Raw genomic sequence first — 42,169 nt, forward strand, 5'->3', positions numbered from 1 at the left:
GCGGGCGCGCGGGCGGGCCCCCGCCCCCCCCGCCGGCCCCCCCCCCCCCCCCGCCGCCCGCCCGCCCCCCCCCCCCCCCCCCCGCCGATATCCGCACACCTCTCCGACCAGGAACCGGAGCCCCGGCATGACCGTCTGCCTGCTCCTGCTGAGTGTCGTCGCGCTGACGGCGGCCGTCCCGGCACCGCGCGCGCTGACCCGCGCCGGCTGGCCCGAGCGGGAACCCGTGGTCGCGTTGTGGGTGTGGCAGTGCCTGGTCGCCACCGTCCTGCTGTGCTGTCTGACGGCACTGGTGCTGGGCGCGGCGGCCGTCTTCCACACCGTCCGCGACCGGGTGTTCGCGCCGGCGCCGCCCTCCGTCACCGCCGCCTACGACCTCTCCGCCGCCCCGGTGTGGGCCGCCGCGCTGACCGTCCTGCTGGCCTGCGGGGCCGCCTGGACGACCGCGATGCTCGCCCGGGAGCTGGTCGAGGCGCGTCGCAGCCGCGACCAGGCCCGGGCGCAGCTGCGCGAACGCGCCCCCGAGCTGCCGGCCGGGCTGCCCGCGGCGCGCGGTCCGATGCTGGTGCTGGAGGACGAGTACCCGGACGCCTGGTGGATGCCCGGGCACCCGGCTCAGCTCGTCGTCACCACGGGGGCGCTGCACCGGCTCACCGACCACCAGCTGGACGCCGTCCTGACCCACGAGCGGGGTCACGCCCGCGCCCACCACGACTGGCTGCTGCACCTGTCCACCGCGCTCGCCACCGGCTTTCCGCGCGTGCCGCTCTTCGCCCACTTCTGCGACCAGACGCACCGCCTGGTGGAACTGGCCGCCGACGACACCGCCTCCCGGCGCTGCGGGCACCTGACCACCGCCCTCGCGCTGATCGAGCTGAACCAGCACCGGGGCGTGCTGTCCTGCGCCTCCAGCCGCCGGCTGCTCGGCGAACGCGTGGACCGGCTGCTGGAGCCGCCGCCCCGGCTGCTGCGCCGGCAGCGGGCCCTGACGACGACGGTGGCCGCGCTGGTGCCGCTGCTGCCCCTCCTGATCACCTTCGCGCCCGGACTGCTGACGACGCTGGCATGACCGGGTCGTGCGGCGGGGCGGCGGGGCGAACGGCCGCTCCGTCCAGTCGCCCGTGACGTCCAGCCGCCCGCTCTGTCCAGTCGCCCTATATCCAGTCGTCCGGCTCCGGCTCCGGTTCCTCGGCAGGCTCGGGCCAGTGGTCCTCCTGGCCTGGGCCGGCGACCGGGTTCGGGGCCGGGTTCGCGCCGTCGAGGGTCGCCAGCACCGCGAGGACGCCCTCCCCGTAGGTCGCCAGCTTCTTCTCGCCGACGCCGTTCACCGCGCCCAGCTCCCGCACCGAGCCGGGCCGGCGGGTGACGATCTCCCGCAGGGTGGCGTCGTTGAAGATGAAGTACGCCGGGACGCCCTGCTCCCGGGCCCGCTCGGCACGCCAGGCACGCAGCGCCTCGAAGGCGGGCAGCAGCTCGTCGGGCAGCTCGGCCGCGGCGGCTCTCGGCTTGCGGTCGCCGCCCGAGGAGCCCGACCGGGACCGGGAGACGGCCGGCTTCTTCGGCTCCTTGCGCAGCGGCACCTCGCGCTCCCGCCGCAGCACCGAACCGCTCGCCTCGGTGAGCACCAGCGTGCCGTACTCCCCCTCGACCGCGAGCAGCCCCTGCGCCAGCAGCTGCCGGATGACGCCCCGCCACTCCGCCTCGGTGAGGTCCTGGCCGATGCCGAACACCGACAGCTGGTCGTGGTCGAACTGGATCACCTTGCCGGTGCGCTTGCCGAGCAGGATGTCCACGATCTGCATCGCGCCGAACTTCTGCCCGCGCTCCCGCTGGAGCCGTACCACCGTCGACAGTGCTTTCTGGGCGGCGATCGTGCCGTCCCAGGTCTCAGGCGGGGTGAGGCAGGTGTCGCAGTTGCCGCAGTCCGCGGCCGGGGCGTCCTGGCCGAAGTAGGCGAGCAGCTGGCCGCGGCGGCAGCGGGCGGTCTCGCAGAGCGCGAGCATCGCGTCGAGGTGGGCCTGGGCCCGCCGGCGGAACGCCTCGTCGCCCTCGCCGGACTGGATCAGCTTGCGCTGCTGGATGACGTCGTTGAGGCCGTACGCCATCCAGGCCGTGGAGGGCAGGCCGTCCCGGCCGGCGCGGCCGGTCTCCTGGTAGTAGCCCTCGATCGACTTGGGCAGGTCCAGGTGGGCGACGAAGCGCACGTCCGGCTTGTCGATGCCCATGCCGAAGGCGATGGTCGCCACCACGATCAGGCCGTCCTCGCGCAGGAACCGGGACTGGTGCGCGGCGCGGGTGCCCGCGTCCAGGCCCGCGTGGTACGGCACCGCCGCGATGCCGTTGGCGGTCAGGAACTCCGCCGTGCGCTCCACCGAGTTGCGGGAGAGGCAGTACACGATGCCGGCGTCGCCCGGGTGCTCCTCGCGGAGGAAGGCGAGCAGCTGCTTCCTGGGGTCGGCCTTGGGGACGATCCGGTACTGGATGTTGGGCCGGTCGAAACTGGCGACGAAGTGGCGGGCCGCCGGCAGGTTCAGCCGCTGGGTGATCTCCTCGTGGGTGGCGCGCGTGGCCGTGGCGGTCAGGGCGATCCGCGGGACGTCCGGCCAGCGCTCGCCGAGGAGGGACAGGGTGAGATAGTCCGGGCGGAAGTCGTGGCCCCACTGGGACACGCAGTGCGCCTCGTCGATCGCGAAGACGGAGATCTTGCCGCGGGAGAGCAGGTCGAGCGTGCCCTCCAGGCGCAGTCGCTCCGGGGCCAGGTAGAGCAGGTCCAGCTCGCCGGCCAGGAACTCGGCCTCGACCGTGCGACGCTCGTCGAAGTCCTGCGTGGAGTTGATGAAGCCGGCCCGCACGCCGAGGGCGCGCAGCGCGTCCACCTGGTCCTGCATGAGCGCGATCAGCGGGGAGATCACTATGCCCGTACCGGGCCTGACCAGGGCGGGGATCTGGTAGCACAGCGACTTGCCGCCGCCGGTCGGCATGAGGACGAGGGCGTCGCCGCCCGCCACCACATGCTCGATGATCGCTTCCTGCTCGCCCCGGAAGGCCTCGTATCCGAAGACCCGGTGCAGTGTGGCCAGCGCCTCGCTGGCGGCCGCTCCCGGCCCCTCGGTCACCCTTGGCATCTCGCTGATCCCGCCCGTCGCGCCCATCGTCCTGTCCCCCGCCGGTCCCCCGTGTGTCGTCCGTCGACCACTTCCTCAACGATAGGGGGCCGGACCGACAGCCCCGGAGTTATCCACAGGCTCGGCCGGATCCGGTGCGGTGTCGCTCGTCACCGAGCCAGGAAGCGGACAGGCCGCTGCCCGGCGCCCTCGGGGAAGAGGGAGCCGGGCAGCGGCCGGTCCGGTGGGCAGAATCAGCGCACGAACACCCCGGCCTGGCCCGCCAGGTCCAGGAAGTACTGGGGTGCCACACCCAGGACGAGCGTGACCGCGACGCCGACCCCGATCGCCAGCGTGGTCAGCGGCGACGGCACGGCCACGGTCGGACCCTCGGGCCGCGGTTCGCTGAAGAACATGAGCACGATCACCCGGATGTAGAAGAACGCCGCGATCGCCGAGGAGATCACACCGATCACCACCAGCGGGACCGCGCCGCCGTCCGCCGCCGCCTTGAACACGGCGAACTTCCCCGCGAACCCGGAGGTCAGCGGGATACCGGCGAAGGCCAGCAGGAACACCGCGAACACGGCCGCGACCAGCGGCGAGCGGCGGCCGAGCCCCGCCCACTTGGACAGGTGGGTGGCCTCGCCGCCCGCGTCGCGGACCAGGGTGACCACGGCGAACGCGCCGATCGTCACGAACGAGTAGCCGGCCAGGTAGAAGAGGACCGAGGAGACGCCCTCCTTCGACGTGGCGATGACACCCGCGAGGATGAATCCGGCGTGCGCGATGGACGAGTACGCCAGCAGTCGCTTGATGTCGGTCTGGGTGATCGCGACAATCGCGCCGCCCAGCATGGTGATGATGGCCACCGCCCACATCACCGGCCGCCAGTCCCAGCGCAGGCCGGGCAGGACGACGTACAGCAGGCGGAGCAGGGCGCCGAACGCGGCCACCTTGGTCGCCGCCGCCATGAAGCCGGTCACCGGGGTCGGGGCGCCCTGGTAGACGTCGGGCGTCCACATGTGGAACGGCACCGCGCCCACCTTGAACAGCAGCCCCATCACGATCATCGCGGCGCCGACCAGCAGCAGCGCGTCGTTGCCCATGGTGTTGGCGAGGGCCGGGTCGACGTCGGTGACCGTGCCGTCGACGACCTGGGCGATCCGCGCGTACGACACGGAGCCCGCGTAGCCGTAGAGCAGGGCGACGCCGAACAGGGTGAAGGCGGAGGCGAACGCGCCGAGCAGGAAGTACTTGACCGCGGCCTCCTGCGACATCAGCCGCTTGCGGCGGGCCAGCGCGCACAGCAGGTACAGCGGCAGGGAGAAGACCTCCAGGGCCACGAACAGGGTCAGCAGGTCGTTGGCCGAGGGGAAGACCAGCATGCCGCCGACCGCGAAGAGGAGCAGCGGGAACACCTCGGTGGTGGTGAACCCGGCCTTGACCGCGGCCTGCTCGCTGTCGCTGCCCGGCACGGACGCGGCCTGGGCGGCGAAGGAGTCGACGCGGTTGCCGTGCGCGGCCGGGTCCAGGCGCCGCTCGGCGAAGGTGAACAGGGCGACCAGAGCGGCCAGCAGGATCGTGCCCTGGAGGAAGAGGGCCGGGCCGTCGACCGCGATCGCCCCCATGGCGGCGATGTGCGCCTTCGTGGTGCCGTAGCCGTCGGCCGCCAGCCCGACCACCGCGGCGAACGCGGCGCACAGCGCCACGACGGAGACGAACAGCTGGGCGTAGTAGCGGGATCTGCGCGGGACGAACGCCTCGATCAGCACGCCGACGAGCGCGGCGCCGATGACGATCAGAGTCGGCGACAATTGTCCGTATTCGATCTTCGGCGCCGGGATCTTGGCGATCGGGTCGGCCGCGGTTGTCCACAGGCTGTGGACGGCTGTTGCGCTCACTTGGCCGCCTCCACCGAGGGCTTGGGGTCGGTCTTGTGTACGTCGGACATGGTCTGCTGGACCGCGGGGTTGACGATGTCCGTGACGGGCTTCGGGTAGACGCCGAGGAAGATCAGCAGCACGATCAGCGGGGCGACGACCACGAGCTCCCGCACGCGCAGGTCGGGCATCGCCGACACCTCGGGCTTCACCGGGCCGGTCATCGTCCGCTGGTACAGCACGAGGGTGTAGAGCGCGGCGAGGACGATGCCGAAGGTGGCGATGACGCCGATCGCCGGGTAGCGCGTGAAGGTGCCGACCAGGACCAGGAACTCGCTGACGAACGGTGCGAGACCGGGCAGCGAGAGCGTGGCGAGGCCACCGATCAGGAAGGTGCCGGCGAGCACCGGGGCGACCTTCTGCACACCGCCGTAGTCGGCGATGAGCCGCGAGCCCCGCCGGGAGATCAGGAAGCCGGCGACCAGCATCAGCGCGGCCGTGGAGATGCCGTGGTTGACCATGTACAGGGTGGCGCCGGACTGGCCCTGGCTGGTCATCGCGAAGATGCCCAGGATGATGAAGCCGAAGTGGGAGATCGACGCGTACGCCACCAGACGCTTGATGTCCCGCTGGCCGACGGCGAGCAGGGCGCCGTAGACGATGCTGATCAGCGCCAGTACGAGGATCACGGGTGTCGCCCACTTGCTGGCCGCGGGGAACAGCTGGAGGCAGAAGCGGAGCATCGCGAAGGTGCCCACCTTGTCGACGACCGCGGTGATGAGGACGGCGACGGGGGCGGTGGACTCCTGCATGGCGTTGGGCAGCCAGGTGTGCAGCGGCCACAGCGGCGCCTTGACCGCGAAGGCGAAGAAGAAGCCGAGGAACAGCCAGCGTTCGGTGCCCGTCGCCATGTGCAGCGTGCCGTTCGCGCGCGCGTGGGCGATCTCCTGGAGGGAGAAGTTCCCGGCGACCACATAGAGGCCGATCACCGCGGCCAGCATGATCAGACCGCCGACCAGGTTGTAGAGCAGGAACTTCACCGCGGCGTAGGACCGCTGCCGCGAGGCCGCCTCCTCCCCGTGCTCGTGCGCACGGTCCCCGAAGCCGCCGATGAGGAAGTACATCGGAATGAGCATCGCTTCGAAGAAGATGTAGAAGAGGAAGACGTCCGTCGCCTCGAACGAGATGACCACCATCGCCTCGACGGCGAGGATCAGCGCGAAGAAGCCCTGGGTGGGCCGCCAGCGGCGGCTGCCCGTCTCCAGCGGATCGGCGTCGTGCCAGCCGGCCAGGACGATGAACGGGATCAGCAGGGCGGTCAGCGCGATCAGCGCGACCGCGATGCCGTCGACGCCCAGCTCGTACCGGACCCCGAAGTCCTTGATCCAGGCGTGGGACTCGGTGAGCTGGTAGCGGGCGCCGCCCGGGTCGAAGCGGACCAGGACGGTGATCGCCAGGGCGAGCGTGGCGAGCGAGACGAGCAGCGCCAGCCACTTGGCGGCGGTGCGCCGCGCGGCCGGCACGGCGGCCGTGGCGACGGCCCCGAGCGCCGGGAGCGCCGCCGTCGCTGTCAGCAGAGGAAAGGACATCGGTATCAGACCGCCCTCATCAGCAGGGTCGCGGCGACCAGCAGGGCCGCGCCGCCGAACATCGAGACCGCGTAGGAGCGGGCGAAGCCGTTCTGGAGCCGGCGCAGCCGTGCGGACAGACCGCCGAAGCCGGCCGCCGTGCCGTTGACGACACCGTCCACCAGGGTGTGGTCGACGTAGACCAGGGAGCGCGTCAGGTGCTCGCCGCCGCGCACCAGGACCACATGGTTGAAGTCGTCCTGGAGCAGGTCGCGGCGGGCCGCGCGGGTGAGCAGGGAGCCGCGCGGGGCGACGGCCGGGACGGGCTTGCGGCCGTACTGGGCCCAGGCGATGCCGACGCCGATGACCAGGCAGACCATGGTGGCCCCGGTGACCGTCGCGGCGCCGACCGGGGAGTGGCCCTCGCTGTGCCCGGTGACCGGCTCCAGCCAGTGCAGGAAGCGGTCGCCGATGCTGAAGAAGGCACCGCCGAAGACCGAGCCGAACGCCAGCACGATCATCGGGATCGTCATGACCTTCGGGGACTCGTGCGGATGCGGTTCGGCGTGCGCGCCGCGCGTCTCGGCGGCCGGTTCCACGCTGGGCTCGGCCGGGGACGGGGTGGGCTGGTTCCGCCAGCGCTCCTCTCCGAAGAACGTCATCAGCATCACGCGCGTCATGTAGAAGGCTGTGATGGCGGCGCCCAGCAGGGCCACGCCGCCGAGGATCCAGCCCTCGGTGCCGCCCTTGGCGAAGGCCGCCTCGATGATCTTGTCCTTGGAGAAGAAGCCGGACAGGCCCGGGAAGCCGATGATGGCGAGGTAGCCGAGGCCGAAGGTGACGAACGTGACCGGCATGTACTTCCGCAGGCCGCCGTAGCGGCGCATGTCGACCTCGTCGTTCATGCCGTGCATGACCGAACCGGCGCCGAGGAAGAGGCCGGCCTTGAAGAAGCCGTGGGTCACCAGGTGCATGATCGCGAAGACGTAGCCGATGGGGCCGAGGCCCGCGGCGAGGACCATGTAGCCGATCTGGGACATGGTCGAGCCGGCCAGCGCCTTCTTGATGTCGTCCTTGGCGCAACCGACGATCGCACCGAACAGCAGCGTGACCGCGCCGACCACGGTGACGGCCAGCTGGGCGTCGGGGGCCGCGTTGAAGATCGCTGCCGAGCGGACGATGAGGTACACGCCCGCGGTCACCATCGTCGCCGCGTGGATCAGGGCCGAGACCGGGGTCGGGCCCTCCATGGCGTCGCCGAGCCAGGACTGGAGCGGCACCTGCGCGGACTTGCCGCAGGCGGCGAGCAGCAGCATCAGGCCGATCGCGGTCAGCTTGCCCTCGGAGGCGTCGGTGGCGTGGCCGAGGACCGGGCCGAAGGCGAAGCTGCCGAAGGTGGTGAACATCAGCATGATCGCGATCGACAGGCCCATGTCGCCGACGCGGTTGACCAGGAAGGCCTTCTTCGCGGCCGTGGCGGCGCTCGGCTTGTGCTGCCAGAAGCCGATCAGCAGGTAGGAGGCGAGACCGACGCCCTCCCAGCCGACGTACAGCAGCAGGTAGTTGTCGGCGAGGACCAGCAGGAGCATCGCCGCGAGGAACAGGTTCAGGTAGCCGAAGAAGCGGCGGCGGCGCTCGTCGTGCTCCATGTACCCGACCGAGTACAGGTGGATCAGTGAGCCGACACCCGTGATCAGCAGCACGAACGTCATGGACAGCTGGTCCAGGCGGAGGGTGGCGTCCGCCTGGAACCCGGCCACCGGGACCCAGCTGAACAGGTGCTTGACGAGGGTGCGGTGTTCGGCGTTCCTGCCGAGCAGATCGGCGAACAGGACCAGGCCGAACACGAAGGAGGCGGCCGACAGGAGCGTGCCGACCCAGTGGCCGACGCGGTCCAGGCGCCGGCCGCCGACCAGCAGGACGGCCGCTCCGAGCAGGGGCGCCGCGATGAGCAGCGCGATCAGGTTCTCCACGATTCTTCCGACCCCTTACAGCTTCATCAGGCTGGCGTCGTCGACCGAGGCCGAGTGGCGGGTGCGGAACAGCGACACGATGATCGCGAGGCCCACCACGACCTCCGCGGCGGCGACGACCATCGTGAAGAAGGCGATGATCTGGCCGTCGAGGTTGCCGTGCATCCGGGAGAAGACGACGAACGCGAGGTTGCAGGCGTTCAGCATCAGTTCGATGCACATGAAGACCACGATGGCGTTGCGCCGGATCAGGACGCCGGTCGCGCCGATCGTGAACAGCACCGCGGCGAGGTACAGGTAGTTGACCGGGTTCACTTCGACGCCTCCTCGGACCGCTTGAACGTCGCCGGTTCGACCGCCCTGCGCTCCAGGCGTTCCTCCGCGCGCTGCTCCAGCGCCCTCAGGTCCTCCAGCGCCTCCGCGGACACGTCGCGGATCTGGCCGCGCTCGCGCAGGGTCCGGTTGACGGTCAGTTCGGAGGCGGTGCCGTCGGGGAGCAGGCCCGCGATGTCCACGGCGTTGTGCCGGGCGTAGACACCGGGAGCGGGCAGCGGCGGGACGTGCTTGCCCGCGCGGACGCGCTGTTCGGACAGCTCGCGCTGGGTGCGGGCGCGCTCGGTGCGCTCGCGGTGGGTGAGCACCATGGCGCCGACGGCGGCCGTGATCAGCAGGGCGCCGGTGATCTCGAACGCGAAGACGTACTTGGTGAAGATGAGGGAGGCGAGGCCCTCCACGTTGCCGCCCGCGTTCGCCTTGCCGGCGCCGTCGAAGTCCTTCAGGGAGGCGTTCCCGATGCCCGCCAGGAGCAGCACGCCGAAGCCGGTCCCGCACAGCAGGGCCAGCCAGCGCTGGCCCTTGATGGTCTCCCGCAGCGAGTCCGCGGCCGTGACGCCGACGAGCATCACCACGAACAGGAACAGCATCATGATCGCGCCGGTGTAGACGACGATCTGCACGATGCCCAGGAAGTAGGCGCCGTTGGCGAGGTAGAACACCGCCAGCACGATCATCGTGCCGGCCAGGCTCAGGGCGCTGTGCACGGCCTTCTTCATGAAGACGGTGCCCAGGGCGCCGAGCACGGCGACGGTGCCGAGCACCCAGAACTGGAAGGCCTCGCCGGTGGAGGTGGAGTAGGCGGCGAGCTGCGCGCTCATGCCTCCACCTCCTCGGTGTCCGTGGCCTCGGGGGTCTCCCCCTTGGAGACGGCGACCTGGCGGACCGTGCCGGGCGCGGCCTGGGTGACCAGGCCCCGGTAGTAGTCCTGTTCGTCCGTGCCCGGGAAGATCGCGTGCGGGGTGTCGACCATGCCCTCCTCGAGACCGGCGAGCAGCTGCTCCTTGGTGTAGATGAGGTTGGCGCGGCTGGAGTCGGCCAGTTCGAACTCGTTGGTCATCGTGAGCGCGCGCGTGGGGCACGCCTCGATGCACAGGCCGCACAGGATGCAGCGGGCGTAGTTGATCTGGTAGACGCGGCCGTACCGCTCGCCGGGCGAGTAGCGCTCCTCGTCGGTGTTGTCGGCGCCTTCGACATAGATGGCGTCGGCGGGGCAGGCCCAGGCGCACAGCTCGCAGCCGACGCACTTCTCCAGGCCGTCCGGATGGCGGTTGAGCTGGTGCCGTCCGTGAAACCGCGGAGCCGTGGTCTTCTTCTGCTCCGGGTACTGCTCGGTCAGCCGCTTCTTGAACATGGCCTTGAAGGTCACGCCGAAGCCGGCCACGGGGTTCAGGAAACCGGGCTTGGTCTCCTTGGGCTCCTCAGCCATCGGACGCCTCCTTTCCCTGCGAAGATCCGACAGTTCCGTCACTGACAGTGTCCGGCCCGCCACTGACAATCAGCTCCCGCTCGCGGCGGGGGCGCCGCCTGGGCACCGGCGGCAGCTCCTGTCCGGGCAGCGGCGGCACGGGGAATCCGCCCGCCATCGGGTCGAATCCCGGCTCGGCGGCCACCTCTTCGGCCGTCTGCGCCTTCGCCCGGAACATGTCGGCGACGAAGGAGATCAGCAGCAGCGCGAGGACGCCGCCGCCGACGTACAGGGCGATGTCGGCGAAGTCGTAGTTCTCGTTGCGCAGCGCCCGTACGGTCGCGACCAGCATCAGCCAGGTCACCGAGACCGGGATGAGGACCTTCCAGCCGAGCTTCATCAGCTGGTCGTAGCGGACCCGCGGAAGCGTGCCGCGCAGCCAGATGAAGAAGAACAGCAGCAGCTGGACCTTGATCACGAACCAGAGCAGCGGCCACCAGCCGTGGTTCGCGCCCTCCCAGAAGCCGCTGATCGGCCAGGGCGCGCGCCAGCCGCCGAGGAACAGGGTGGTCGAGACGGCCGAGACCGTCACCATGTTGACGTACTCGGCGAGCATGAACATCGCGAACTTGATCGACGAGTACTCGGTGTTGAAGCCGCCGACCAGGTCGCCCTCGGACTCCGGCATGTCGAAGGGCGCGCGGTTGGTCTCGCCGACCATGGTGACGATGTAGAGGATGAAGGAGACCGGCAGCAGCAGGATGTACCAGCGGTCGTGCTGCTGCTCCACGATCCGGGACGTCGACATCGACCCCGAGTAGAGGAACACGGACGCGAACGCGGCGCCCATGGCGATCTCGTACGAGATCATCTGAGCGCAGGAGCGCAGGCCGCCGAGGAGCGGATAGGTGGATCCGGAGCTCCAGCCCGCGAGCACGATGCCGTAGATGCCGACGGAGGCGACCGCGAGGATGTAGAGCATCGCGATCGGCAGGTCGGTGAGCTGCATCGTGGTGCGCTGGCCGAAGACCGAGATCTCGTTGTCGGCCGGCCCGAAGGGGATCACCGCGATCGCCATGAAGGCCGGGATGGCCGCGACGATCGGCGCGAGGACGTACACCACCTTGTCCGCGCGCTTGACGATGACGTCTTCCTTGAGCATCAGCTTCACGCCGTCGGCGAGCGACTGGAGCATGCCCCAGGGCCCGTGCCGGTTGGGGCCGATGCGCAGCTGCATCCAGGCGACGACCTTGCGTTCCCAGACGATGGAGAACAGCACGGTCACCATCAGGAAGGCGAAGCAGAAGACGGCCTTGACGACGACCAGCCACCACGGGTCGCGGCCGAACATCGAGAGGTCTTCAACAGCGAGGTACGGGCTCATGCCTCCACCTCCTCGGGGGCCTCTCCGGCGACTGCCGCCGGGCCGATACGGACGAGCGAGCCGGGCCGCGCCCCGGTGTCGGAGGCGACGCCGGAACCGGCGGAGTTCAGCGGGAGCCAGACCACCCGGTCGGGCATCTCGGTGATCAGCAGCGGCAGTTCGACGCGGCCGGCCGGGCCGGTGACCACGAGGGTCTCGCCGTCCCGCACGCCGGCCTCGGCGGCCGTCGCGGCCGACACGCGTGCGCGTGCGGCGTGCCGGGTGCCGGCGAGCGCCTCGTCGCCCTCCTGGAGGACGCCCTGGTCGAGCAGGAGCCGGTGCCCGGCGAGCACCGCCTCGCCGACGGCCGGCCGGGGCAGCACGCCCGCCACCTCCAGGGGATCCGTGGCCCGGGCTCCGTCCCAGGAGCCGAGCCGGTCGATCTCCGCGCGGGTGCTGCGCAGATCGGGCAGGCCCAGCCGGCAGCGTCCGTCGGCGCCTTCGGCACGGTCCATGGCGTCGGCGAGCATGTGCAGCACGCGCGTGTCGGTCGGCGCCAGGCGGCGGGTCATCTGCTCGGGCTTCAGCGCCGCCTCGAAGAAGCGCACGCGGCCCTCCCAGTTGAGGAAGGTGCCCGCCTTCTCGGCGACCGCGGCGACCGGCAGGACGACATCGGCGTGCTCGGTGACCTCGCTGGGCCGCAGCTCCAGCGAGACCAGGAAGCCGACGCTGCGCAGCGCCTCACGCGCGCGTGCCGGGTCGGGCAGGTCGGCGACCTCGACGCCCGCGACCACGAGGGCCGACAGTTCGCCGGTCGCGGCGGCCTCGATGATGTGATGGGTGTCGCGGCCGTAGCGCAGCGGGAGTTCGGCGAGCCCCCAGGCGGCGGCGACCTGCTCCCGCGCGCGCGGGTCGGTCGCCGGACGGCCGCCCGGCAGCAGCGAGGGCAGCGCGCCCACCTCGATCGCTCCGCGCTCACCGGCCCGGCGCGGGATCCACACCAACTGGGCGCCGGTCGCCGTGGCGGCGCGTACGGCGGCGGTGAGCCCGCCGGCCACGGCGGCCAGCCGCTCGCCCACGACGATGACGGCGCCCTCGGCGCGCAGCGCCTCGGCGGCACGGGTGCCCGGCTCCTCCAGGCCGACGCCGCCCGCGAGCGCGTCCAGCCACTCGGTCTCGGTGCCGGGAGCGGCCGGCAGCAGGGTGCCGCCCGCCTTCTCCAGGCCCCGGGTCGCGTGCGTGGCCAGCGCGAACACCCGCTGCCCGCGCTTGCGCCAGGCCTTGCGCAGCCGCAGGAAGACGCCGGGGGCCTCCTCCTCCGACTCGAAGCCGACCAGCAGGACGGCGGGTGCCTGCTCCAGCGCCGTGTACGTGACGCCCGTACCGTCGAGGTCACGGCCGCGGCCGGCCACCCGGGCGGCCAGGAAGTCGGCCTCCTCGCCGCTGTGCACGCGCGCGCGGAAGTCGATGTCGTTGGTGTCGAGCGCCACGCGCGCGAACTTGCTGTAGGCGTAGGCGTCCTCGACGGTCAGCCGGCCGCCGATGAGGACGCCGGCCCGGGAGCGGGCGGCGGTCAGGCCCTGCGCGGCCACTTCCAGGGCCTCGGGCCAGGAGGCGGGCTCCAGTACCCCGTCGGCGTTGCGGACGAGCGGGGTGTCGAGCCGGTCCTTGAGCTGGGCGTACCGGAACGCGAAGCGCCCCTTGTCGCACACCCACTCCTCGTTGACCTCGGGGTCCGGGGTCGCGAGCCGCCGCATCACCTTGCCGCGCCGGTGGTCGGTGCGCACGGCGCAGCCGCCCGCGCAGTGTTCGCACACCGAGTGCGAGGAGACGAGGTCGAAGGGGCGGGAGCGGAACCGGTAGGCCGCGGAGGTGAGCGCGCCGACCGGGCAGATCTGGATGGTGTTGCCGGAGAAGTACGACTCGAACGGGTCGCCCTCGCCGGTGCCGACCTGTTGCAGCGCGCCCCGCTCGACCAGCTCGATCATCGGGTCGCCGGCGATCTGGTTGGAGAAGCGGGTGCAGCGGGCGCACAGCACGCACCGCTCGCGGTCGAGCAGCACCTGGGTGGAGATCGGTACGGGCTTCTCGTAGGTCCGCTTGCGGCCCTCGAAGCGGGACTCGGCGTTGCCGTGCGACATGGCCTGGTTCTGGAGCGGGCACTCGCCGCCCTTGTCGCAGACCGGGCAGTCCAGCGGGTGGTTGATGAGGAGCAGCTCCATCACCCCGTGCTGGGCCTTCTCGGCCACCGGCGAGGTGAGCTGGGTCTTCACCACCATGCCGTCGGTGCAGGTGATGGTGCAGGACGCCATCGGCTTGCGCTGGCCCTCGACCTCCACGATGCACTGCCGGCAGGCGCCGGCCGGGTCCAGGAGGGGGTGGTCGCAGAAGCGGGGGATCTCGATGCCGAGCTGCTCGGCGGCCCGGATGACCAGGGTGCCCTTGGGCACGCTGATCTCGACGCCGTCGATCGTCAGCGTGACGAGGTCTTCCGGCGGGACCGCCGCCTCTCCGCCCCCCGCGGGGGCGCTCGTGGTCACGGTCATGCGTTCACCTCCGGGCGGTCCGCCCAGGCCGTCGACTTGGCCGGGTCGAAGGGGCAGCCCCGGCCCGTGATGTGCTGCTCGTACTCCTCACGGAAGTACTTCAGCGAGGAGAAGATCGGGGACGCGGCGCCGTCGCCGAGGGCGCAGAAGGACTTGCCGTTGATGTTGTCGGCGATGTCGGCGAGCTTGTCGAGGTCGGCCATGGCGCCCTTGCCGGCCTCGATGTCCCGGAGCAACTGCACCAGCCAGTACGTCCCTTCGCGGCAGGGGGTGCACTTGCCGCAGGACTCGTGGGCGTAGAACTCGGTCCAGCGGGTCACCGCCCGCACCACGCAGGTCGTCTCGTCGAAGCACTGCAACGCCTTGGTGCCCAGCATGGAACCCGCGGCGCCCACCCCTTCGTAGTCGAGGGGGACGTCGAGATGCTCGTCGGTGAACATCGGCGTGGAGGAGCCACCCGGGGTCCAGAACTTCAGCCGGTGTCCGGGCCGCATCCCGCCGCTCATGTCGAGGAGCTGGCGGAGCGTGATGCCGAGCGGGGCCTCGTACTGGCCGGGGCTGGCGACATGGCCGCTGAGCGAGTAGAGCGTGAAGCCCGGGGACTTCTCGCTGCCCATCGACCTGAACCAGTCTTTCCCGTTCTTCATGATGGCGGGAACCGACGCGATCGACTCGACGTTGTTCACTACAGTCGGACAGGCATAGAGGCCTTCCACCGCAGGGAAGGGGGGACGCAGCCGCGGTTGGCCACGGCGGCCCTCGAGCGAGTCGAGCAGCGCGGTCTCCTCACCGCAGATGTACGCCCCGGCGCCGGCGTGCACGGTGAGAGTGAGGTCGAGCCCGCTGCCCAGGATGTTCTCGCCGAGATAGCCCGCCGCATAGGCCTCGCGCACGGCCTCGTGCAACCGCCGCAGTACGGGGACGACTTCACCCCGCAGATAGATGAAGGCATGCGACGACCTGATGGCATAGCACGCGATCACAATGCCCTCGATGAGGCTGTGCGGGTTCGCGAAGAGGAGCGGGATGTCCTTGCAGGTGCCGGGCTCCGACTCGTCGGCGTTGACAACTAGATAGTGCGGTTTTCCATCACCCTGAGGAATGAACTGCCACTTCATTCCGGTCGGGAATCCCGCTCCGCCGCGGCCTCGCAGCCCGGACTCCTTGACGTAGGCGATCACGTCGTCCGGTGACATGGCGAGCGCCTTGCGGAGCCCCTCGTACCCCTCGTGCCTCTGGTAGACGTCCAGGGTCCAGGACCGGTCCTCGTCCCAGAAGGCCGACAGCACGGGTGCGAGCAGCTTCTCGGGGCTGGTGTCCTTGAGTTCGGGTACCACGGTCATCACTCCCCCTCCTCGGTGGCAGGCCCTGCCGGGTGGGCAGGATCGGAGGCCGATGTCCGAAGCGGCGCGTCATGGGAACTGAGGTGCTCGGACGGCGACGGCTCGTGCACCGTGTCCTGTGGCACCTCCTGCGGACCTCCGCGCGGATGGACCACGCGCGCGGGTGCGGCCTCTCCCCTTGCCAGGCGAAGGCCCACCAGCGACGCGGGTCCCGCACTGCCGCTCTCCTCGACGGCCCCGGGCCGCTCGTCGGGGAAGCCGGCCAGGATCCGCGCGGTCTCCTTGAAGGTGCACAGCCGCGCCCCGCGCGTGGGCTCCACGGGCCGGCCCGCGCGCAGGTCGTCGACCAGGCGCTTGGCGCTCGCCGGGGTCTGGTTGTCGAAGAACTCCCAGTTGACCATCACGACCGGCGCGTAGTCGCAGGCCGCGTTGCACTCGATGTGCTCCAGGGTGACCAGGCCGTCGTCGGTGGTCTCGCCGTTGCCGACGCCCAGGTAGTCCTGGAGGGTCTCGAAGATCGCGTCGCCGCCCATCACCGCGCACAGCGTGTTGGTGCACACGCCGACCTGGTAGTCGCCGGAGGCCTTGCGCCGGTACATGGTGTAGAAGGTGGCGACCGCGGTGACCTCGGCGGTGGTCAGGCCCAGCATGTCCGCGCAGAACCGCATCCCGGTGCGCGTGACGTGCCCCTCCTCCGACTGCACGAGGTGCAGCAGCGGCAGCAGCGCGGACCGGGAGTTCGGGTAGCGCGCGATCACCTCGCGCGCGTCCGCCTCCAGCCGGGCCCGGACGTCGTCCGGGTAGGGGGGCGCGGGCAGTTCGGGCATGCCCAGGCCGACGCCCCGCTCCGTAGAAGAGGTGTTCACCGGTCGACGCCTCCCAGCACGGGGTCGATGGACGCAATGACGACGATGACGTCGGCCACCTGGCCGCCCTCGCACATCGCCGCCAGTGCCTGAAGGTTGGCGAAGGACGGGTCGCGGAAGTGGACCCGGTAGGGGCGGGTGCCGCCGTCGGAGACGACATGCGCTCCCAGTTCGCCCTTGGGTGACTCGACGGCCACGTACGCCTGTCCCGGCGGGACGCGGAAGCCCTCGGTGACCAGCTTGAAGTGGTGGATCAGGGCCTCCATGGAGGTGCCCATGATCTTCTTGATGTGGTCGAGGGAGTTGCCGAGCCCGTCGGGTCCCAGGGCGAGCTGGGCGGGCCAGGCGATCTTCTTGTCGGCGACCATGACCGGTCCGGGCTGGAGCCGGTCCAGGCACTGCTCGACGATCCTGAGCGACTGGCGCATCTCCTCCAGGCGGATCAGGAAGCGGCCGTAGGCGTCGCAGGTGTCGGCGGTCGGGATGTCGAAGTCGTAGGTCTCGTAGCCGCAGTACGGCTGGGTCTTGCGCAGGTCGTGCGGCAGGCCGGCGGAGCGCAGGATGGGGCCGGTGACGCCGAGGGACATGCAGCCGCTCAGGTCGAGATAGGCGATGTCCTGCATGCGGCCCTTGAAGATGGGGTTCCCGGTGGCGAGCTTGTCGTACTCCGGGAAGTTCTTCTTCATCTTCTTCACGAACTCGCGGATCTGGTCCACCGCGCCGGGCGGCAGGTCCTGGGCGAGTCCGCCGGGGCGGATGTACGCGTGGTTCATCCGCAGACCGGTGATCAGCTCGAAGAGGTCGAGAATCATTTCACGATCACGGAATCCGTAGATCATGATCGTGGTGGCGCCCAGCTCCATGCCGCCGGTGGCGATGGCGACCAGGTGGGAGGACATCCGGTTCAGCTCCATCAGGAGCACTCGGATGATCTTGGCGCGCTCGGTGATCTCGTCCTCGATGCCGAGGAGCTTCTCGACGGCGAGACAGTAGGCGGTCTCGTTGAAGAAGGACGTCAGGTAGTCCATGCGCGTCACGTACGTGGTGCCCTGCGTCCACGTCCGGTACTCGAGGTTCTTCTCGATACCGGTGTGCAGGTAGCCGACGCCGCAGCGGGCCTCGGTGACCGTCTCGCCCTCGATCTCCAGGATCAGGCGGAGCACTCCATGGGTGGACGGGTGCTGGGGACCCATGTTGACGACGATGCGTTCGTCGTCGGCGCGGGCCGCGGACCGGACGACCTCGTCCCAGTCGCCACCGGTGACCGTGTAGACGGTGCCCTCGGTGGTTTCCCGGGCGGCTGCTGAGGGGGTGCTGCTGCTCACGAGTACGACCTCCGCTGGTCCGGAGCCGGGATCTGGGCGCCCTTGTACTCGACGGGGATGCCGCCGAGGGGGTAGTCCTTGCGCTGCGGGTGGCCCTGCCAGTCGTCCGGCATGAGGATCCGGGTGAGGGCGGGGTGGCCGTCGAAGACGATCCCGAAGAAGTCGTAGGTCTCGCGCTCGTGCCAGTCGTTCGTCGGGTAGACGGGGACCAGCGACGGGACGTGCGGGTCGCTGTCGGGACAGCTGACTTCGAGGCGGATCAGCCGGTTGTGGGTGATCGAGCGCAGGTGGTAGACGGCGTGCAGCTCGCGTCCCTTGTCGTGCGGGTAGTGGACGCCGCTGACGCCGGTGCACAGTTCGAAGCGCAGGGCGGGGTCGTCGCGCAGGGTCTGGGCGACGCGGAGCAGATGCTCGCGTTCGATGTGGAAGGTCAGCTCGCCCCGGTCGACGACCGTCTTCTCGATGACGTTGTCCGGGAGGAGGCCCTGTTCCTCCAGGGCGCCCTCCAGCTCGTCGGCGATCTCGTCGAACGCGCCGCCGGGGCCGCCGTAGGGGCGGACCGCCGGTCCCGGGAGCCGGACCGAGCGGACCAGACCGCCGTAGCCGGAGGTGTCACCGCCGTTGTTCGCGCCGAACATGCCGCGCTGGACGCGGATCTCCTCGCCGCCCTGGCCGCGCTGGCCGGGGAGGTTGGAGGCGGAGAGGTCCTTCTCGGGGTTCACCCCGTTCGCGGACCCGTTCGCGCCGTGGGTGCCGTTGGCGTCGCTCACCGCAGCAGCCCCTTCATCTCGATCGTGGGCAGGGCCTTGAGCGCCGCTTCCTCGGCCTCGCGGGCCGCTTCCTCCGCGTTGACCCCGAGCTTCGAGGTCTGGATCTTGTGGTGCAGCTTGAGGATCGCGTCCATCAGCATCTCGGGGCGCGGCGGGCAGCCGGGCAGGTAGATGTCGACGGGCACGATGTGGTCGACGCCCTGCACGATCGCGTAGTTGTTGAACATGCCGCCCGAGGAGGCGCAGACGCCCATGGAGATCACCCACTTGGGGTTGGGCATCTGGTCGTAGATCTGCCGCAGGACGGGGGCCATCTTCTGGCTGACCCGGCCCGCGACGATCATCAGGTCGGCCTGGCGCGGCGAGCCGCGGAAGACCTCCATGCCGAACCGTGCCAGGTCGTACCTGCCCGCGCCGGTCGCCATCAGCTCGAAGGCGCAGCAGGCGAGGCCGAAGGTGGCGGGGAAGACGGACGCCTTACGCACCCACCCCGCGGCCTGTTCGACGGTGCTCAGCAGGAATCCGCTCGGCAGCTTTTCTTCGAGTCCCATGTCAGTTAGGCCCCTCAGTCCCATTCCAGGCCGCCGCGCCGCCATACGTACGCGTAGGCGACGAAGACGGTGAGCACGAAGAGCAGCATCTCCACGAGCCCGAAAATCCCCAGGGCGTCGAAGGTGACGGCCCAGGGGTAGAGGAAGACGATCTCGATGTCGAAGACGATGAAGAGCATCGCCGTCAGGTAGTACTTGATGGGGAAGCGCCCGCCGCCGGCCGGCGTGGGGGTCGGCTCGATACCGCACTCGTAGGCATCGAGCTTGGCGCGGTTGTACCGCTTCGGACCGATCAGCGTGGCCATGACCACGGAGAAGATCGCAAAGCCTGCCCCGAGGGCTCCCAGTACGAGGATGGGCGCATACGCGTTCACCGCTCCTCGCTCCTCTCAGTCGGCGCTGACTGCGGTTGCAACTGGGCTCACTTCCGCCTCACCGGTCCCACAGGTCCCGCTCGTCCCGGGCCGAAGATCGAGAACATGTGAAGCAGGTCACAAGCCCAACTGCCTCGCATCTTATGCCCGCCGCTCTGTGATCTGCGACACGGGGTATTCCACAAGCTTTGTGATCTCTGCCACCTGACGAAGGATCATCAAGTCGGATGATGGGTGATCTTCATACTCGAAGCGTTCAGTTGATCACGAGAAGTGACATTTTCGCTTGTCGTCGCAGGCCGGAGGGCGTGCCTCAATATCAAGAAAGTTCGCCTGCATGCAAATTCGCGCTGGGCGATGGATCTTGATAGTGGACCCCGTTCACACATCAGTGGTAGGGCGGGGGCCGGATGTGGACGAGCGGTGAGTGCGTGCACGCGTTCACGAGCACCCGCGCGCGATGGACGCCCGGCTTCCGGTGACCGTTCCGTGACCTCCGCCACACCGCTGAGAGGCGGCTGAGAACCGGGCTTGGCCATCGACCCCAACCAGTGGTAGGCGGGGGGCAATCCGGACGTAATGATCAAAGACCGTGATCAACGGCTTGATCATCGAGGTCCGCTATGTCCGTTACGGCGTCAATAAAGAGCGACACGCCCGGGATTCGGGGGCTCGGTTGAGTAACTGTGGCGCAGCACACGTTTCTTGAAGATATGAAGGAGCCCCTGGTACCGGTTGTTCCCATGTCCCACACCGCTCACATACGCAGCCACCGGAAGCCCCGCCGCAACGCGTCGACCCTCGCGATGCGGGCCGGAGTTGCCGGTGGCGTCCTCAGCACCCTGGCAGTCGCCGGGGCGTCCGGCTCGGCCAACGCGTCCGAGCCGGTGACGCAGACCCTTGAACTGCCCACCCTGACGGCCGATCTGGCCGCTCAGGCGGCCCAGTCCGCGGACGCCACCCAGCAGGCCGCCGCGAACTACCAGCTGGATGCCGAGCGGGACGCGGCTGCCGCAAAGGCCGCGAAGCAGGCCAACTCGGACCTCGCCGAGGCCAAGAAGAAGGCCGCTGCCAAGAAGAAGGCCGAGGAGGAGGCCCGTAAGGAGGCCGCCGCCCGCGCCACGCGCAGCACGCAGCGGACGACCCTCAACACCACGGCGGACTCCGGCTCCACCAGCACGACGACGACCACCACCAGCACCTCCACGGCCACCGGCTCGGCCGCGGCCGTCGTCAGCTTCGTGAAGGCGCAGCTGGGCAAGGCGTATGTCTCCGGCGCCACCGGCCCGTCCGCCTACGACTGCTCCGGCCTGGTGCAGACGGCCTTCAAGCAGGTCGGCATCAGCCTGCCGCGGGTCTCCCAGGACCAGTCGACCGCCGGCACCCAGGTCTCGCTGAGCAACCTCCAGCCGGGCGACATCCTGTACTGGGGCCCCGCGGGCAGCGCGTACCACGTGGCGGTGTACGTCGGCGACGGCATGTTCGTCGGCGCCCAGAACCCCTCCGACGGCGTCGTGGAGCACCCGCTGTCCTACGACCAGCCGACCGGCGCCGTGCGGGTGCTCTGAGCGCACCCCGCACCTCTCGCACAACACCTCGCACCCGCAGGGCCGCAGCCGCTCGTAGGCAGCGGCCCTGCGCGCGCAGAGCGGCGACACGCGCCCGCCCCGCCTGCCATGCTCTGGCTGGGCCGCCGTCCGGCGGTCCGTCACGAGCGAAGGAGAGCGTGCGATGCCACGCGTGTTCGTACAGGGAAGCCCCGTCGGCTCCTACCCCCGCTACGCCCCCGAGGCCGGGCGCGGCGCGGTGCGCCGGATCACCGAGGTCGGCGAGGAGGTGCTGCACCGGCCGTGCCGGGACGTCACGGAGTTCGGGCCCGATCTCGCCGCCCTGGTCGACGACATGTTCCGGACCATGTATGTCGCCGAGGGGGCGGGGCTCGCGGCGAACCAGGTCGGGGTCGATCTGCGGCTTTTCGTGTACGACTGCCCCGATGACGAGGGAGTCCGGCATGTCGGACACATCGTCAATCCGGTGCTGGAGACGCCCTTGAGCGGCCGGCGGCTGCTGGACGAGGGCGAGGGATGCCTGTCGGTGCCCGGTGCCGTGATGGACGTACCGCGGCCGGACCGGGCCGTCGTGCGCGGGCAGGACAAGGACGGCAATCCGGTCGTCATCGAGGGAACGGGGTATTTCGCGCGCTGCCTCGCCCATGAGACCGACCACACCCAGGGGCATGTCTATCTGGACCGGCTGTCCCGGCGGGAGAAGAAGGACGCGCTGCGGCAGATGGCGGACCGGCGGGACGAGGTGTTCGCCCGCCGGGCCGCCAGGGCCGAGGAGCCGATCCTGAGCAGCTAGCCGCTCAGGCCTTCGGGGCCACCTTGCTCAGGCCGTTGATGATGCGGTCCATCGCGTCGCCGCCCGTGGGGTCGGTGAGGTTCGCCAGGAGCTTCAGCGTGAACTTCATCAGCAGCGGGTGGGTCAGGCCGCGCTGGGTGGCGATCTGCATGACCTTCGGGTTGCCGATGAGCTTCACGAAGGCGCGGCCGAGGGTGTAGTAGCCGCCGTAGGTGTCCTTGAGGACGCGCGGGTAGCGCTGGAGGGCGATCTCGCGCTGTGCGGGCGTGGCCCGCGCGTGGGCCTGGACGATGACGTCGGCGGCGATCTGGCCGGACTCCATGGCGTAGGCGATGCCCTCGCCGTTGAAGGGGTTCACCAGGCCGCCGGCGTCGCCGACGAGCAGCAGCCCGCGCGTGTAGTGCGGCTGCCGGTTGAAGGCCATGGGCAGGGCCGCGCCGCGGATCGGGCCGGTCATGTTCTCCGGGGTGTAGCCCCAGTCCGCGGGCATGGAGGCGCACCAGGCCTTGAGGATCTCGCGCCAGTCCAGCTCCTTGAAGGAGGCGGAGGTGTTGAGCACCCCGAGGCCCACGTTGGACGTGCCGTCGCCCATGCCGAAGATCCAGCCGTAGCCGGGCAGCAGCCGGTCCTCGGGGCCGCGGCGGTCCCACAGCTCCAGCCAGGACTCCAGGTAGTCGTCCTCGTGGCGGGGGCTCTCGAAGTACGTCCGGACGGCGACACCCATCGGACGGTCCTCGCGGCGGTGCAGCCCCATCGCCAGGGACAGCCGGGTGGAGTTGCCGTCGGCGGCGACCACGAGCGGCGCGCGGAAGGTGACCTCGCGCTTCTCCTCGCCGAGCTTGGCGGTGACGCCGGTGATGCGGCCGGTGCGGTCGTCGATGACGGGGCCGCCGACATTGCAGCGCTCGTACAGCCGCGCCCCCGCCTTCTGGGCGTTGCGGGCGAGCTGCTCGTCGAAGTCGTCGCGCTTGCGGACCAGGCCGTAGTTGGGGAAGGAGGCGAGATCCGGCCAGTCCAGCTGGAGGCGGACGCCGCCGCCGATGATGCGCAGGCCCTTGTTGCGCAGCCAGCCGGCCTCCTCGGAGATGTCGATGCCCATGGCGACGAGCTGCTTGACCGCGCGCGGGGTGAGGCCGTCGCCGCACACCTTCTCGCGGGGGAACTCGGTCTTCTCCAGGAGCAGGACGTCGAGACCGGCCTTGGCGAGGTGGTAGGCGGTCGTGGAGCCGGCCGGCCCCGCGCCGACGACGATCACATCGGCGGTGTGCTCGGAGAGGGGCTCCTTCACGACGGTCACGGCGGGATCTCCCCAAGTTCGAAATCTGCGTGCCGACCGGCACTGGACATGGGCAGTCTATTCAGCAGAATTGATCACCCGGCTGAAGGGCTGCGTTGTGAACCGACCTCTCCCCGCGGTACGGCTGCGCGTTCCCACTCACGAGGACGCGGTCGCCTGGCACCGGGTCTTCGACGATCCCGAGGTCATGGAGTTCTACGGCGGCAGACCGGCGGCCCTGTCGGTCTACGAGGAACTCACCGCGCGCCAGCGGCGGCACGACGCCGAACTCGGCTTCTGTCTCTGGACACTGCTGGACGAGGCGGGCGAGGTCATCGGGTTCACCGGCGCCCAGCCCTGGCGGCCGCGCTGGGGGCCGGTCGGCGAGATAGAGATCGGCTGGCGGCTCGGCCGGGCGCACTGGGGCAAGGGATATGTCACCGCGGCCGCGCGCGAGACGCTGGAGCGGGTGCGGGCGGCCGGGGTGCCGGAGGTGGTGGCGCTGGTCCGGCCGGGCAACGAGCGGTCGATCGCGGTGGCCCGGCGGCTCGGCATGCGGCCGGCGGAGACCTATCCGCATCCGACCCTGGACGAGCCGACGCTCTGCTTCCGGCTCCCCCTGAAACCTGCTTCCGACTCCCCCTTCAATCACGCAGAGTAGCCATCTGTCACGGACCGACACCGGCGCCTTTCGGCCGTGCCGCCCGGGAGTTACCCTTCCAGTACCGCTGGGGGTGACATCTGTGCCTATACCGCCCAAAACACCCGAAGTACGTGTCCCACGGCTGGTCGGTCTGATGGCCGTGGACGCGCGAGAGACCGCCCGGACGCGGGGTCTCTTCCTCAACGCGCCGGACCGCCCGGACTTCCACCGCACCGTCGTCGACTACGTCGTACGCCAGTATCCGCAGCCCGGGGCCGAGGTGCCGCCGGACTCGATGGTGTACGTGTGGTTCGACTTCGGTGAGGGCGAGGGCGGCGGGGGCGTGCGCGAACCACGCATCCCGCAGCCGCCCACGGGCGGGCTCCAGCGCGAACTGAACCAGCCCGGAGACGCCTTCGAGGCGGTCAACGGGTAGTCGGCCGGCCATCGACCGGTCGTGCGGCCGGCAGCCGGCCGGTCAGTCGCCCTTGAAGCCGCGGTGCAGCGCGACCACGCCGCCGGTCAGGTTGCGCCAGGCCACCTTGGACCAGCCCGCCTTGCGCAGCCGCTCGGCGAGGGCGGGCTGGTCGGGCCAGGCGCGGATGGACTCGGCGAGATAGACGTAGGCGTCCGGGTTCGAGGAGATCGCGCGCGCGACCGGCGGCAGCGCCCGCATCAGGTACTCGGTGTAGACGGTCCGGAAGGGCGCCCACGTCGGCTGCGAGAACTCGCAGATCACGACCCGGCCGCCGGGCCTGGTCACCCGGTACATCTCGCGCAGCGCCGCGTCGAAGTCCTGGACGTTGCGCAGCCCGAAGGAGATCGTCACCGCGTCGAAGGTGTCGTCCTTGAACGGCAGCCTGGTCGCGTCACCGGCCGTGAACGGCAGCCAGGTGTGCCTGCGCTTGCCGACCTGGAGCATGCCCAGGGAGAAGTCGCAGGGGACGACGTACGCGCCGGTGCGGGCGAAGGGCAGCGAGGAGGTCGCGGTGCCCGCGGCGAGGTCGAGGATCTTCTGCGCGGGGCGGGCGTCGACCGCCTTCGACACCTCCTTGCGCCAGCGCCGGTCCTGTCCCAGGGACAGCACGTCGTTGGTCAGGTCGTACCGGTCCGCCACGTTGTCGAACATCGAGGCGACTTCGTGCGGCTGCTTGTCCAGGGATGCGCGGGTCACCCGGCCATTGTTGCAGCCCGCCCGCCGGGAGGGAGCGGGGGCTTGGGGTGGTGTGTCCGGGCGCGCGTCGGCTCAGCGGCGGCGGAACAGCAGGCGGCCCGACAGCACGGTCGCCACACAGGTGGCGGCGCCGCGTTCGGTCAGTTCCGTCTCGTCGGGGACGTCGAAGACGGCGAAGCGGGCCGCCGAACCGGGGCCGGGCGCCGGGGCGAACACCGCGGGCGCGCCGGTGGCGAACGGGTCCAGGGACGGCACGCCGGGCGGGCGGGCGGCGCGGCCGGCGAGCACCAGTCCGGTGCGCCGTACGGCGTCCCGCACCGCGCGGTTGGTCAGCTCCGCGCAGGCCGCCGCGACCGTGCCGTGGGCCAGCATGCGCTGCGCCCCGCGCCGGGCACTGGCGCCCCAGCGGGCGTCGTCCAGCGCGAGTGCGGCGAGGGCGGCGCCGGTCAGCGGCTCGGTGCCCAGCTCGTCGGCCTCCCGGGGGTCCGGGTGGTACGCCTGCTCCAGCAGTTCGGTGCCGTGCGTGTTGACGAGCCCGGGGGTGAGGATGCCGGGCCACTGGCGCACCCGCGCGCGGGGGTACGCCCCGGCCAGCTCCTCCAGGGTGCCGGCGGCCGCGATCAGCTCGCCCTCGACGGCGAGGGCCCGGCCCCTGGAGTCGGCGTGGATCGTCAGCACGGCGCGCTCAGCTGGACGTCAGCAGCTTCAGCTCGGGGTGGGCGGTGCCGCCCTCGATCGCCGTGGAGGAGATGTGCGAGACCACGCGGTCGTCGACGGGGTCGTTCGCCGGGTCGTCGTGCACGACCAGGTGCTCGTACGTGGTCGAGCGCTGCGCCGGGACGCGGCCCGCCTTGCGGATCAGGTCGATGATCTCCAGGCGGTTGGAGCGGTGCTTGGCGCCCGCCGAGGAGACGACGTTCTCCTCCAGCATGATCGAGCCGAGGTCGTCCGCGCCGTAGTGCAGCGACAGCTGGCCGACCTCCTTGCCCGTGGTGAGCCAGGAGCCCTGGATGTGCCGGACGTTGTCCAGGAAGAGGCGGGCGATCGCGATCATCCGCAGGTACTCGAAGAGGGTCGCCTGGGTGCGGCCCTTCAGATGGTTGTTCTCGGGCTGGTAGGTGTACGGGATGAAGGCCCGGAAGCCGCCCGTGCGGTCCTGGACGTCCCGGATCATGCGCAGGTGCTCGATGCGCTCGGCGTTGGTCTCGCCGGTGCCCATGAGCATCGTCGACGTCGACTCCACGCCCAGCCGGTGCGCGGTCTCCATGATCTCCAGCCAGCGCTCGCCGCTCTCCTTGAGGGGCGCGATCGCCTTGCGGGGGCGCTCGGGGAGCAGTTCCGCGCCGGCGCCCGCGAACGAGTCCAGGCCGGCCTCGTGGATCCGGGTGATGGCCTCCTCCACCGAGACGCCGCTGATCCGGGCCATGTGCTCGACCTCGGAGGCGCCCAGCGAGTGGATCACCAGCTGCGGGAAGGCCTCCTTGATGGCCTTGAAGTGCGACTCGTAGTACTCGACGCCGTAGTCCGGGTGGTGGCCGCCCTGGAACATGATCTGGGTGCCGCCCAGCTCGACGGTCTCCGCGCAGCGACGCAGGATGTCGTCGAGGTCGCGGGTCCAGCCCTTGTCCTTGTCCTTCGGGGCCGCGTAGAAGGCGCAGAACTTGCACGCCGTGACACACACGTTCGTGTAGTTGATGTTGCGCTCGATGATGTACGTCGCGATGTGCTCGGTACCCGCGTACATCCGGCGGCGTACGGCGTCTGCGGCGGCGCCCAGCGCGTGCAGGGGGGCGTCCCGGTAGAGGTCGAGGGCCTCTTCCGGGGTGATCCGCCCACCGGCGGCCGCACGGTCGAGGACAGACTGGAGGTCGGCCTTCTCGGTCACCAGGGCGTCCCTTTCGTCAAGGTTGGGAGACGGATGGGCGGACCGAACCAGCCTACGCCAGCGGTTTCGGCGGCCGGACGTCAGGCCGCGTACGCGCCGGCCAGCAGTCCGGCGAGCGCGCCGGCGAGCAGGAACGGCCCGAACGGTACGGCCGTCTTGCGGCCCGCGCGCCGGGCCAGGACCAGGACACCGCCGTACAACGCGCCGAGCAGGAACCCGGCGAAGGAGCCGAGCAGCACGGTCGGCCAGCCGTACCAGCCCAGTACGGCGCCCATCCCCACGGCCAGCTTCACATCGCCGAAGCCCATGCCGCTCGGGTTGAGGAGGTACAGCGCGTAGTAGCCGCCGCCCAGCGCGAGGGCGCCGTACAGCGCGGTGGTCCAGTGACCGGCGTGCTCGGGCAGCAGGGCGGTGAGGCCCAACAGGGCGAGGGCGGCGCCGGCCAGCGGCAGGGTGAGCGGGTCGGGCAGCCGCCGTACCCGGAAGTCCACGGCGGCCAGCAGCACGCCGACGGGCGCGAGCAGCAGCCAGACGGCCAGTTCCGGACGGGTGCCGGTGGCGGCGGCCAGCGCGGCGCAGACCAGGGCGGTGGCGGTGGCGAGGAGCGGGGCGGAGGGGAGACCGGTGCCGGCGCGGGCGCGGTGCGGGCAGCGCGGGCAGTGTGCCGGGCCCAGCCAGCCGTTCAGCTCATGGCCGTCCGCGCACGCCGCGCGCCAGCCCTCCCCCTGCGGGACGGCGAACCGGTGCACGGCCCTGGGCAGCAGCGCGCCCGCCGCCGCGCCCCACAGCGCGGCCCCGGCCCACAGCAACTCGTCACTCGTCACAGCCGCATCGATACCCCGACGCGGCACGTCGTATCGTTACGGCGCATGTGGCCAGGAGAGCAGACCCCGGGCGGACAGCACCCCAACCCGTACCAGCAGCCCGGCTATCACCAGCCGAACCCCTATCAGAACCCCGACCCCGGCCCGTATCAGACCCCGAGTCAGGCCCCGAGCCCGGACCCGGGCGGGAACAGGGGGCGGAACCGGACCCGGCTCATCGCCTGGGTCGCCGCGGCGGCTGTCGTGGTGGCCGCGGGCGTCACCGGGTTCCTGGTGCTCGGCGGCACGAAGCACAAGGGTGCCGACCCGGGGCCGACCGGCCCGGCGTCGCCGTCGGGGAGTTCGGCCAATCCCCGGGCGGACGACGCCCGGACGGCGACCGTCAAGGGCTGGAAGGTCGTGACGAACCCGGCCCAGGGGATCGCGTTCGACGTCCCGCCGCAATGGGAGCTGCTGTCCCGCAGCTGGGTCACGTACGTCTCCAAGAACGGGGATCCGGAGGACAAGCCGCTCATCGCGATACGCAATGTCGCGGCCCTGAAGCAGAAGTGGTGCTCCTCGGACGACGACGGGGACGGTACGGCGGAGAACACACCGCTGGCCGAGGTCGGCAGCCGGGGCAACAACGGCTACCGCAGCACCCGGCAGATCGCCGGTTCCGACTCCGGGACCTGGGTGTACGGCGGCTACACCCAGCCGGACAGGAAGAAGGTGAAGCAGGGCCCCATCGAGGAGTTCACCACGAACTCCGGTCTCACGGGCAGCCTGGGCACCGCCCGGTCCGTGGGGGTGCAGAAGTCGAAGAAGTGCACCACCGACGGCAAGGCCTGGGTCTTCGCCTTCAAGAACTCCGCCGGGGACCTGGTCTCGTGGTCGTTCTTCGGCGCCGCGAACGTGCCCGAGGAGGTGCCGGACGCGACGATCCGGAAGATCGTCGCGACCGTACGGCTTTCCAAGATCTCGGAGTCCGACTCCGACTCCTGACGCGGTGGCGGAGCGTCAGCCCACCTTCGACATCAGGGATTCGGGGTTGCCTTCGGCCGCACTGTCCGAGGTGTACTTCAGGCGGTCGCCGACCGGGGTCAGCTCGATCTGGTGCGGTGCGGGGTCGCAGCCCAGGTGGTTGCCCTCGGCGCCGGCCGAGGTGACGAGGAGCTGGGTCCTCGTCACCTTCTTCAGGGTGAGGATGTCGGTGCAGACCGCGCCGATCTGGTCGGTCTGCTTCAGCCGGCCCAGCTCCTGTCCCACGGCGGCCTGGTGGACGGTGACCCGGAAGGTGCCCATGGAGACGGTGCTGCCGAGTGCGGTGCCGGTGGCCTGGCCCTCCCAGGTGCCGAGGTAACGGGCCGGGATGACGCCGGGCCGTCCGCTGGGGGCGCCGGTGCTCGGTGCCGGGGTCCGGGCGGAGTTGCTGCCTCCGGCCGATTCGTCGCCGCCCGTGAACCAGGGCCGGAGCAGGGCGCCGAGGCCCAGGGTGGTGAGGGCCAGCGCGCCGGCGACGGCGAGGGCGAGGGTGCAGCTCAGTTTGCGGCCGTGGCCGGTCTCGGTGGGGGCGGTGGTGGCGGCGAGGCTGAGGGAGAGGCGGCCGGGGGGCTTGGGTGGGGGTGCGGGTGCGTTGTTCGGTGCGGGTGCTTGGTGGGGCACCCGGCCTGCGGCCGGGTCCGGGTTCCCACCCGCACCACCGGTGCGGGCAGCGTCGTCGGGTGCGGGTGGCCCTGGTGGGGCGGATGCGCCGTCGGCGGCCGCGGGTGGGGCCGTGAGGGCGGCCGCGGAGACCGGAGCCGGGCCCGCAGGCGTCTGCATCACGGGTGCGGGACCGAACCGGCCCTGCCCGCCCGCCTCCCCGGACCCCGTCGACCCCGTACCGAGGTGCAGCGCTCCCGGGGGGAAGGTCAGGGGGCCGGAGGGGTGGGTGTCGGATGTGTCCAGGTTGAGGAGGTGTACGGCGCTGCGGCTGACCTGTTCCACCAGGGGGCCCGGCAGCCAGCCGCCCGTGATCAGGCGGGCGGCGCCTTCGGGGGCGAGGCGGTTGCCAAGCTCGGCGGGGGTCGGCCGGGCCGTCGGGTCCTTGGCCAGGCAGGCCAGCGCGACCTCCCGCAACGGTCCGGTCAGCGCGCCCAGTTCGGGTTCCTCGTGGACGACCTTGTAGAGCAGCGCGGCGGAGGAGTCACCGGGGAAGGGGGACGCGCCGGTCGCCGCGTGGACGAGAACCGCGCCGAGGGAGAAGACGTCGGCGGCGCCCGTGACGGCCTTGCCGAGGATCTGCTCGGGCGCCATGTAGCCGGGCGAGCCCAGGGACACACCGGTGGAGGTCAGGGACGCCGTACCGTCCGTGGCGCGGGCGATGCCGAAGTCGATGAGGAGCGGGCCGTCCAGGGTCAGCAGCACGTTGGAGGGTTTGACGTCCCGGTGGACCAGGCCCAGGCCGTGGACCGCGCCCAGCGCCTCGGCGAGGCCCGCGCCCAGCCCCCGTACCGTGTGCTCGGGCAGCGGCCCGGTGGCGGCCACGGCCGCCGCGAGGGAGGGGCCTGCGGCGTAGCCGGTGGCGACCCAGGGCACCGGGGCGTCCGGGTCCGCGTCCAGGACCGGGGCGGTCCACGCGTCGCCGACCCGGCGGGCGGCCGCGACCTCGCGCCGGAACCGGGCGCGGAACTCCTCGTCGAGCGCGAAGTGCGGGTGCACGATCTTGACGGCGACCGTGCGGCCGCCCGCGCTGCGGCCCAGGTAGACGCGGCCCATGCCGCCGGAGCCGAGCCGGCCGAGCAGCCGGTAGGGGCCGATGCCGGCGGGTTCGTCGGCTTCCAGCGGCTGCACGGCGCCCCCCGTTTGTTTCCCCGTACCCCAACGCCTCTGCCCGGGCGCCTGGCCGGGCGCCCGTCCCCACCGTAGTGACTACGGCTGAAGCAGGTCCACCCTGACATCGGCCGGGAAGCCCGTGGTCGGGCCGATCCGGCGGGCGAACTCGGCGACCGCCGACAGCTGCGGCGGGCCGAAGCTGAAGTCGAGGGTGGTGAAGTACTGCTCCAGGGTCGCCTCGTCGAAGGCCTCCCACTGGGCGGCCTGCTCGGCGACCTTGCCGACCTCCTCCAGGGAGAGGTTGCGGGAGGCGAGGAAGGCCTCGTGGACCTGGCGGGTGATGGCCGGCTCGCGCTCCAGGTAGTCCCGACGGGCCGCCCACACGGCGAAGACGAACGGCAGGCCCGTCCACTCCTTCCAGAGCGCGCCGAGGTCGTGCACCTGGAGGCCGTAGCGGGGGGCGTCGAGGAGGTTGGCGCGCAGGGCCGCGTCGCCGATGAGGACCGCCGCCTCGGCCTCCCGCATCATCAGGCCGAGGTCGGGCGGGCAGGTGTAGTAGTCGGGCTTGACGCCGTAGCGGTCCGCGAGGAGCAGCTGGGCGAGGCGGACGGACGTGCGGGAGGTGGAGCCGAGGGCGACCCGGGCGCCGTCCAGCCGGTCGAGCGGGGCCTGGGAGACGATCACGCAGGACATGACGGGGCCGTCGCAGCCCACGGCGATGTCCGGGAACGCGACCAGGTCGTCGGCGTTGCGCAGGAACTCGACCAGGGTGATCGGGCCGATGTCGAGGTCGCCGCGCACCAGCTGTTCGCTGAGCTTCTCCGGGGTGTCCTTGGTCAGCTCGAAGTCGAGGAGCGTGCCGGTTCTCGCGAGCCCCCAGTAGAGGGGCAGGCAGTTCAGGAACTGGATGTGGCCGACACGGGGCCGCCGGGAGCGAGAATTGTCCACATCGCGAGACTAGACCCCGTGGAGTACGGTGCCCGTACCGACCCCACCGCCGAACGGGCTAACGGATGTTCAAACATCCGGGTGAAGTGATCTTGACCTCTATTGCATTCGGCTGCCCGCGTGCTAGGCTCGCCGCAAGTTGCAGTTTGGTTTCCCTTGCAGTACAGAGCCTGCGGAGCATGTGACCGCGGGCTCTCGTCGTTTTCAGACATATGCAGTTGTGCAGCACCGTTACACACTTGCAGGTTCTGGAGCAGGGCAAACCCTTTTGGGCCCAAGGAGGGCTTATGGCTACCGGAACCGTTAAGTGGTTCAACGCCGAAAAGGGCTTTGGCTTCATCGCCCAGGAGGGCGGCGGCCCCGACGTCTTCGTTCACTACTCCGCGATCAACGCCAACGGCTTCCGCTCCCTCGAGGAGAACCAGGCGGTGACCTTCGACGTCACCCAGGGCCCGAAGGGCCCGCAGGCGGAGAACGTCACCCCCGCCTGATCTCTCCCTGATCGCAGAACCTGAGAGCAGTACCCAAGGAGCCCCACGCCGTCCGGCGCAGGGGCTCCTGCCTTTTCCCGTTCGTTTTCCGTTCACCTGTGCTGCATGATCAGGACGAACTTCGTTCCGGCGGCGAGCGCCTCGTAGGAGTGCGCGAGATCCCCCCGGTACGACATGTAGTCCCCGGGGCCGAGTTCCGTGGTCTCCCCGCGCGGGCCCGCCTTGACCCGGCCCTCGCTGACCACGATGTGCTCGGTGGTTCCTGGAATATGCGGCTCCGAATCCCGTACGGTCCCGGGTTCCAGCCATACGAAGTAAATGTCCCGGCGTACGCCGGGCGGGCTCGCGGACAGCAGCGAGGCCAGGTAGCTGGACTGGTCGGAGTGGACCGTCGGGCCCTTGCCGGCGCGGATCACCTGGACGCTGGGCGCGGGCGACTCCACCAGGGTGCTGAAGGGCACGCCGAGCGCGACCGCGAGCGCCCAGATCGTCTCCATGCTCGGGTTGCCGCACGCCGCCTCCAGCTGGGACAGCGTGGACTTGGCGATGCCGGCGCGCTTGGCCAGCTCGGACAGGGACAGCCCGGTGCGGGCGCGCTCCCGCTTCAGGGACGCGGCGATCCACTCCATGGGAAGCCGGGAGGGCACCTCGGACATGCCGTTCGCTCCATCGGTACGTTCGTTCGCCTTGACGGACCGGCGGGTCCGTGTCCATCGTAGGAAACATGCGTTCGCCACAACGAACAACCACTCCGTCCTCGCCGACCGCCCCCGACGACGTCTCCCTGGTGCGGGACGCCTCCCTCGTCTGGCTGGCCAGCGGCATCGTGGGCGTCTCCTTCGGCGCCGTCTCCGTCGCCGGGGGCCTGCCGGTGTGGGTGCCCGTGCTGATGTCGATCGTGGTGTACGCGGGGTCGGCCCAGTTCAGCGCGGTCGGGGTGCTGCTCGCCGGGGGCGGGCCGGTCGCCGCGGCGGCCACCGGGCTGCTGCTGAACACCCGCGTCGCCGCCTTCAGCCTGGCCGTCGCCGAGATCATCGGCACCGGCCGGCTGAGCCGGCTGCTCGGCGCCCACCTGGTCACCGACGAGACCGTGGCCTTCGCCCTCGCCCAGACCGATCCGGTACGGCGGCGGCGGGCCTTCTGGATCTCCGGGCTCGGCCTGTTCGCCGTGTGGAACATCGGCGTGCTGGCCGGCGCGCTGGCGGGCAAGGCCCTCGGCGACACCGCCCGCTACGGCCTGGACGCCGCCTTCCCGGCCGTCCTGGTCGCGCTGATCCTGCCCACCCTGCGGCAGGACGCGACGGTACGGCGGTGCGCGCTGCTCGGCGCCGCCCTGGCCCTCGCGGTCACGCCCGCCGTACCGGCCGGGGTGCCGGTGCTGCTCGCCCTCGCCGGACTGGTCCTGCACCGCCGGCCCGCCGGGCGGGAGGCCGCCGGATGAACGCCACGGTCGCCGTGATCCTGGCCCTCGCGGTCGGCACGTACGCCTTCCGGCTGGTGGGCCCGGTCCTGCACGGCCGGGTGACGGTCCCGCCCCGGGTGCAGCAGCTGGCCTCGGCGGGCGCGGTGGTCCTGCTCGCCGCCCTGCTGGCCACCGGCGCCCTGACCGAGTCCGGCGGCTTCGCCGGCTGGGCCCGCCCCACCGGCGTCCTGGTGGGCGCCCTCCTGGCCTGGCGCCGGGCCCCCTTCGCGGTGGTGGTGATCGGCGCGGCGGCGACAACGGCGCTGCTGCGGATGGCCGGGGTGGCCTAGGACTTCCGCCAGACGGTCAGGTCTCCGGAGACGAAGCCGATCTCCGGCATCGCGGTCGACTTGGTCTGGATCACGAAGAGCGCGATGTCACCGGAGGAGTGCTTGATGCAGATCTCGGTGCCGTTCGCCGCCGAGGCCAGCGGGAGCCGGTGCCTTTGGGCGTGGTGAAGCATGAGCCGGCAGTCGTCGTACGTGGTGCCCGGCTTGCCGAACATCTGGACGAACACGCTGGTGTCGCTCTCCAGCTCGCAGCCGACCGTCTTGCAGTCGAAGCGGATGTCTCCCTTGCGGTTGTCCAGGTTCGCGTACGGGTCCGCCAGGCTCAGCGAGTTCTTCGTGTCCACCATCACCGGGGCGTAGGCCTGGGCCTGCGGCTGCCGCGGCAGGGCGGAGGGGTCCGCCGCAGAAGACCCCGCGGGGCCGGAGGAGGGCGAGGTCTCCGGGGTGGACTCCGGCGACGCGTGCGAGGAGTGCGACGACTGCGACGAGCGGGCGAGGGCGCCCGCGCCGGAGGTCGTGGAGCCGGCCGCGTCCCGGTGGCCGAGCCCGCCCCGCGCGTCCATGACCGCCCAGGCCAGCGCCGCCACCAGCAGCGCGCCCCCGGCCACCCCGGCGGCGGCGCGCAGCACGGTGCGGCGCCGACGGCCCTTCCCGTCCTCGGGCGAGGGCCGGGGCGCCGAGACCACCGGCACGGTGTAGGCGGGGGTCGGCTCGGGCACCGGAGCGGGCACCACCGCCGGGGGCCCGGCGAGGTCCCGCCACACGGCCGGTGCCCCGCCCGCGTCGGTCCCCTCCCCCAGCCGCGTCCGGCACCACTCCAGGACCTCCGCCACCGTGGCCCGCTCCGCCGGGTCGGCGGCCAGGCACCGCGCCAGCACCGGCCGCAGCGGCTCGGGCAGCACGGTCAGGTCGGGTTCGGAGTGCACGATCCGGTACAGCACGTTGAGGGCCGGGCCGTCCCCGTACAGCGGCCTGCCCAGCGCCGCGAAGGCCACGGTCTGGGCGAGCGCGAACACATCGGTCGCCGTGCCGACCTCGGCGCCGGACGCCTGCTCGGGGGCCATGAACACCGGGGTGCCGACGGTGCCGCCCGTCGCCGTGTACGCGGTGCCGTCGGCGGCGAGCGCGATACCGAAGTCGATCACCCGGGGCCCGTCGGCGGCCAGCAGCACGTTCGACGGCTTCAGGTCCCGGTGCACGATCCCCGCCCCGTGGATCACCTGGAGCGCCTCGGCCACCCCCGCCATCAGCCACAGCACCGCCGGCACCGGCAGCGGGCCGCGCCGGGCGACGGCGTCCGCCAGCGAGGGACCGGGCACGTAGAGGGTGGCCAGCCAGGGCGGGGTGCCGTCCGCGTCCGCGTCGATCAGTTCGGCGGTGTACGCGCCCCGGACCCGCCGGGCCGCCGCTATCTCCCGCCGGAACCGCCGCCGGAAGTCCGGGTCGTCGGCCAGCTCCGGCCGTACGACCTTGAGCGCCACCGGGCGGCCGCCCCGGGTGTGCGAGAGGTAGACCCGGCCCATGCCGCCCGCGCCGAGCCGCGCGGCGAGCCGGTAACCGGCCACCGCCGGTGGATCGTCCGCCTGGAGTGGCTGGAAGACGTCTGTCGCGTGGTCCATCGGCCCACTTCCCCCGTTCTCTGAGCCGGCCAAACCACAGCAGCCTAGACGGGGGTGTCAGTGCCGCCCGGTACGGTCCCGGGCATGAGCGATGACGTGGACTTTCTCGCCGCCACCCGTACCTTCTACGACACCGTCGCCGAGGACTACGCCGGGCACTTTCCGGGGGTGACCGCGCGCACGCCGGTGGAGCGGGCGTTGATCGGTGCGTACGCCGAACTGGTCGGGGCCGGCGGGAAGGTGGCCGATCTCGGTTGTGGGCCGGGCCGCAACACCGCCTACCTCGCCTCGCTCGGCCTGGCCGCGTTCGGGCTCGACCTGTCGGGGGCCATGCTCGCCATCGCCCGCCGGGAGAACCCGGGACTCCGCTTCGAGCAGGGGTCCATGCTGGAGCTGCCGCTCGCCGACGGCACGCTGGACGGCGTCGTCTCCTGGTACTCCAGCATCCACACCCCGACGGCCGAACTGCCGCGGCTGTTCGCCGAGTTCCACCGGGTGCTGGCGCCCGGCGGCCATCTGCTGCTCGCCTTCCAGGTGGGCGAGGAGCCGCTGCGGCTGGCCCAGCCGTGGGGGCAGCCGGTGACCCTGGACTTCGAGCGCCGCCGCCCGGAGCGGATGGCGGCGCTGCTGGCCGAGGCCGGGTTCGCGCTCGGCTCCCGTACCGTCCGCGAGCCGGACGAGGACCTCGGCGAGTCCGTACCGCAGGCCTTCCTGCTGGCGCGCAAGCCGGTGCGCCCGGCCTGAGCGGCGCAGCTCAGGCCCACTGGGCCTCGGCGAGGGAGGCGACCGGCTGCGGCTTGCCGATCACGGCAAGGGCGACGAAGAAGTTGATCTGGCCGATGGCGATGGTGAGGGTGGCCAGCGCCTTCTGGTCGTAGTGCCGGGCCGCCTCGGCGTACAGCTCGTCGGTGACGCGCTCCCGGCCGGGCGGGGCGGGCTGGAGGGTGGCCTCCACCAGGGCCAGGGCGGCCCGCTCGGCGTCGGTGAAGCAGCGGGCGTCCTGCCACGAGGAGACGGCGGTGATGCGCTCCTCGGACTCCCCTGCCTTGCGGAGGAAGCCGGTGTTCAGCACCGTCAGATAGGTGTTGCCGACGATCTGCCCGGCCCGCAGGTGGACGAGGCTGATCGTGGTGCGCGGCACCGAGCGGTTGCCGGTGGCCCGGAAGAGGGCCGCGCTGACGTCGGCCAGCTCGGGCACGAACTCGGTGGGGTCCGGCATCCGGGAGATCGGGGTGTGCGCCATGGCTGTGCTCCTTCGCATCGTCTGCTCGGCGTTCTCACCGCACTGACGGACGGGCGCGGGCAGATGTGACGGGGAGGCGCGGGCGGTTTTCGCGAGCGTGGCGGCCGGTCAGGACGCGGCGGCGGTCCTGCACTCCACGACCGTGTCGGCGAAGGCGCGGGACGGGGGGCTGAGCGCGTCCCAGCGGCGGACGGCCCAGCCGACGGGGAGGGGGCGCAGGCCCGGGAGGGGGACGAGGCGCAGCGGGCCGTCGCCGGGCGCCGGCAGCCCGGGTACGGCGGGGACCACGGCCCGCCCGACGCCCAGCTCGGCGAGGAGCAGGGCGGTGTCCCAGTCGGCGACGCTGGGTTCGTAGGCGAGGCGGACGCCCAGCTCGGCGCAGGCGGTGTCGAGGTGGACGGCGGAGGTGGAGTTCGGGGGCAGCCGGATGAGCCGTACGCCGGCCAGGTCGGCCGGGTCCAGGCGGTGCCGCCCGGCGAGGGGGTCGTCGGCGCGGACGGCGAGCAGCCAGGGGAGTTCGACGACCGTGCGCTGCTCGATGCCGCGCACCGGCGGGCCGACGGTGACCCAGGCCAGGTCGAGGGTGCCGTCGGCGAGGGCGTCGAAGCTGCTGCGGCCCGAACTGACCGTGCGGAACTCGAGGTTGACCCGGGGGTGGCGGCGGCGGAAGGTGACGACGGCGTCGGACATGAAGTGCCGGACGGTGGTGGCGCCGGTGGCGACGCGGACATAGCCGCTGTGGCCGTCGCGGAGGTCGCGCAGCTGCCGTACGGCGAGGTCGAGGCCGGAGATGCCCTCGGCCGCGGCCGCCTCCAGCATCCGCCCGGCCTGCGTCGGGACGACTCCGCGCGGCTGCCGCTCCAGCAGGGCGACGCCGGTCTCCTTCTCCAGCCGCTTGACGTGCTGGCTGACGGCCGACTGGGTGCAGCCGAGGTCCCGGGCGACGGAACTCAGGCTGCCGGCCCGGCACACGGCCACGAACACACGCAGGTCCTCCAGGGTCATGTCCCCAAGCTAACACTTGGAGTTGAGGAGAAAACCCAAGGATTGACTGGGTGTCAGGGCGGTACGAGGATCGTCTGCGGGCCGCGACCGACCCAGGCGGCAACCCGCTCCGCGCCCTCGCCGAGTCCGGACGACGCGGGAACAGCGTGGAGCGGGTGCCGACCACCGGCGCGGGCCCGTCGGCCCTCAGCGCGTGTACAACTCCTCGATCCGGTGGGAGAAGTCGGCCATGATCCGCTCCCGGCGGAGCTTCATCGACGGGGTCAGATGGCCCGCCGCCTCGGTGAAGTCGTACGGCAGCACGGCGAACCGGCGGATGGACTCGGGCCGGGAGACCAGCTTGTTCGCCTCGTCCACCGCCCGTTGCAGGACCTCCTCCAACTCGGGGTCGCCGATGAGCAGTTCCGGCGGCACCGGGTGCTTGCCGATCATCTGGCGCCAGTGACCGACGCCGTCCGGGTCCAGGGTGATGAGGGCCGCCACATACGGGCGGGCGTCGCCGACCAGCATCACCTGGGAGATCAGCGGGTGCTGGCGCAGCCAGTTCTCCAGCGGGGCCGGCGCCACCGACTTGCCGCCCGCCGTGATCAGCAGCTCCTTCTTGCGGCCGGTGATGGTGAGATAGCCCTCGTCGTCCAGGTGGCCGAGGTCGCCCGTCGGCAGCCAGCCGTCCCGGGTCGCGGGGACGACACCACCGGCCTGCGGATCCCAGTAGCCGCGCAGGACATGGTCGCCGGCGACCAGGATCTCGCCGTCCGCCGCGATCCGCACCCGGGTGCCGGGCAGCGGCCAGCCGACCGTGCCGAGGCGGGGCTTGAGCGGCGGGGTGACGGTGGTGGCGCCGGTGGTCTCGGTCAGGCCGTACCCCTCGAAGATCTCGATGCCGGCGCCGGCGTAGAAGGCGGCCAGGCGGCGGCCGAGCGGAGAGCCGCCGCAGATGGCGTGCCGGACCCGGCCGCCCATGGCGGTGCGGATCTTGCGGTAGACGAGCGGGTCGTAGAAGGCGCGGGCGGTCTTCAGGGCGCGGCTCGGGCCGCTGCCGGTGCCGGTCTGGCGGGCCTCCAGCGCCTCGCCGTAGCGCCGGGCCACCGTCGCCGCCCGGTCGAAGACCGCCGCCCGGCCGCCCGACTCGGCCTTGGCCCGGGCGGAGTTGTAGATCTTCTCCAGCATGTACGGGATGGTCAGCAGACAGGTCGGCCGGAACGCGGCGAGGTCCGGCAGGAGGTCCTCGGGGGCCAGGCTCGGGGCGTGCCCGAGGCGCACCCGGGCCCGTACGCACGCGATGGCCACCATCCGGCCGAAGACATGGGACATGGGCAGGAAGAGGAGTACCGACGGGCTCTCGTCCTGCGCCTTGAAGACCGGGTAGAGCAGTTCGACGGCGTTGTCGGTCTCGGCGAGGAAGTTGCCGTGGGAGAGGGCGCAGCCCTTGGGGCGGCCGGTGGTGCCCGAGGTGTAGACGAGGGTGGCGAGGGTGCCGGGTCCGAGCATGCCCCGGCGTACGCCGACCTCGGCGTCCGGCACCTGCGCGCCGGTCTCGGCGAGCCACTCCACGTGCCCCTGGTCCATCACCCACACATGCCGCAGGTCGGGCAGGTGCTGGAGTTCGGGGCCGAGGGCGGCGGCCTGGGCGGGGGTCTCGGTGACCAGGGCGACCGCGCCGGAGTCGTGCAGGATCCAGCGGGTCTGGAAGACCGAGGAGGTCGGGTAGACGGGCACGGTCACCAGGCCGGCCGCCCAGGCGGCGAAGTCGAGCAGGGTCCACTCGTACCGGGTGCGGGCCATGACGGCGATCCGGTCGCCCGGGACGAGCCCCTCGGCGATCAGCCCCTTGGCCACCGCGAGCACCTGTTCCGCGAACCGCGCGGCCGTCACGTCCGTCCAGCGGCCGTCGGGGAGCCTGCGGCTGAGGACGACCTGGGCGGGGGCCGCCTCGGCGTTGTCGAAGGGCAGGTCGGCGAGGGAGCCATGGGTGACCGGCGGCGCGAACGGCGGTACGGACACCTCCCGTACGGCCCCGTCCAGCCGCTGGACCGAGGGCTCGACCAGGACCGGGCGGCCGTCGTAGTCGGTGGCGGAGACCGGGGCCTGCGGGGCGGCGGAGCCGGAGGAGACGGGGCTGGGCGGGTACGGAGTGGACACGGGCGGCTCCTCGGGCGGGCGGCGGTGCACCGCTGTGCTGCATGTGCTGCGGGTATTCCGTGACGTACGCGCCTCGCGCGCAGAGGCGTTCACCGGTGAAGAGCGGAAGAGACCGGTTACCGGCGGTAGGCAGGTGATCGTACGGGTCCCTCGTGGGGGGATTGTGCGGGTTCCGGGATGGTCCGGGGACGGGGATGTGCAAGGTGCACCCCCTCCTTACCTCCGGTGACCTTACTCCCCGGTAAGGGTCTGGGACCGAGGCGTACGGGAGTCGTCCATGGCGGCTGGTCCGACGAGGAAGCAGCCCCAACGGCGCTTACCCGGACGGCGGGATCCAGGGGCGTCCCCGCATCAGGTTGCCCAGGCCCGACCAGGCGAAGTTCATCAGGGTGGAGGCCGACTGACGGGCGGTGACTCCTGGGGTGGCGTTGGCCCAGGCGGCGAGGGACTCGGCGGCGCCGACCAGCGCCTCGGCCAGCCCGGCGACCTCGTGTTCGGGCAGATCGGGGTCCTGGTGGGCCTCCCGTGCCGCCACCGCGACCAGCCGGGTGACGAACGCGACGATCTCCGCACGCATCGCGGCGGCCTCGGCCGCGAACGGATCGCCGTGCGTACGGGCCTGGAGGTGCAGCACCGTCCAGCCGTCCGGACGCTCGGCGGTGTGCGCGAAGAACGCCTGGAGCCCGTCCCACAGTTGCCGCTCGGCGGACAGGCCGGAACGGACCGCCGCCCGCACGGCCCCCGTCAGCGCGGCGGCCTCCCGGCGGATGCAGGCGGTGAAGAGGTCTTCCTTGGAGTTCAGATAGAGATAGACCAACGGCTTGGACACGCCCGCCAGTTCGGCGATCTCGTCCATGGAGGCGGCCATATAGCCCCGCCGGCCGAAGATGCGTACGGCGGCGTCGAGCATCTGCTGCTCCCGCACCGCCCTCGGCATCCGCTTGGTCTTCGCCCCACCCATGAGGGCAAGACTAGTTGGACGCGGCGGCCTCGCCCTGCGCCCGAGCGGTGTCGTCGGCGCCGTCCTCCTGGCTGCGGCTGGCCTCCAGGTTGGCCTTCATCCGGTCGACCCTGCCCACGATCTTCTCGGAGGCGCGGTCGCGCTCCCGGCGCAGCACCACCCAGCTGATCGGCGCCGAGACGATCAGGGCGAGCAGCAGGATCCACAGGCCGTTGGAGTCGCCGAAGCCGCGCGGGAAGATGCCGGAGTAGACGGCTCCCCAGACGACCACGAGGCAGCCCGCGAAGATACCGAGGCGCATCAGCGTGTAGCGGAGCATCTCAATCCACTCGTCCGATTCCAAAAGGGGTCATCGTCCAGTGAAGCACGAACCGGAAGGGATCTCGCAGGGGGGTCGGGGGCGGGGGGGTCAGCCCAGCGGCAGCAGCATGAAGATGTCGTCGCGGTCGTCGCCGGGCCCGACCCGGATCGCTGCGGGCACCCGCCCGACCTCCTTGTAACCGCAGGAGGCGTAGAAGCGCTCCAGTCCCAGGCCGCCCCGGCAGGTGAGCCGGATCGCCTCGATGCCCTCGAAGGTGCGGGCCGCGTCCTCGGCCGCCGCCAGCAGCTCACGGCCGTAGCCCTTGCCCTGGTGGGAGGGGTGGACCATCACCGTGTACAGCCACACCCAGTGCGCCATGAGCCGGTGCGTGTTGAAGGAGAAGAAGGCGGTCGCGGCCACCGCGCCCGTCTCGTCCCGGCCGACGAGCAGCCGGTGCCGGCCCTCGGCCATGGCCGCGAAGTGCTTCACCAGCTCCGGGCGGACCTCCGCACGGTCCACCGGGGGGACAAAACCGACCGCTCCGCCCGCGTTGCTGACATCGGTCCACAGGTCGAGGATGCCGTCGCGCAGGGCCGGGGTGACGGCGGGGTCCAGGGTGAAGGTAAGGGCCATGCGCCGATCGTAGCCATTACTTCAGAGCGCGTGCAGCCACTTTCAGATCGGCGACGAGTCCCTGGTAGGCGGCCTTGCGGTCGGCGTCGTCCTGCGCCCGCAGCACCGAGGACGGATGGACGGTCGGCACCAGCCGCTCGGGCCGCCCGTGGATCTCCCGCTCCAGGACCGTGCCGCGCGCCTCTCCCACCCGGAAGGAGGAGCCGAGCAGCGCCTTGCCCGCCGTCGCGCCGAGCACCACGATCAGTTCCGGCTCCACGAGCGCCAGCTCCGCCGCGAGCCAGGGGCCGCACGCGGTCATCTCGCGCAGGCTCGGCGCCTTGTGGATCCGGCGCTTGCGGGGTTCGGCGCGGGTGAACTTGAAGTGCTTGACCGCGTTGGTGACGTAGGCGTCCGCCGGGTCCAGGCCGGCCTCCTCCAGCGCCCGGTCGAGGAGCTTGCCGGCGGGGCCGACGAAGGGCCTGCCCTGCCGGTCCTCCTGGTCGCCGGGCTGTTCGCCCACGAGCATCACGCGGGCGTGGGCGTTCCCCGCGCCGAAGACGGTCTGCGTGGCGTTCTCGTGCAGGGGACAGCCACGGCAGTCGGCGGCGGCCTGGGGGGGGGGGGGGGGGGGGGCCCCCCCCGGCACGAATGGCTCCGCCGGGTTGGGGGGTTTCGGTGGCGTGGCCATTTGCTGGCGAGTAACCGGGGTTTTGGGCGGGGAACGGG

41 protein-coding genes are annotated in these 42,169 nt (G+C 71.4%); 10 read left to right on the top strand and 31 right to left on the bottom strand.

What is annotated here, in order from left to right; genetic code table 11:
• Nucleotides 1-127: 127 nt before the first annotated feature.
• Nucleotides 128-1,069 carry a M56 family metallopeptidase gene (locus ACFVIU_RS10325; RefSeq protein ID WP_385841830.1) on the top strand — a complete coding sequence of 314 codons (942 nt, stop codon included), beginning with the start codon at nt 128-130 and terminating at the stop codon, nt 1,067-1,069.
• Between the two features lie 85 nt (nt 1,070-1,154).
• Here ACFVIU_RS10325 and recQ read toward each other — a convergent pair whose 3' ends face one another.
• The 15 genes from recQ to ACFVIU_RS10400 form a co-directional block, all read right to left on the bottom strand.
• Nucleotides 1,155-3,152, bottom strand: a complete 1,998-nt coding sequence (gene recQ, locus ACFVIU_RS10330) for a DNA helicase RecQ (protein ID WP_385841831.1) — start codon at nt 3,150-3,152, stop codon at nt 1,155-1,157.
• A 206-nt stretch (nt 3,153-3,358) separates the two neighbouring features.
• On the bottom strand, nt 3,359-5,008 hold the full coding sequence (nuoN, locus tag ACFVIU_RS10335; protein WP_385841832.1) for an NADH-quinone oxidoreductase subunit NuoN: 1,650 nt from the start codon (nt 5,006-5,008) through the stop codon (nt 3,359-3,361).
• Nucleotides 5,005-6,576 (bottom strand): NADH-quinone oxidoreductase subunit M, encoded by a 1,572-nt coding sequence (locus ACFVIU_RS10340; protein WP_385841833.1) that lies wholly within the window; start codon nt 6,574-6,576, stop codon nt 5,005-5,007. Before ACFVIU_RS10340 ends, nuoN begins: the two co-directional genes overlap by 4 nt.
• Before the next feature lie 5 nt (nt 6,577-6,581).
• Nucleotides 6,582-8,528, bottom strand: coding sequence for an NADH-quinone oxidoreductase subunit L (gene nuoL / locus ACFVIU_RS10345; protein WP_385841834.1), 1,947 nt, complete (start codon nt 8,526-8,528; stop codon nt 6,582-6,584).
• Between the two features lie 15 nt (nt 8,529-8,543).
• A complete protein-coding gene (gene nuoK / locus ACFVIU_RS10350; protein ID WP_385841835.1) occupies nt 8,544-8,843 on the bottom strand; it encodes an NADH-quinone oxidoreductase subunit NuoK in 300 nt (99 codons plus the stop codon).
• Nucleotides 8,840-9,682, bottom strand: coding sequence for an NADH-quinone oxidoreductase subunit J (locus tag ACFVIU_RS10355; protein ID WP_385841836.1), 843 nt, complete (start codon nt 9,680-9,682; stop codon nt 8,840-8,842). Before ACFVIU_RS10355 ends, nuoK begins: the two co-directional genes overlap by 4 nt.
• Nucleotides 9,679-10,290 (bottom strand): NADH-quinone oxidoreductase subunit NuoI, encoded by a 612-nt coding sequence (gene nuoI / locus ACFVIU_RS10360; protein ID WP_385841837.1) that lies wholly within the window; start codon nt 10,288-10,290, stop codon nt 9,679-9,681. The genes ACFVIU_RS10355 and nuoI overlap by 4 nt, the downstream gene beginning before the upstream one ends.
• Entirely contained in the window at nt 10,283-11,653 is a 1,371-nt protein-coding gene (gene nuoH / locus ACFVIU_RS10365; protein WP_385841838.1) for an NADH-quinone oxidoreductase subunit NuoH, read from the bottom strand. The genes nuoI and nuoH overlap by 8 nt, the downstream gene beginning before the upstream one ends.
• Nucleotides 11,650-14,178 (bottom strand): NADH-quinone oxidoreductase subunit G, encoded by a 2,529-nt coding sequence (locus tag ACFVIU_RS10370; RefSeq protein ID WP_385841839.1) that lies wholly within the window; start codon nt 14,176-14,178, stop codon nt 11,650-11,652. The genes nuoH and ACFVIU_RS10370 overlap by 4 nt, the downstream gene beginning before the upstream one ends.
• Complete coding sequence (gene nuoF, locus ACFVIU_RS10375) at nt 14,175-15,521, bottom strand: NADH-quinone oxidoreductase subunit NuoF (protein ID WP_385841840.1); 1,347 nt, start codon at nt 15,519-15,521, stop codon at nt 14,175-14,177. Before nuoF ends, ACFVIU_RS10370 begins: the two co-directional genes overlap by 4 nt.
• A complete protein-coding gene (gene nuoE / locus ACFVIU_RS10380; protein WP_385841841.1) occupies nt 15,521-16,387 on the bottom strand; it encodes an NADH-quinone oxidoreductase subunit NuoE in 867 nt (288 codons plus the stop codon). The genes nuoF and nuoE overlap by 1 nt, the downstream gene beginning before the upstream one ends.
• The gene (locus tag ACFVIU_RS10385; protein ID WP_385841842.1) at nt 16,384-17,712 is read right to left on the bottom strand and encodes an NADH-quinone oxidoreductase subunit D; all 1,329 of its coding nucleotides are present in this window, start codon (nt 17,710-17,712) and stop codon (nt 16,384-16,386) included. The genes nuoE and ACFVIU_RS10385 overlap by 4 nt, the downstream gene beginning before the upstream one ends.
• Nucleotides 17,709-18,482 carry an NADH-quinone oxidoreductase subunit C gene (locus ACFVIU_RS10390; protein WP_385841843.1) on the bottom strand — a complete coding sequence of 258 codons (774 nt, stop codon included), beginning with the start codon at nt 18,480-18,482 and terminating at the stop codon, nt 17,709-17,711. Before ACFVIU_RS10390 ends, ACFVIU_RS10385 begins: the two co-directional genes overlap by 4 nt.
• Nucleotides 18,479-19,033, bottom strand: a complete 555-nt coding sequence (locus ACFVIU_RS10395) for a NuoB/complex I 20 kDa subunit family protein (RefSeq protein WP_385841844.1) — start codon at nt 19,031-19,033, stop codon at nt 18,479-18,481. Before ACFVIU_RS10395 ends, ACFVIU_RS10390 begins: the two co-directional genes overlap by 4 nt.
• A 14-nt stretch (nt 19,034-19,047) precedes the next feature.
• Nucleotides 19,048-19,407, bottom strand: coding sequence for an NADH-quinone oxidoreductase subunit A (locus tag ACFVIU_RS10400; RefSeq protein ID WP_053654533.1), 360 nt, complete (start codon nt 19,405-19,407; stop codon nt 19,048-19,050).
• Nucleotides 19,408-20,150: 743 nt separating this feature from the next.
• On the opposite strand from ACFVIU_RS10400, the gene ACFVIU_RS10405 reads away from it, so the two are divergent.
• The gene (locus tag ACFVIU_RS10405) at nt 20,151-20,975 is read left to right on the top strand and encodes a C40 family peptidase (protein WP_385841845.1); all 825 of its coding nucleotides are present in this window, start codon (nt 20,151-20,153) and stop codon (nt 20,973-20,975) included.
• Nucleotides 20,976-21,138: 163 nt separating this feature from the next.
• Nucleotides 21,139-21,768, top strand: a complete 630-nt coding sequence (gene def / locus ACFVIU_RS10410; protein ID WP_385841846.1) for a peptide deformylase — start codon at nt 21,139-21,141, stop codon at nt 21,766-21,768.
• 4 nt (nt 21,769-21,772) lie between these two features.
• Here the strand turns inward: def and ACFVIU_RS10415 are convergent, their stop codons facing one another.
• Nucleotides 21,773-23,065, bottom strand: coding sequence for a geranylgeranyl reductase family protein (locus ACFVIU_RS10415; protein WP_385841847.1), 1,293 nt, complete (start codon nt 23,063-23,065; stop codon nt 21,773-21,775).
• A 97-nt stretch (nt 23,066-23,162) separates the two neighbouring features.
• On the opposite strand from ACFVIU_RS10415, the gene ACFVIU_RS10420 reads away from it, so the two are divergent.
• Both ACFVIU_RS10420 and ACFVIU_RS10425 read left to right on the top strand, forming a co-directional pair.
• Nucleotides 23,163-23,705, top strand: coding sequence for a GNAT family N-acetyltransferase (locus ACFVIU_RS10420; RefSeq protein ID WP_385841848.1), 543 nt, complete (start codon nt 23,163-23,165; stop codon nt 23,703-23,705).
• An 82-nt stretch (nt 23,706-23,787) separates the two neighbouring features.
• The gene (locus ACFVIU_RS10425) at nt 23,788-24,123 is read left to right on the top strand and encodes a PASTA domain-containing protein (protein ID WP_385841849.1); all 336 of its coding nucleotides are present in this window, start codon (nt 23,788-23,790) and stop codon (nt 24,121-24,123) included.
• Between the two features lie 42 nt (nt 24,124-24,165).
• Here ACFVIU_RS10425 and ACFVIU_RS10430 read toward each other — a convergent pair whose 3' ends face one another.
• The 4 genes from ACFVIU_RS10430 to ACFVIU_RS10445 form a co-directional block, all read right to left on the bottom strand.
• Nucleotides 24,166-24,861 carry a demethylmenaquinone methyltransferase gene (locus tag ACFVIU_RS10430; RefSeq protein WP_385841850.1) on the bottom strand — a complete coding sequence of 232 codons (696 nt, stop codon included), beginning with the start codon at nt 24,859-24,861 and terminating at the stop codon, nt 24,166-24,168.
• 72 nt (nt 24,862-24,933) lie between these two features.
• Entirely contained in the window at nt 24,934-25,539 is a 606-nt protein-coding gene (locus tag ACFVIU_RS10435; RefSeq protein ID WP_385841851.1) for a hypothetical protein, read from the bottom strand.
• Between the two features lie 7 nt (nt 25,540-25,546).
• Entirely contained in the window at nt 25,547-26,746 is a 1,200-nt protein-coding gene (mqnC, locus tag ACFVIU_RS10440) for a cyclic dehypoxanthinyl futalosine synthase (RefSeq protein ID WP_385841852.1), read from the bottom strand.
• A gap of 80 nt (nt 26,747-26,826) precedes the next feature.
• A complete protein-coding gene (locus ACFVIU_RS10445) occupies nt 26,827-27,570 on the bottom strand; it encodes a prepilin peptidase (protein ID WP_385841853.1) in 744 nt (247 codons plus the stop codon).
• Nucleotides 27,571-27,615: 45 nt separating this feature from the next.
• Here ACFVIU_RS10445 and ACFVIU_RS10450 point away from each other — a divergent pair, with 45 nt between their 5' ends.
• Nucleotides 27,616-28,554 carry a hypothetical protein gene (locus ACFVIU_RS10450; RefSeq protein ID WP_385841854.1) on the top strand — a complete coding sequence of 313 codons (939 nt, stop codon included), beginning with the start codon at nt 27,616-27,618 and terminating at the stop codon, nt 28,552-28,554.
• 15 nt (nt 28,555-28,569) lie between these two features.
• On the opposite strand, the gene ACFVIU_RS10455 is transcribed toward ACFVIU_RS10450, so the two are convergent.
• Complete coding sequence (locus ACFVIU_RS10455; protein WP_385841855.1) at nt 28,570-30,384, bottom strand: serine/threonine-protein kinase; 1,815 nt, start codon at nt 30,382-30,384, stop codon at nt 28,570-28,572.
• A 78-nt stretch (nt 30,385-30,462) separates the two neighbouring features.
• Entirely contained in the window at nt 30,463-31,314 is an 852-nt protein-coding gene (locus ACFVIU_RS10460; RefSeq protein WP_385841856.1) for a menaquinone biosynthetic enzyme MqnA/MqnD family protein, read from the bottom strand.
• A gap of 287 nt (nt 31,315-31,601) precedes the next feature.
• Between ACFVIU_RS10460 and ACFVIU_RS10465 the strand changes: the two genes are divergently transcribed.
• Entirely contained in the window at nt 31,602-31,805 is a 204-nt protein-coding gene (locus tag ACFVIU_RS10465; RefSeq protein WP_003948780.1) for a cold-shock protein, read from the top strand.
• 92 nt (nt 31,806-31,897) lie between these two features.
• On the opposite strand, the gene ACFVIU_RS10470 is transcribed toward ACFVIU_RS10465, so the two are convergent.
• A complete protein-coding gene (locus ACFVIU_RS10470) occupies nt 31,898-32,461 on the bottom strand; it encodes a helix-turn-helix domain-containing protein (protein WP_385841858.1) in 564 nt (187 codons plus the stop codon).
• 68 nt (nt 32,462-32,529) lie between these two features.
• Here ACFVIU_RS10470 and ACFVIU_RS10475 point away from each other — a divergent pair, with 68 nt between their 5' ends.
• Complete coding sequence (locus tag ACFVIU_RS10475; RefSeq protein WP_385841859.1) at nt 32,530-33,246, top strand: AzlC family ABC transporter permease; 717 nt, start codon at nt 32,530-32,532, stop codon at nt 33,244-33,246.
• Nucleotides 33,243-33,557 carry an AzlD domain-containing protein gene (locus tag ACFVIU_RS10480; protein WP_385841861.1) on the top strand — a complete coding sequence of 105 codons (315 nt, stop codon included), beginning with the start codon at nt 33,243-33,245 and terminating at the stop codon, nt 33,555-33,557. The genes ACFVIU_RS10475 and ACFVIU_RS10480 overlap by 4 nt, the downstream gene beginning before the upstream one ends.
• Here the strand turns inward: ACFVIU_RS10480 and ACFVIU_RS10485 are convergent.
• Nucleotides 33,554-35,176 carry a serine/threonine-protein kinase gene (locus ACFVIU_RS10485; protein WP_385841862.1) on the bottom strand — a complete coding sequence of 541 codons (1,623 nt, stop codon included), beginning with the start codon at nt 35,174-35,176 and terminating at the stop codon, nt 33,554-33,556. The genes ACFVIU_RS10480 and ACFVIU_RS10485 overlap by 4 nt on opposite strands.
• Before the next feature lie 84 nt (nt 35,177-35,260).
• Here ACFVIU_RS10485 and ACFVIU_RS10490 point away from each other — a divergent pair, with 84 nt between their 5' ends.
• The gene (locus tag ACFVIU_RS10490) at nt 35,261-35,920 is read left to right on the top strand and encodes a methyltransferase domain-containing protein (protein WP_385841863.1); all 660 of its coding nucleotides are present in this window, start codon (nt 35,261-35,263) and stop codon (nt 35,918-35,920) included.
• A gap of 10 nt (nt 35,921-35,930) precedes the next feature.
• Here the strand turns inward: ACFVIU_RS10490 and ACFVIU_RS10495 are convergent, their stop codons facing one another.
• The 7 genes from ACFVIU_RS10495 to ACFVIU_RS10525 form a co-directional block, all read right to left on the bottom strand.
• The gene (locus ACFVIU_RS10495) at nt 35,931-36,419 is read right to left on the bottom strand and encodes a carboxymuconolactone decarboxylase family protein (protein ID WP_385841864.1); all 489 of its coding nucleotides are present in this window, start codon (nt 36,417-36,419) and stop codon (nt 35,931-35,933) included.
• 108 nt (nt 36,420-36,527) lie between these two features.
• On the bottom strand, nt 36,528-37,424 hold the full coding sequence (locus ACFVIU_RS10500; RefSeq protein ID WP_385841865.1) for a LysR family transcriptional regulator: 897 nt from the start codon (nt 37,422-37,424) through the stop codon (nt 36,528-36,530).
• A gap of 186 nt (nt 37,425-37,610) precedes the next feature.
• Nucleotides 37,611-39,566, bottom strand: coding sequence for an AMP-dependent synthetase/ligase (locus ACFVIU_RS10505; protein WP_385841867.1), 1,956 nt, complete (start codon nt 39,564-39,566; stop codon nt 37,611-37,613).
• A 316-nt stretch (nt 39,567-39,882) separates the two neighbouring features.
• Entirely contained in the window at nt 39,883-40,527 is a 645-nt protein-coding gene (locus tag ACFVIU_RS10510; protein WP_385841868.1) for a TetR/AcrR family transcriptional regulator, read from the bottom strand.
• 10 nt (nt 40,528-40,537) lie between these two features.
• On the bottom strand, nt 40,538-40,846 hold the full coding sequence (locus tag ACFVIU_RS10515) for a DUF4229 domain-containing protein (protein WP_385841869.1): 309 nt from the start codon (nt 40,844-40,846) through the stop codon (nt 40,538-40,540).
• Nucleotides 40,847-40,936: 90 nt separating this feature from the next.
• The gene (locus tag ACFVIU_RS10520; protein WP_385841870.1) at nt 40,937-41,461 is read right to left on the bottom strand and encodes a GNAT family N-acetyltransferase; all 525 of its coding nucleotides are present in this window, start codon (nt 41,459-41,461) and stop codon (nt 40,937-40,939) included.
• Nucleotides 41,462-41,477: 16 nt separating this feature from the next.
• Nucleotides 41,478-42,131: a UdgX family uracil-DNA binding protein gene (locus ACFVIU_RS10525; RefSeq protein ID WP_385841871.1), complete on the bottom strand. Its 654-nt coding sequence runs from the start codon at nt 42,129-42,131 to the stop codon at nt 41,478-41,480.
• Between the last annotated feature and the right edge of the window lie 38 nt (nt 42,132-42,169).

This window comes from Streptomyces sp. NPDC127190, from assembly GCF_042672505.1.
In the GTDB taxonomy this organism is placed as follows: domain Bacteria; phylum Actinomycetota; class Actinomycetes; order Streptomycetales; family Streptomycetaceae; genus Streptomyces.

Excerpts from the sequence above, each read along its gene's own strand:
- ACFVIU_RS10500 (WP_385841865.1), bottom strand. The coding sequence starts at position 37,424 with ATGACCCTGGAGGACCTGCGTGTGTTCGTGGCCGTGTGCCGGGCCGGC.
- ACFVIU_RS10510 (WP_385841868.1), bottom strand. The coding sequence starts at position 40,527 with ATGGGTGGGGCGAAGACCAAGCGGATGCCGAGGGCGGTGCGGGAGCAG.
- ACFVIU_RS10450 (WP_385841854.1), top strand. The coding sequence starts at position 27,616 with ATGTGGCCAGGAGAGCAGACCCCGGGCGGACAGCACCCCAACCCGTAC.
- ACFVIU_RS10515 (WP_385841869.1), bottom strand. The coding sequence starts at position 40,846 with ATGCTCCGCTACACGCTGATGCGCCTCGGTATCTTCGCGGGCTGCCTC.
- nuoF (WP_385841840.1), bottom strand. The coding sequence starts at position 15,521 with ATGACCGTGGTACCCGAACTCAAGGACACCAGCCCCGAGAAGCTGCTC.
- recQ (WP_385841831.1), bottom strand. The coding sequence starts at position 3,152 with ATGGGCGCGACGGGCGGGATCAGCGAGATGCCAAGGGTGACCGAGGGG.
- nuoI (WP_385841837.1), bottom strand. The coding sequence starts at position 10,290 with ATGGCTGAGGAGCCCAAGGAGACCAAGCCCGGTTTCCTGAACCCCGTG.
- ACFVIU_RS10475 (WP_385841859.1), top strand. The coding sequence starts at position 32,530 with ATGCGTTCGCCACAACGAACAACCACTCCGTCCTCGCCGACCGCCCCC.
- ACFVIU_RS10395 (WP_385841844.1), bottom strand. The coding sequence starts at position 19,033 with ATGGGACTCGAAGAAAAGCTGCCGAGCGGATTCCTGCTGAGCACCGTC.
- ACFVIU_RS10470 (WP_385841858.1), bottom strand. The coding sequence starts at position 32,461 with ATGTCCGAGGTGCCCTCCCGGCTTCCCATGGAGTGGATCGCCGCGTCC.
- ACFVIU_RS10355 (WP_385841836.1), bottom strand. The coding sequence starts at position 9,682 with ATGAGCGCGCAGCTCGCCGCCTACTCCACCTCCACCGGCGAGGCCTTC.
- ACFVIU_RS10370 (WP_385841839.1), bottom strand. The coding sequence starts at position 14,178 with ATGACCGTGACCACGAGCGCCCCCGCGGGGGGCGGAGAGGCGGCGGTC.
- ACFVIU_RS10485 (WP_385841862.1), bottom strand. The coding sequence starts at position 35,176 with ATGGACCACGCGACAGACGTCTTCCAGCCACTCCAGGCGGACGATCCA.
- def (WP_385841846.1), top strand. The coding sequence starts at position 21,139 with ATGCCACGCGTGTTCGTACAGGGAAGCCCCGTCGGCTCCTACCCCCGC.
- ACFVIU_RS10465 (WP_003948780.1), top strand. The coding sequence starts at position 31,602 with ATGGCTACCGGAACCGTTAAGTGGTTCAACGCCGAAAAGGGCTTTGGC.
- ACFVIU_RS10525 (WP_385841871.1), bottom strand. The coding sequence starts at position 42,131 with ATGGCCACGCCACCGAAACCCCCCAACCCGGCGGAGCCATTCGTGCCG.
- ACFVIU_RS10405 (WP_385841845.1), top strand. The coding sequence starts at position 20,151 with ATGTCCCACACCGCTCACATACGCAGCCACCGGAAGCCCCGCCGCAAC.
- ACFVIU_RS10490 (WP_385841863.1), top strand. The coding sequence starts at position 35,261 with ATGAGCGATGACGTGGACTTTCTCGCCGCCACCCGTACCTTCTACGAC.
- ACFVIU_RS10520 (WP_385841870.1), bottom strand. The coding sequence starts at position 41,461 with ATGGCCCTTACCTTCACCCTGGACCCCGCCGTCACCCCGGCCCTGCGC.
- nuoH (WP_385841838.1), bottom strand. The coding sequence starts at position 11,653 with ATGAGCCCGTACCTCGCTGTTGAAGACCTCTCGATGTTCGGCCGCGAC.
- ACFVIU_RS10495 (WP_385841864.1), bottom strand. The coding sequence starts at position 36,419 with ATGGCGCACACCCCGATCTCCCGGATGCCGGACCCCACCGAGTTCGTG.
- ACFVIU_RS10340 (WP_385841833.1), bottom strand. The coding sequence starts at position 6,576 with ATGTCCTTTCCTCTGCTGACAGCGACGGCGGCGCTCCCGGCGCTCGGG.
- ACFVIU_RS10480 (WP_385841861.1), top strand. The coding sequence starts at position 33,243 with ATGAACGCCACGGTCGCCGTGATCCTGGCCCTCGCGGTCGGCACGTAC.
- ACFVIU_RS10325 (WP_385841830.1), top strand. The coding sequence starts at position 128 with ATGACCGTCTGCCTGCTCCTGCTGAGTGTCGTCGCGCTGACGGCGGCC.